The following is a 54234-nucleotide window of genomic DNA, read 5'->3' on the forward strand; positions in this document are numbered from 1 at the left end:
TATCCCAAGCGGCCGGACATCCCCAGCTTGGCGTCCTCTTTTCACACAGCCTCCAACCAAAGCCGATGTTATTGGGCGGCTGGCCAGTGGCCGCTTTCGAGAAGGGCCGATAGCTATTCGCGTGAGCGTGATAGGTTGGTGCAGGTCCGTCCGCTTTTCCAACAGGTCAGCTCCGAAGCGGTCATTCTGCTATCGGCCAGCAACTGCCACCACGAAGCGCCCGCCTGAACGTCTCAGATGGCTGGATTTAAGACGGTCTGCTTTTGAGCGGTAAGCGCAGCAATGCGGACATCCGATCTTCGGCTAGGTCTGGCTCGAAGTTGCCTAGTTGCAATGTCAGAAACGCTCGTCCACCAAGTCCTCGCTCCTCGCCCAGAGCGCGCGCGCGCGTTCGGGATCCAGCGCGTAGGAGCGCACGCCCTCGCTGACGGGGGTGATCAGCCCGTCGGTGATCTCGGACACGTGGCAGTTCTCGCAATAGCGGCCGCCGACTGCCCCCGCCGACGCCACGAAGGCCGCCCAAACCGACGTGGCAGCCCCTTGGGGGATGGTCTTCCACGCAAAAGCCGGCTTGCCGGCCGCAGCGAGGTCGGCGTTGATCCGCTCGACCGACTGGGCGACGGCGCCCTGGCCTACATGCCGGCCGAGCTCGGTCTGGATGCCGCCGGGGTGCAGGGCCGTCGCCCGCACGCCGCGCGTCCTGTGCCGCCGGTCGAACTCCACGGCGAACTGGATGTTGGCCGTCTTCGAGCGCCCGTACGCGACCATCGGGTCGTAGGGCGCGTGCTCGAAGCCCGGGTCGTCGAGATCCGGCTCCGCGTAGCGATGACCGGCCGAGGCGACCATGACCAGCCGACCGCCGTCCCGGATCGAGGACGCGATCCGGTTCACGAGGACGAAGTGGCCGAGATGGTTCGTGCCGAACTGCGTCTCGAAACCGTCGGCCGTTCGACCCAGCGGCGTGGCCATGACGCCAGCGTTGGCGATGACGACGTCGAACGGTCTGCCGTCCGCCAGCAGCGCGTCGGCGCAGGCACGCACGCTCGCCAGCGAGGCGAGGTCGAGCGCGACCAGTTCGAGACTTCCGCCATGCGCTGCCTGATCGCGGACTATGGCAGTCGCCGCCTCGGCCTTGGCGAGATCCCGCGCCGTACCGACGACCTGCGCCCCGTGCGCGGCGAGGGCGCGGGCCGTCTCCACGCCAAGCCCCGCCGACACGCCGGTGACGAGCACGCGCTTTCCGTTGAGTTCGACGCCCGCGAGCACCTCGTCGGTGGTCGAGGTCGCCCCGAATGATGCGGCCATGTTGCTCTCCTTGCCGGTGGACACACCTCGCCCGTCGCCCGCGAAGCCATTGTTCGCCGGCATTTAAATCGGTAAGAGGAGGTTGCCTCCGTTTAAATACGGAGGGATCCTCCGTTTAGCAAGAGGGGTTCGCCCGTGGACGAAGAGGAGCCTCGTCCGCCAGCCCGCAGGCCGCGTGCCGACGCCCAGCGCAACCGCGCCCGGCTACTCGACACGGCCAAGGCGACCTTCGCCGAGAAGGGCGCGTCCGCAGGCCTGGAGGAGATCGCGCGCGCGGCAGGCGTGGGTGTCGGCACGCTCTACCGCCACTTCCCGACCCGCGACGCCCTGATCGAGGCGGTCTACAGGAATGAGACAGCCCATCTCGCCGAGGCCGCGGAGCGGCTCACAGCCACCCGTTCCCCGACTGAGGCCTTGCGGGAATGGATGCTGGTGTTCGTCGACTACATGGCGACCAAGCAAGGCATGTCGGAGGCCCTCAATGCGATGACGGACGGACCGGCCGGCCTGTATGCCGCGTCCGGCGCCCAGATTAAGCAGTCCATGGCCATGTTGTGCGACCGCGCGGTCGCCGCGGGCGAGATCCAACTCGGCATGGAGCCGCTCGACCTGCTGCGGGCGGTGGCCAGCGTAGCCAACATCAGCTCCGGCCCGGACCGGAGGCAGTCGGCCATGCGTCTAGTCGATATCCTGATCACGGGTCTCGAACAGTCCGGTCGCGACGAAGCGGGACGCTCGATTGCGGCTCGCGCCAAAGGCGCGTCCCGTCAGCAATCTCGCCGGTCAAAGCCATGAGCGCGCGGGTCTCGGCGAGACGTTTGCTGCAGTTGGGTCACCGCCTTCCAGGGAAGGTGAGGCCGGCGCCGTGCTCATCCCGTCGGCCGGATCCCCTCGGATCGGAAGAGAGGCCCTTGGCGCGCCCACCGTGGCCACACCGCTCTATTGGGTGGTCGTTTTCCACGACGGCACGGCTTGGTTTCCACACCGAGATCGCCCTATGCCCGCTCCCATGACGACCACCATCGAGCGCCTCGTATCGGGAACGCCTGTGCCTTTCGGCGGGGACCGCGTGACCGTGGTCACGCCGGAGCTTGCGGCTGCCTTTCAGCCCGGCGACCATCTGCTGGTCCTGCAGGAGACCGGAGACCTCCTGCATATCCCCGCGGCTCAGATCGCATTGGCCGCCGCCGCAGTGGACCGTGCGCATGCCGCCTTCATGGCGATGTCGGCCATTCCGGATCAGGCAATCGAGCGGTTCTTCGACCGTTTCGCCGCGCTCCTCGAAGACCCTTCGGCTTGGAGTGCCATCGCCGAGGCGAACCGGCAGGATGTCGAGCGCGCCCAGGGCGGTGGCCGTTCGACGACCCGGCTCGTCGCCACCGACCGGATGCGGCAGGACATGGTCGCGGGCCTGCGGGCGTGGCGTGACAGCGAGACGCTGCGCGGTCGGGTCGTCGAACGCATCGTCCATACCGGCTGGACCATCGAGCAGGTGGCGGCACCGCTCGGGGTAGTCGGCTTCGTCTTCGAGGGACGCCCGAACGTGCTCGCCGATGCAGCGGGCGTCCTGCGCAGCGGCAACACGGCCGTCTTCCGCATCGGCAGCGACGCACTCGGCACCGCACAGGCCATCATGCGGCACGCCCTCGTGCCCGCGCTCGATGAGGCCGGCTTACCACCCGGAGCCATCTCGCTCGTCGAGAGCCCGGAACGGTCGACCGGTTGGGCGCTCTTTGCGGACCGCCGGCTCTCGCTGGCGGTAGCACGTGGGTCGGGTCGGGCGGTGGCTCAGCTCGGGAGCGTCGCCCGGCAGGCCGGCACGGCGGTCAGCCTGCACGGAACCGGCGGAGCGTGGATGGTGGCCGACCGCGATGCGGACGCGGAGCGCTTCTCCGCGGCTGTCGAAGCCTCGTTGGACCGAAAGGTCTGCAACACGCTGAACGTGTGCTGCATCCATCGCGCCCGGGTGGCGGATCTCGTGCCGGTTTTCCTGTCGGCCCTGGACGCCGCCGGCCGCGCACGCGGCTTCGGGTGCAAGCTTCATGTGGTGGCAGGCGACGAGACCGTCCTGCCGGACGCCTGGCGCAGCGCCGCCGTCCGGGTCCGGCGCGCCGAAGGCGAACGCACCGAACCGCTGACGGAGATCCAATCCGAGGACGATCTCGGCTACGAGTGGGAATGGGAAGACACGCCCGAGGTCAGCCTGAAGATCGTGGATGATCTCGATCACGCGGTCGCGCTGTTTAATCGCCACAGCCCGCGTTTCGCCGCATCGTTGATCAGTCGGGACCCGGAGGCGCATCGGCGCTTCTACGACACGGTGAACGCGCCCTTCGTAAGCGACGGGTTCACCCGATGGGTCGACGGGCAATATGCCCTAAACCAGCCCGAGCTCGGGCTGTCGAACTGGCAGAGCGGCCGTCTCCTCGCCCGGAGTGCCATCCTGTCCGGAAGCGGGGTCTTCACGCTGCGCAGCCGCGTCAATCAGGACGACCCGCGATTGAGCCGGTGAATGGGCGGCACGCCGCAAAATCCACGCATCGACCGGTCACGGACTTCCCGATAGCCGGCCGGCGCCATTCCGGTTCGGCGTCAATCGCTGGCGCGAGACCTCGGCGTCGAGCCGTTCCCGGGAGGAACGTCGGTCCTCGGGTTGCGGCGGGTTGCGGTCGAAGTCGGCCCTGAGGCGAACGGCGGCGAAGTCCATGAAGGTCCGCACTTTAGCGAGCGACAGCCGATCAGGTAGCGTGACCAGATGTACGGGCACGGGAGGCGGCTCGTCCTCGGGAAGTAGGACGACCAAGCTGCCGCCGAAGACTTCCTGCTGGATCTTGTAGGAGAAGATCCGGGCGATGCCCTCACCGTCGACCGCCGCGCTGACGGCGGCCTCGTCGGTGTTGACCATCAGGCGCGGCTTGACCCGGACCGTGCGGGAAACCCTGCCTCCATCCAAGGGGGGGAAGCTCCATATATCCTCCAGGCTCGTGGGCTCGATGCCGATGGCGTCGTGCTGCGCCAGATCGGATAGGGACATGATCGGCGGCCGGCCAGCTAGGTAGTCGGGCGATGCACACAGAACGCGGCGCACCTCGCCGATGCGTATCGCTATCAAGTTGGAATCCTGCAGCGGGGCGATCCGGAGCGCGACGTCGATGCCCTCATCGAGGAGGCTCGTCATCCGATTGAGCAGCAGGTATCGGACCTGCATCGCGGGATATGCCTTTAGGAACTCACCCACGACCGGGCGCAGGACACGTGTCCCGAACATCACGGGGGCGGTGACGGTCAGGACGCCCTGCGGGGCAGCCCGATGTCCGGCAAAGGCGAGGTCGGCTTCACCTAAGTCCGTCAGCACCCTGCGGCAGACGGCGGCGTACTGCTTGCCAGCCTCGGTCAACTGCAGCCGTCGGGTCGTCCGGTGCAGGAGCTGAACTCCGACGTGACTCTCAAGGGCGGCGATGGCCCGCGTCACGGCCGCCGGCGAGCGATTGAGGCGTCGGCCGGCGGAGGCGAGGCTGCCTTCGTCCAGGGCGGTGACGAACACCCGCATTGCATCGAGACGGTCAATCATTGTTCCGCCCCGCGAAATCAAGGATTTCGCAGCTTAGGCATTCTGCGGTCGATCACAATACGCTAACTTCGATTGAGTGGTTCGATGCGAAGGTGGCTACGTGACTGATCCCGCCAGCATTCCGGTCACCCATTACCGCACCGCCAAGGTCGACGACGTGAACGTCTTCTACCGAGAAGCCGGCCCGGCGGGCGCACCGGTCGTGTTGCTGTTGCACGGCTTCCCGACCTCGTCACACATGTTTCGCAACCTGATCCCGCTCCTCGCGAACCGCTACCGCGTCATCGCACCAGACTATCCGGGCTTCGGCGGCAGCGATGCTCCTGATCATCGGACGTTCGCATACACGTTCGCGCACTACGCCGACCTCGTCGATGGGCTTCTCTCCCAACTGGGGGCGGGCCGTTACGCGATGTACGTGATGGATTACGGTGCCCCGGTCGGCTATCGGCTCGCCCTCAAGCATCCCGAACGTGTCAGCGCGCTGGTCGTCCAGAACGGCAACGCTTACGAGGAGGGGCTGAAGGAGTTCTGGGATCCGATCAAGGCCTACTGGCGCGAGGATACCCCGGAACGGCGTGACGCTCTCGCCTTCCTCGTCGCGCCGGAAACGACGAAGTTTCAGTACGTCGACGGCGTCGCCGACGTGACCCGGATCGATCCGGACAACTGGCTGCACGATCAGGTGCTTCTCGACAGGCCGGGCAACAAGGATATTCAGCTCGACCTCTTCCGCGACTACGGCACCAACGTACCGCTCTACCCGCAATTCCAGGCCTTCTTCCGCGAGCGCAAGCCGCCGACGCTGATCGTCTGGGGCCGGAACGATACAATCTTCCCGGCCGACGGCGCACACCCGTATCTGCGAGACCTGCCCGACGCCGAGCTGCATCTGCTGGATACCGGGCATTTCGCCCTTGAAGACAAACTCGACGTCATGGCGCCCATGATTCGGGACTTCCTCGACCGTAACGTCGCCGGCCGCTGAGGTGCAGTTGGCACGCGAGGGGGCGGCGCATGGGCACGATCAAGGTCGAAGACGGCACCGAGATCTACTTCAAGGACCGGGGCGAGGGGCAACCCGTGGTCTTCAGCCACGGCTGGCCTCTCAGCGCCGACGCCTTCGAGGATCAGATGTTCTTCCTCGCCAGCCAGGGGTACCGCTGCATCGCGCATGACAGGCGGGGGCACGGCCGCTCCAGCCAACCCTGGACCGGCAACGACCTCGATACCTACGCGGACGACCTAGCCGCGCTGGTCAGGGCTCTCGACCTTCGGGAGGTCATGCATGTCGGCCACTCGACGGGAGGGGGCGAAGTCGCCCGCTACATCGGCAGGCACGGCACGGAGCGGGTCGCGAAGGCCGTTCTGATCGGCGCCATCCCGCCAATGATGCTCAGGAGCGTCGACAATCCAGACGGGACGCCCATCGAGGCGTTCGACGTCCTCCGCTCCGCTGTGCAGGCCGACCGGTCGCAGTTCTGGAAGGATCTGAGCATGCCATTCTACGGCTACAACCGCCCCGGTGCAGCCATTTCGGAGGGCGTGCGTGAGGCGTTCTGGCTGCAGGGCATGATGGCAGGCTTCCCCGCTTCGTACTTCTGCATCAGGGCGTTCTCAGAGACGGACCTTACGCAAGATCTCACTCGCTTCGATGTTCCGACGCTGGTACTTCATGGCGACGACGATCAGATCGTGCCGATTGATGCCTCGGCGCGACGGTCCTCGAAGATGATCAAGGATGCGAAGCTCCTGGTCTACGAGGGCGCCCCACACGGATTGTGCACCACCCACAAGGACCGCGTTAACGCGGATCTTCGCGACTTCCTGTCGGCGTCATAGCGGCCCGCCCGCCAGAAGGAGAGCCGTGTGATGCCGTCATCTCAGTTTCAGCTCTCCCACAGCGGCCTCTGCCTCTGTGGCACGCCGGATACGACATTCGGGGCGAACGGAACGTGGCTCTCCCCGAGACAATCCTTCGCTAAAGCGCGCGGTATCGTCGAGACGATCAAGTTCGAGGCGGCGAAGGCTGCCATCAAGGTCCACCATCTCCGCGGCAACATCGCGGTCTTGGAAGGATCTGGCGGCAACATCGCGGTTCTGGCGGGCCGCGCCGGTAAGATTCTCGTCGACGCCGGCATCGCCGTGTCGCGCCCGCAGGTCGCCTCAGCGCTCGCGACGCTCGGCCCCGAACCGGTCACGCATCTGATCAACACGCATTGGCACTTCGATCACGCCGACGGGAACGCTTGGCTGCACGAGCTGTCCCCGACAATCATCGCCCATGAGAACACGCGCCGGCACCTCTCGACCACGCAGCGCGTCGAGGACTGGGACTACGACTTCGTGCAGCTTCCGGAAGCGGCACTGCCGACCGAGGTGTTCGCAACAGATCACCGCCTGAGCCTCGACGGTACCACGCTGGCATTGCGCTACTATGGGCCCGCCCACACGGACAGCGACATCTCGGTTCACTTCGAGGAGCCCGAGGTCCTGCATGTCGCCGACACGTACTGGAACGGTGTCTACCCCTTCATCGACTATTCGACCGGCGGTAGCATCGACGGGAGCATCCGTGCTGCGGAAGCCAATCTTGCCCAGGCGACCGAAAGCACCATCGTCATCCCCGGCCACGGCTTTCCAGTCAGCGACCGCGCGGGGCTGCAGCGGTTCCACGACATGCTCGTCACGGTGCGGGACAAGGTCGCCGCACTGAAGGCGCAGGGAAGATCACTGGAAGAAATCGTGGCGGCGAGACCCACGGCAGCCTTCGACGAAGTCTGGGGCCAATTCGTCATCACGCCAACGCTATTCACCCGCCTCGTTCACGAAGGTGTCTGAGCGAGTACGGCCAAATTGAAATCCGAGTCGGCGACAGCGCCAGAGGATCCAAGCGAGGACGATTTGACGGGGAGGAGGCAATATGGGCCGCAGGTACTCCGATATCGCCTTCACGCAGTCGGTGAAAGCGGTTCAAGAGGCGCAGGGAAGCCGAAATCTCTACGCGCGGTACGACGCGCTCGATGAGCCCGGCGCGCGGCTCGGTCCCGGCGAGCGCGCGTTCATCGCGGCACGCGACGGCTTCTACATCGCGACAGTCTCGCAGACCGGCTGGCCTTACGTGCAGTTCCGCGGCGGTCCGCCGGGCTTTCTGAGGGTCCTCGGCGAGGCTGACCTGGGGTTCGCCGATTACCGTGGCAATCGGCAGTACGTGACGACCGGAAATGTCGCCGTCGACGACCGTGTCTCGCTGTTCCTAATGGACTATCCAAGCCGGCGCCGCCTGAAACTGTTCGGCCGCATGCGGGGCGTCGAGAGGACCGACTTTTCCGAACAGGTCGACCGTCTCGCGCCGCCTGGCTACCGGGCCGTGATCGAACGTGCATTTCTGATCAGGGTCGAGGCGTTCGATTGGAACTGCCCGCAACACATCACGCCGCGCTTTACCAGCACTGAGATTGCCGACGACCCGGAGCTCCGCGACCGGATCTGTGCCGAGGCGCAGGGTCGAACAAGGCAGCCTGGATCGCCCGGAGCCAGCGCCAGCCACGTTCGTGGCCCGGGATCGGGGACCGCGGTATGACTGGGCAGGAGGACACTACGGACGGCCGGTCCGTGCACTCCGCAGTTACTCCCGAACAGCGCGCTCACTCGGAAGTGGCGAGGCGAGCGCCTTATCGTTTCAGGCATGGCTCCTACGAAGTCACGGTCCTCAGCGATGGGCATCTGGTACTGCCTACGACACTGCTGGCCCCTGAAGCGCCGGCGGCAGACCGAAGCGCGGCATTGGAGGGCGCCGGTATCCGCTCGGAAATCTACGAGCCGGCGGTCAACATCCCCCTAGTCCGCACCGGTGAGGAGCTGATCCTGTTCGATACCGGCGGAGTGGGGTTCCAGCCGGGTCTCGGGCAACTCTCTCGGCACCTCGCGGCCTCGGGCATCGACGCCGGCAGCATTACGAAGGTGGTCCTCACCCACGGTCACCCGGATCACATCTGGGGGACCGTCCTGGCAGACGGTGCTCTGCGCTTCCCCAATGCCACCTACTATGCCGGCGCGACCGAGTGGGACTTCTGGAACCACGACGACGTCTGGACGAAGCTGCCTGACGCTCAGCGGCCGTTCGCGATCGGGGCCCGTCGCCAGTACGCAGCCGTACGCGACCGGGTTACGATGGTGCGCCCCGGAGACGAGGTGATTTCCGGGATCCGAGCCATGGCGACCCCGGGTCACACGCCGGGCCACCTCTCCTTCGAGGTGGCCGGAGGAGACGGGCTGATAATCGCCGGCGACGTCGTCACGACGCCATCCGTGTTCTTCCCAAATCCCAGGTGGACGTTCGGCTTCGACGCCGACGACGGGCAGGCCATCGCCAGCCGCGAACGCCTGCTGGACCGCGCGGCGAGCGAGCACGCGATGCTTCTAGGCTATCACTGGCCCTATCCCGGCGTGGGTTTCGCCGAGCGGGACGGCGCTGGCTACCGCTACCTTTCAGAAGATGCCGACCGAGCGGACGCCAGGGATGACAGCTACTGAGCGGGACCAGAGCATCGTATGGGCTTTGGGTGAGACGCCCAGCTTCAAGGTTGGCGAGGGTGTCAGGATCGCGAAGCGCTCTCCGGTCGGGCACTATCGCGTGCCGCTGTACCTGCGTGGTCGTGAAGGTGTGATCGAGAAGGTCATCGAACCGGCCGGCATCGACAACGAGGAGGAAGCGTACGGGCGCAACGCCGGTTCGAGGCTGCACTACTACCGCGTCGCCCTTCGCGATGGCGCAGCTCTGGCCCGATTATGCGGCTTCGTCGCGCGACAGCCTGCACATCGAAGGGTTCGAGACCTGGCTTGAGAGGATGGGGGAATGAGCGCGCACGGGGATCCGAACGTTGATCATCACGGGCATGATCACCCCCATTCGGAGATCGTCCACACGGGACGACCCGGCTACTACGAGATTATGGAGACCGCGGTGCGGGAACTCCTGATCGAGCATCGCCTCATCGGCGCGGACGAGATCCGGAGACAGATCGAAGTCCTGGACTCGCGCACCCCCGCTCTCGGCGCCAAGGTTGTCGCGCGGGCTTGGGTCGACCCCGACTTCAAGGAACGTCTCCTCGCCGACGGCCGAGCCGCCTGCGAGGAGCTCGGAATCAGCTTCTACGACGACACCGGGCTTATCGTGTTGGAGAACACCGACCAGGTGCATAACCTGATCGTCTGCACGCTGTGTTCGTGCTATCCTCGGCCCGTTCTTGGACTTCCACCCGACTGGTACAAGCTGAAACCTTTCCGGTCCCGTGCCGTGAGCGAGCCGCGCGCGGTTTTGGCAGAGTTCGGCACCATCATCCCTGACGACGTCGAGATCCGGGTGAGCGACTCGACCGCGATGGTCCGCTACCTCGTCCTGCCGCGGCGACCGGCAGAAACGGAAGGCTGGGGCGAGGAGGAACTGGCTGCCCTTGTCACGCGCGACACGATGATCGGCGTCGCGCCCGTCAAGCTTCCAATTGCTGGAGCCGACCGATGACCCAGACCGAGATGCTGCTGAAGCGGCTGCCGAACGACATCGGAGGCCTGGACGGTGGGCACATCCAGCGGGTCGAACACGAACTTGAGCCTTGGGAGAAGCGGTGTCACGCCCTCGCCGACGTGCTCGACTTCTACAAGATTCTCAACACCGAGGAGAAGCGTAGGGGTGTCGAGGCGCTTGGAGCCGAGATGGTCGGTGCGCTCAGCTACTACGAGCGGTGGATCGCCGCGTTCGCCAATATTTTGTTCGCGAAGGGCATCCTGACCCCAAGCGAGCTGGCCGCCAAAATGGACGAGGTGGCGGCCCGCTGGGACAGGGAGCCTCGCCCATGACGGCCGGTTTTATCGAGCATGAGAGCCGGTTCCAGCCCGGCGAGACCATGGACAACCTTGTCGGCGCCGTGGCGGAGCGCGGCCTGACGGTGTTCCTCCGACTGGATCATGCGGCCGCGGCGGCCCAGGCGGGGCTCAATCTGCGGCCGACGCAATTGCTGGTGTTCGGCAGGGCGGAAGGCGGAACGCCTCTGATGCAGGCAAACCAGACCATCGGCGTTGACCTGCCTTTACGCGCCCTCGTGTGGTGTGATCCGGCGGATCGGACTTGGGTCGGTTACGACGACCCCCTGTGGCTGGCGGAGCGTCACTGCTTGACCGACGGCAATCCGAGGCGTGCCGCGGAGGCTCTCTCGCGGCTGGTGGAGGCCTGCGTGCTTCAGGCTTCCGGAACCGACCCGGCGAAACCACGTGGAGCGCTTTAGGTCGAGCATGGCGGCCTCAAGACTCCGCCACACGGATCTGACGTCAACCGCCGGAGCGGCGTCAATCGAGAAATAGTTAAGCATAGGGTTCAGGGGGAGAACACCATGAGAACGGCATTTCTTCGCCTCGGTGCATACATCATGGGCGGCTGCGTCATGGTCTTTCTTCCATTGGCGGCTGGAAGTGCTGATGACGATGCTGCTCCGATCTTCGGCATCAGACTTCCTGCAGGGTACCGCGATTGGCAATTGATCAGCGTGGCGCACGAAGCGGGTAAGCTCAACGACATTCGTGCCGTTCTTGGAAACGACATCGCGGTCAAGGCATATCGGGAAGGGACGCGCCCATTCCCGGATGGCGCCATCATCGCGCGGTTGGCGTGGGAGTATGTGTCGTCCGCCGAAAACGACGCGGTTTTCGGCCAAACGCAATCGTTCGTTCCCGGCTCCCCGACGAACGTGCAATTCAGCGTCAAGGACTCTAAGAAATTCGCCGATACGGGCGGATGGGGGTACGGCCAATTCGAAGGTGGCAAGCCCAACCGGAGCGAAGAGCTAATGATTACCTGCGCGCCATGCCATGCTCGCGTATCGTCAGACCATGATTTTGTCTTTACGCGCTACGCACCTTGAGAACCAGCTTTGGTCCGGCAATTAAAATTCAGTTTTTCAGCATCTTGCGTCTAATATGGACCGGATCGACAAAACTCTGTAATCCGAATTCATCGCTTTTGTTAATTGAGGATTGGAAGCCGTTTGCGACGACCGACGTCAATACGCCCCATCTTCGAAATACGCGGCAGGCCCATTCAAGCGCCCCTGGACCCGGCCGACGGCAGCCACGCAACCGGCGATGCCCCGCACTTGGCGACAGCTCGAACGACGCGGTGCAACTCGCCAGCCCGGAAGGCGCGACCGACAGCGGTAAGTTCGAGTGGCTCCTACCCCGGAGAGGAAAACTCATGACCCACAACCCCGCACTTCTCGCTGTCGCTCTGCTGTGGACCGGGGTGGCTAGCCCAGTCCTCGCGCAGGGCGTGAACGGTCACGGCTCAATGGTCGGCATGGAGATGGGCTCGACGAAGTCAGACGCGAAAGACGACGCCTCGACCAGAGAATTCAAGGCCGCCGACACGGCGATGATGAAGGATATGGACATTCCCTATATCGGCGACCCCGACGTCGACTTCTACGCCCACATGATCCCGCATCACAAAGGCGCGGTCGCCATGGCGAGGGTCGCCCTGAAGCATGCCAGGGATCCCGCCACCAGGGCGATGGCCAAGAAAATCATTGCCGACCAAGTCACGGAGATCTCCGACATGGAAGCGTGGCTGAAGAGGCATGGCAGGTGACCGCCGAAGCCAAGACAGCCAGCCGAGGCGGTTCGAGCACGCCTCCCCGATGAAGTTCTCGTCCGCCCAGGGGACCAAAATGCAAGCCGCCTGCAAAAGCACCCTCTATCGCATGGGCACAATCGCTGCCATCCGTGGCGAAAGATACCGCGGTCCGCTTTCCGGCGGCTGTCACACGAGCCTGCCCGACCGGCTTGGGTCGGTAGGAGCCTGTCCGCTTTTCGAGCACACCTCCTCCGAAGCGGCTATTCCGCTTACGGCCAGACTACGCCATGCCGGATCGCCGACCCGCGCCAAAGCGGTCGTTCGGCTCTGCGCCCATCTCGGCCGTTCAGCCAACTCCGGCGCCTTCTCCGAAGCGGACGTTTCCGCGGCTCAGCGTGTAAGTTCAAGGATCAAGGCACAACTCGAATACCAGGTCGCGACCGGCACCTTCGAAGGTGACCGCCAGGGCTGCATGATCGCGCGACGCCGGGGATGCGGAAGACATCCTCCGCCTCCATCCTGCGGCATTCCGGTCCTCAGGCCGGTAGGCTCACCTCGGCCCGCAGGCCGCCACCGGCACGGTTGACGAGGGCCACGTCGCCCCCATGCGCGCGGATCGCCGACCGTGCGATGGCGAGACCGAGACCGGTCCCACCCGTGTCCGCGTTGCGCGACCCCTCCAGCCGCGCGAAGGGCGCGAACATCTCTTCGATCCGGTCGGCCGGAATGCCCGGGCCGTCATCGTCAACGAGGACCCGGACAACATCATCGCCCCGCTCAAGGGTGATCCGCGCCCTGCCGCCATAGCGGACGGCGTTCTCGACGAGGTTGTCGAGGACACGGCGCAGCGCCATTCGCCGGCCATGGAACGGAAGGCTGGTCGGCGAAGCGACGATCACGTCCCGCCCCAGGACCACATGGTCGTCCGCAAGGGCCTGGACCATCTCGGCGAGGTCCAACGGGCCGCTGTCCTGGGAGAGCGCATCGTCGCGTGCGAACGCCAGGGTCGCGTCGACCATCCGCCTCATGTCCGAGATCGTGCGGACCATCGCGTCCCTCAGATCGCCGTCCTCGACCATCTCGGCCCGGAGCCACAACGAAGCGATGGGTGTGCGCAGGTCGTGGCTGATGGCGGCCAGCATCCGGGTGCGGTCGGCAACGTAGGTCCGCGAGCGCTCCTGCATCAGGTTGAACGCCACCGTCATGGTTCGCAACTCGCTTGGGCCACGCTCCGACAGCGGTTCGAACGAGGCACCACGACCGGTCATCTCGGCGGCTCTGGCGAGATCCGTCACCGGACCGACGATCCCACGTCTCGCGACGGCGACGACCGCTAGCACCGCGATTACGCTCGCCAGGACCTGGATGAGCGCGATGCGCATCCAGGGCGGTGTTCGGAGTGCGAGCGGAGCCTCGACGTTGAGCCAGCGCCCGTCATCCAAGCGGACGGAGACCCGCAGGACCTGGGGTCTGTCGGAAAGGCTTCCCTGCGGGGCGTCCTCCCCGACATCCCGCTCGACCAGGGCGATCCGCGCCTGACTCGCGTCCTCCTTCATGCGCCGGTCGATCCGCCGCGCGAGCCGCGCCTCATCTGGCCCCATCGTGCCCTCGGGCACGAGGCTCCCGGCGTCGATGGTGAAACGGTGGCGGGGTGAACCGTAGGCCGCGACGACGCTCGGGACGGTGTCGGGTTGGACCGCGTCGAGTAGGCGTACCAGCGTGGCGATGCGGTCGACCACCTGGGTCCTGGCCGCAGCGCGGCCGACCCGAGAGGACTCGTGCGCAAACATCGCGAAGGCCGCGGCCTGGGCACAGACGACTGCGAGCACGAGAAGGAGCGCCAGCCGTCCGCCGAGCGAGCGCGGAATCAGTCTCAAGGCACCGTCCTCACCTCGGCGGCAAGGACGTAGCCGCCGCCCCAGACGGTCTTGAGGAGCCTCGGGTTGGCGGGATCGCGCTCCAGCTTGCGCCGGAGGCGGCTGACTTGGTTGTCGATGCTGCGGTCGAAGGCGTCGGCGGTCCGGCCACTGGTCAGGTCGAGAAGCTGGTCGCGGGAAAGCACCACCCTGGGATGCCGGGTCAGCGCCGATAGCAGGCGGAACTCCGCCGTGCTGAGCGCCACCGGGGTGCCGGCGTCGTCGACGAGCTCGCGACGGTCGGTGTCCAGCGTCCAGCGGTCGAACGCCAGCTTGCGTCCGTCGGCCCCGTCCCGGGTCCGGGGAAGCGCGCGCGTGCGCCGGAGAAGGTTCTTGATGCGGGCGAGGAGCTCGCGCGGCTCGAACGGCTTCGTGACGTAGTCGTCGGCCCCGATCTCCAGGCCGACGATCCGGTCGGTCCCCTCCGCCAGGGCGGTGAGGAGGATGACCGGCGTGTCGTACGCCTCCCGGATATGGCGGCAGAGCGAGAGCCCGTCCTCGCCCGGCATCATCACGTCGAGGAGCACCAGGTCGATGGCGCTTCCAGCGAGAACGACGCGAGCGGCGGCCGCGTCCGCGGCGACGGTGACCCGGAGTTCATGCCTCTTCAGGTAGGCAGCGAGCGGATCGCGGATGTCGCGATGGTCGTCCACCACCAGGATGTGCGCGTCGTCCATGTCCCGAACCTTTCGTCCCGGACCGTAACGCGCGGCGGCGTCCGCTTCCCGGGGGATTCTGTCGCGAAATGTATCGGGACCTTCGAACCCGCGACGGCTCGCGACGAAAACGGGGTGTCCCGGCAAATCCCTGCGACAGGCCGGCGCCAAGGTGCGTGCATTCGAAACACCGCATCGGGAGACGAAGCGATGACGAAGGAACCGGTACGCGCGCCGACCGTGTTGAAGCGCTTTCTGCCCGCGGCCCTGCTGGCGGCCGGCCTGGCGGCACCGCTGGCCACCGCCGGCGCGGCCGAGGCCCGCGACGGCTGCGGCCTCGGGTTCCACCGCGGGCTCTACGGCTTCTGCCGGCCCAACCTCGGACCGAGGGTGTTCTACCGGCCCTACGCCTTCCGGCCCGCATTCTACGGACCGCGACGGTTCGGATGGGGCGGTCCTCGCTGGCATCGCTGGGGCGGCTACCGGCATGTCGGCTGGGGCCATCGCGGGTGGGGCCACCACGGTTGGCATCACCGTTGGTGACCCTGTCGAGGCTAGGGGCCGTGCCATCCGGCGCGGTCCCGGGACGACCCGGTGACGCGAGAGGTGCGATCATGACGAAGGCTATCGCCTACCTGACCTTGTGCACACTCCTGGCGGTTACGTCCGCATCCGCCCAAACGCCTGCGGGAACGGATACGCCGAAGGGTGCAGGCGCCGCGGGCGTGGACCTCGCCACGTTCCTCGCCCGGCACCGCACCCGGATCATGCGGGCCGATGCCGATCACGACGGGCGCGTCAGCAGAGCGGAATGGGCGGCCTGGTGGGACGCCCGTCCCGGCAAGGGGCCCTACGACCCTGCCGGGCGGTTCCGGGCCATCGACGCGGACGGCGACGGTTTCGTTACCGCGGAGGAGATCGACGCCACGTCCACCAAGCGGTTCGCACGGCTCGACGCCGACCACGACGGTCGCGTCGTCCGCGCGGAGCGACCCTGCAGCGCCAAGTGAACCGAACGCCCGGGATCGGGGTTCGGATAACCATTTCCCCCAGGGCACGGCCGGTATGCCGCGTCCACCAGAACGAAAGAGTCAGGATGAAGCTCACAGGTCTCATCGTCGGCGGGTTCGCGACGCTGTTGATGGCAGGCGGGGCCCAGGCCCTTCCCATGCCGGCCGGCGGCATCGGCAACGACGCCCCAATCGTCCAGGTCCGCGCCGGTTGCGGCTTCGGCGCCCATCGCGGTCCGTTCGGGGGGTGCCGCCTGAACCGCGGACCGCGCGGCGCCATGCGGCGGGCCATTACGGGCGCACCGCGCGGTTGTCCGCCCGGCCTCTATCGCGGTCCGGGCGGTCGCTGCCGTCGCTGACGACGACGGTCCGGTCGTTTCCGGCCGGACACCTCGACGCCCGCGGATCACGCTCGGTAACCCGACCGGGCGAGATCCCGGGCACGACGCTTTCCGGTCGGGAAGGGCTCGACACGGCCGATCCGCAGTGGACCGTTGGGTCGGCTTACATCCCTGCCTCGTCGCCGGTGGACAGGTCGCGATCCGATGCGACCTTTATTCGCCACTCCGTCCGTCGACGACTGATTACGCCATCCGGTCCCGATCCGAGGCGTCGTGCTTCGTGGGCCCGACACGGAAAGGGACGGTACGGGATGGGCGACGCGACCGAGACCGTCCACGTGGTCCATGGCCCAAGCAGGGCGGAGACCGTTCGCGGTGCCTTGCGCTCGCTGGGATGCGACGAGCGCATCATCGGGTTGCCCGGCGAGCTGAACTTTGGCCCCATCGATCCACCGGACCCGGACGCTCGTCGGGCGTGGATCAGGACGATCCTACGGTGCGATCCCGCCGATCACGTGCGCGAGCCCGAGGCACCATGGGCGGACGCGACGTCCGCCCACGTCCACCCGGTCTATTGGGTCTGCATGAGCGACGCCGGGGAACAGGCGAGCTTTCTGGAGTTCGCCTGCCGCATGGCAGGGCGACTGTTGGACATCGTCGACGCCACGGGGCTCGATCTTGTCACACCGGCCGGCGTCCGCTCGCCGCGGTCATTAGGGGCGTTGCGCGAGCGGGACATCGTCGCATCCGGCCTCAAGGAGAGACGGCGGGCGTTCTCCCAAGGCGAGAGCGACGCGGCATCGGCGGCATGGTCGCTGTTGAGACGCGAGAACGCCCCGCTTCGCGTCGTACGGGACGGCTGCTTGGTGTCGGCACCCCTCACGTACTTCGACGCCGTCCTGATGGGACTGGCGATGCGGGAGTGGGAGGTGGTCGCCAGACTGATCGGTCGAGCGATCCACCATCTGACTTTTGACGTGGACCCACCGGACCAGGGTGTCGGCGATGTCGTCCTATTCGGCCGCGTGCTCGCGCTCGGAGATGCCGGCGATCTCGAAGTCAGGGGGGCCGGACCGGGGATGCGCGCCTACGAAGTTCGCCGTCCTAGGACATTCGGGCATGCCTAAACTCGGGACGGGAAGCGGTCGAACGTCCGACTATTCAGCCTCTCATCGTTTCGGCGGACCAGCGGATTTCGAAACATCTCGGACGTTCGCCCGAACACCACATGTGATATCCTCTTGCATGGATGCTTTCTCAGACCCGCAGGCCATCGCCCGCTACGTGGAGAACCCACCGCGCATGGTGCCTGGCTATGCCGACATGCAACGCATGGCGAGGCTTTTGCTTGCGGAAAAGCCCCAGAACATGCGCAGGTGCTCGTTCTCGGCGCAGGCGGTGGCCTCGAACTCAAGGTGTTCGCCGAGGGCCATCCCGGCTGGTCGTTCGTTGGCGTCGATCCGTCTGCCGCGATGCTCGACCTCGCCCGGAGGACCCTGGGCAACCTTTCGGACCGCGCTCGCCTTCATGAGGGGTTGATCGAAGGCGCGCCGCAAGGGCCGTTCGACGCTGCCGCCTGCATCCTGACCCTCCATTTCATCGAGCGACAGGAGCGGTTGCGTACTCTCTTGGAGGTCCGGCGACGTCTGAAGCCCGGAGCCCCCTTCGTCGTGGCTCACTTCAGCTTCCGGCAGAACGAACGCGACCTCCGGCTCTCACGGTATGCCGCCTTCGCGAAGGCCTCCGGCATCGAAGGCTCGCAGGCCGAAAGTGCCAGGATCGGGATCGGAGCGCGCTTGCCTATCCTTTCGCCCGAAGAGGACGAGGGACTGTTGCGGGAGGCCGGGTTCACAGGTGTGAGCCTTTTCTATGCCGGATTTGCATTTCGTGGCTGGGTCGCCTCCGCCTAATTTAAAGTCTGCTTTCCACCCGACTTCGCCACGTCCATGTCGATTCCGCCGTTCCCGAACGCGAGGATCGGGTTGAATCCCTCCCGGTCGAGATCTCGAAGGACTGCCGGGGGTTTGGGATCTCGACGATGTCATCGCCGTCCCGCCAGGGACCGGGAGCGACGTCGGTGGAACGCCATCGGTGCAGGGACGTCGCTCTCCCTCACACCGGCATGGGGACAGTTGTCGTGAGGGCATGAGCGGGGCCGTGCAACGGCCGGGGCCGGCGGATGGAAACGGGGAAGCGCGGGAACCTGGACCCGCGCAGGTTCGACCTCCTCGACCTGACGCTGGTCGACGTGAACGGCGGCCTGCGGCCCTTCATCAAGGCACTGCCGTGACGCTCGTCCTTAGGCGCATTCGACTGGATGTGCCGAATTTCTGTCACCGCGGCATCACGGCCGGATAGGTACGTTGAGGGATTTGCCCGCGGGACCTCGCCTACCGGTCAAAGCGTCCGCCGCGCGACCATGCCGAGTGTCGAGCCCTGCACGATGATGGTGAATAGCACCACGGCATAGGTCGCCGCCAGGATGGCCGGCTTGGCATCGCTCTCCGGGATGGAGAGCGCAAGTGCCACCGAGATGCCGCCGCGCACACCCGCCCAGGTCAGGAACGGGACGTTGCCGAGGCAGAGGTTGCCGCCCCAGCGGAAGAGCAGCACCGGGGCCGTCACGGCGACGAGGCGAGCGAGCAGCACGACAGGGACGGCGCAGGCGGCCAGCGTCAGGCCCGAGACCTGGAACCGGAGCACGAGGACCTCCAGCCCGATCAGCAGGAACAGCACCGAGTTGAGGACCTCGTCGATCAAGGTCCAAAGGGCGGAGACGTACTTCTGGGTGTTGTCGCTCATCGCATGTCGCGGGGCGCGTTCGCCGATCAGCAATCCGGCCGCGACCACGGCGAGCGGCCCGCTGGCGCCGAGCTTCTGGGCGAGCGCGTAGGTGCCGGAGACGAGCGCGAGGGTGATCAGCACCTCGACCGGGAAGTCGTCGATGGCCCGCATCGCGCGGTAGGCGACGTAGCCGGTCACGACGCCGAGGACCAGGCCGCCCCCGGCCTCGTGCAGGAGGAGCGTCGCGACGCCGCCCGCGCCGGTCGCCTCTCCGCTCGATCCGGAAGCGAAGGCCACGAGGACCGTGAACAGCACGATGCCGATGCCGTCGTTGAACAGGGCCTCCCCCTGCATCTCGATCTCAAGGGCCTCGGGGACCTGCACGTTCTTGAGGGTGGCCAGCACGGCGACCGGATCGGTCGGGCTGATGAGTGCCCCGAATACCAGCGCCCAGGTGAAGGGCATGGGATTGCCCAACGCCTGGGCGGCGGTCCAGAAGGCGCCCCCGACCAGTACGGTGGAGATCAGCGTGCCGAGGAGGGCGAGGGTTGCCACCGCCAGGGCGCGGTCTCGAAGAGCCCGGAGGTCGAGGCCCATGGCGCCGGCGAACAGCAGGAAGGCCAGCATGCCGTTCATCACCACATCGGTGAAGTCGACTTGGTCGAGGACTTGAGTCAGGTCCGCGTAGAGGTGCTGGGCCGGGAAGGCGAGGTCGAGGCCGACGAGGGCGAGCGACGCGAGCAGCCCCATTACGAGCAGGCCAATGGTGTGCGGCATCCGAAGGAAGCGGCGGTTGACCCAGCCGAACAGGGCCGAGAGGGTCAGCAGCAGGGCGGCGAGGTCGAAGATCGAGATAGCGGGAGCCTCCGGACGTGGCGAGGCTCGACCTTGAGGGCTCGCGGACTGAACCTAGCCTTGGTCGCCAACCGCGACGCCGATGATGGCATCCTCGGACGCGACCGCACCTTGATCCGACGGGCGGGCTATCGGTGCCATGCCGTCGGTGCCGAGGACAGTGGCCGCGGTCAGTCCCGTCGATTGCATCCCCTGGTGAGGAGCGCCGATCCAGAAAGCTGAGCCGACCAGCAGGGCCGTAGAGATGGCCATCGCTGCTAGGAACGTCGTGAGGAACCTCATAACCATTCCAATGAATGGCCAAGTTCGAATGTTCCTCGGCGATGGTGCATTCTGGAGAGACGGCCCGCCCCCGATAAGGAGGCGGGCCGTCCGTAACGGTGGGTTACTTCGGCATCAGGACGCTGTCGATGACGTGCACGACGCCGTTCGACTGGTTGACGTCGGCCTGCTCCACGAAGGCGCCGCCGCCCTTCTGATCGATCAGCGCCAGCCGGTCGCCGTCCATCTTCACGGTCAACACTTGGCCCTCGACCGTCTTCAGGTTCGCGGCTTCGCCGCCCATCTTCGCCTTGGCCTTCAACTCCTTGGCGTCGAGCTTGCCCGGCACGACGTGGTAGGTGAGCACGGCCGTCAGGGTCTTCTTCATGTCGGGCTTCAGTAGCGAGTCGACCGTGCCGGCCGGCAGCTTCTTGAAGGCGTCGTTCGTCGGCGCGAACACCGTGAACGGGCCCTTGCCGCTCAGGGTGTCGGCGAGCCCGGCGGCCTTCACGGCGGCGACGAGGGTCGTGAGGTTGCTGGCCTTGGAGGCGTTCTCCACGATGGTTTTGTCGGCCATCATCGGCGCGCCACCGACCATCGGGGAGGTCTCGGCGAGGGCCGGAGCCGCGATGGCCACGCCTGCGGCGAGGAAGGCGGCGGTCAGGGTGGTACGCATCATCGAAAATCCCTTTTACGTCGTCACGGCCCGATCATCGAGGCTCGCGATGACGATACGGAACGTTGCTGTGTCTAGTTTCGCCGTAATAATCACAAGAAAGTTATCTATGATGCGGACATAGCCCGGGATTAATTTTCGTTCATGCAGCGCATCGCGGCGGTGTACTACGGATCGGTGGGTAAGACCCGCATCGCCAAGTCCATTTATCAATCCATGTTGAGTCGGTGACTTACAAAATGTTCATGTGGTGGGCGACGATTTTTCTGAACGTTTCCTGAACGAAGACGTTGTGGCCCCGAACCGTGCAGTCTGGAAGGGTACATGCCAGGCCCTGTGGTCGGGCATCCCAATCTGCACCTTCAAAGCCTTAACCCGGAGAACGTCTTGTCTTATCGCAACATCACCGCCGCCATTGCGCTCGCTTGCCTGTCGGTTCCGGCGCTCGCCCAGACGACGCCCGCTACTCCGACTACAGGCATGAGCTCGTCCTCTGACATGGGGATGAAGATGGCCGACACCGCGACGGTGAAGCTCAAGTACGTGACCGTGAAGCCGGCCGACGTAATGTCGTCCAAGCTCGTCGGCGCGACCGTCTACAATAACAAGAAGGAGACGGTCGGCGAGGTCGAGGATCTCGTGATCGAGAACGGCAAGACCCTGACCGGCGTGGTCGTCAGCGTGGGCGGCTTCCTCGGCATGGGAGAGAGCTACGTGGTGCTCGACCCGTCGACTCTCGCCATCCATGACAAGGACGGCAAGTGGGCGGTTTACGCCGATACCGACAAGGACACCCTGAAGAACGCGCCGACGTTCTCTTACTCGAAGATGAAGAAGTGATCGCGACCAACGAAGGAGAGACGACCATGAAGCACACCATTCTCGCCTCGGCGCTCCTGGCCGGTCTCGGTCTCGGCGCTTCGACTCTGCCCTCGGCAGCGCTGCCGGTGAACGCAACCGGCGTTGCAACCTCGCCGAACGCCGACCTGGTCCAGGTGCGTATGCACCGGCGCCACCGCATGCGGCAGGGTTCGGCCAGCCGCGGCAACGCAAGCATGCCCTCGCGCGGCGCTCGCGGGCAGCAATATGGCGGAACGACTGGCGGCCCGCGTCGCTGACCCGGCCCGACCGCGATCCGTGGGGGCTGTCCCCCGCGGATAATCGATGAAGCGCCGCCGGCTGGCACGCCCGCCACCGGCGGCTTTGTTATGAATCGGGACACCGTATGATCTTTTCGGAAGCGCTCGGGCGCCTCGAAGGACTGGTCCGCTCGGCCGCCGCCCTCGTGCCGGGGCTCGTCATCGCCCTCGTCCTGTTCGGCCTGGGCCTCCTGGTCGCCCGCGGCGTTCGCGCCGCCGTTCGCAGGGCGGCGGAGCTGCGGCAGGCCTCGCCCGGTTCCGCCGCGGTGCTCGGGCGGATCGCCGGCGGCATGACGATCCTGGTCTCGTTCCTAGTTGCGGCCTCGGTGGCTTTTCCCTCCGTTTCGGCCGCGGACCTGTTCAACCTGCTCGGCATCGGCGGCGTCGCCATCGGCTTCGCCTTCCGCGACGTGCTCCAGAACCTGCTGGCCGGCATCCTCATCCTGCTGACACGCCCCTTCGTCATCGGCGACCAGATCCGGGCGGGCTCGCACGAAGGCACGGTGGAGGACGTCTGGGTACGGGCGACGGTGCTGCGCACCTACGATAACCAGCGCATCCTGATCCCGAACGCGACACTGTTCGTCGACAAGATCACGATCATCACCGCCCACGACAAGCGTCGGCTCGCCTTCCCGCTCACCATCGGAAACGGTGACGACATGAAGGAGGCCCGCCGCGTTATCGTCGAGGCCTTGCAGGGGACCGAGGGCGTTCTCGTCGACCCGCCGCCTGAGGCGCTGGTCACGGGCCTGGGCGCCGCCGGCGTCGACATGACGGCGCGCTTCTGGATCGACCCGCCCCGGCGGCGCGACGCGGTGGACGCGCTCGACCACGCCATCTCGAACGTTAAGGACGCGCTCACCGCCGCCTGCATCGACCTGCCGTACCCGACGAGCCAGATCCTCCTGCACGACCAGACCGAGGAGGCGGACGGCGACCGCACCCGTCAGCGCGAGGGCTGGCCGGCCGGCAGAAGCCCGCCGCGTGCGCGCTGGGAGGTTCTCCGGAAGGATCGAGTGCTCCGCGATGATGGCGAGACGGTTCGTTGCGAGGGAGATCGGGCATGAAGGCGCGTCTCCAGGCCTGGATCGAGTTCCTGGGCGACCTGTTCTGGCTCAAGCCTGCCCTGATCGTTCTCGGATGCCTGCTGCTGGCCCAGATCGGGGTCTGGCTGGAGACGGCACACATCGCAGGCTACGAAGCCTCATCGCCCGACCAGAACTGGGGCTATTCCGGCGGCGCAGAGGGTGCGCGCGCGCTCCTGAGCGCCGTGGCGTCCTCGACCATCGGGGTGGCCGGCACGACCTTCTCCATCACCATCGCGGCCCTTACGCTCGCCTCCGGCCAGATGGGCCCGCGTCTACTGCGCAACTTCACGCGGGACGCCCGCAACCAGATCGTCCTGGGGATCTTCCTCGGCACCTTCGCCTACGCGCTGATGGTCCTGCGGACGGTGCGTACTGTGCAGGAGAGTCCGTTCGTCCCACATCTCGCGATCAGCGGTGCTATCGCGCTCGCTCTGCTGTCGCTCGCCACCCTGGTCTGGTTCGTTCACCACATCGCCATCAGCATCAACGTCGAGACCGTGGTCGACGCGGTCCATCGCGACCTGTGTGCGGCCGTCGAGGCGCGCACCCAAGACAGGGCGGGAATGACGCCTCCCACCCGACTGCCGGAGGGGGGCGGGGTGGCCGTGAGCGGGAGCGGATACCTTCAGGCGCTCGACAAGGACGGGTTGGCGGATTGGGCGCACGCGCATGGCGTCGTCGTTGCATTGAGGATCCGGCCCGGCGACTACGTGCCGAGCGGTTTCCCGGTCGCCTATGTCTCCGCCGGCGTCGCGGAGGCCGGCGAGGCCCTTCGCGGGGCGTTGACCTTCGGTCGCCGCCCGGCCGCCCTCCAGGACCTCGAATACTCGATCCGGCAACTGGTCGAGATCGCGGTCCGCGCGCTCTCGCCCGGCATCAACGACCCGTTCACGGCCGGCAGCGTCGTCGACCACCTCGGCGATGCCCTGTGCCGCGTGGCGCCGCGTCACCTGCCCACCGGGGCGGTCGTGCGCGACGGCAAGGTCGTGCTCGTTGTGCCGGTGTCCGACTACGACGGCCTGTGTGACGCCATGTTCCACATGATCCGCCAGAATGCCGCCGGCTCAGTGTACGTCCTGGCCCGTATGCTCGACGTGCTCACCCGCGTCGCCGAGGTCGAGCGGCTGACGGACCGGACCGACGAGCTCGCCCGCCACGCCGACCTCGTCCTCGCTGCGGCCAGGCGCGACGTCGCCGACCCCCACGACCTTGCCGACCTGGAGGCAAGGCATGCTCGATTCGTGGCAATGGGCGAGGGCGGCCGTCCCGCGCGGCGTCGCATGGCGGTCTCCAACGACGTTCCCAAGCATCGCACCCGCGTTTCCGATCCATCCAAAACAAAAGAATGACCCGCTTCGCCCGCCTGATCCTCATCGTTGCATCCCCCGCGCTGGCTTCCGCCGCTCCCGCCTCCGAGCAATCCAGGGACGACGGCGTTCGGATCGGTGGGATGGGCATCGCGTACCTGCGTGAACGCGTCGTTACGCAGATGTCCTCAGCCAGCAGTTCTTCCAGGCGGCCAGGCGGCGAATGCTCCGAACGCATTTCTGCTTCGCCGGCTGCCCTTCTCGGACCCGTTCAAACTCGCTCCGCATTGCAAAAGGCCGCCCGATTTCCAAAGGGCAGCCTAATACTATAAGTTTCTTTAGCGCGGAATTTTGATACTATGAAGCGCATGACCTAAAGCTTATAATTGGGTCGGCTATCACAAGGTAGTATCTAAATTTTGACGAGCAGCAACAGCAGGATGATGTTGGTGACCCTGATCGCGGGGGTCACAGCGATACCCGCTGGGTGCTTGTTGAGCAGGTTGTGGTTGATCGCCGAGCGTGCACACCTCGATTCGAAGTAGACCTTCAAACAGGTAGAAGGACCGCGCAGCCTCCCTCAAGAGCAACTACTTCAGCCACGGGAAAGGTCTGCCTTTCCGGTTTTAACGTCGGGAACGGACCGACACCTTACGGCCAGCAACGGTCAACACGCAGCGCTCGTCTGAGTTTCTGAGGCGGGTGAATACTGCTGGTCCGCTTCGGTTCAGACGGCTGGGGGGCAAATGTTCGGAATAGGCTCTATGGGATTTGCGTGTCACGGTGATCACTCATCAAAGTCGGCGCATCGGTGATGTCGTCCATGACGAGCTGGTTCAGCGCACAGATGAACGAAGACAGTCGGTAGCCGTCGTGGCGCGAGAGCGCGTTGTCGAAAGCGCGGACGTTCCAGAACGGGTCGTTGGCGCGCGTGATCGGCGCCATGCCGGTCAACTGAAGGCCGTGCAGGAAGCGCGCGGCGGGGCCGTGCTCGCCAGGCCGGCCGAGTGCGAGGTCGGCGCTGTCCCAGAAGTTGCCGCGTCGGTCGGCGCGCGCCAGCCGAGCCCGGGTCAGCCAATGGTCGGAGCGCGGGCAGTCGAGGGCGGCGTCGGCGAGCGTCGCGTAGGGGTGGTGCCGTTCGAGGCCGGAAGCATCGAGCCCGAGTAGCTCGTGGGTCGTACCGAACGGCGCGGCCGAGGGTTGGGCGTCGGCGAGCACGCCGGCTGCCGGCCGCGGCGGGTCGAGGTTGCCGATGGTGTGCGAATCCTCCCGGGCGGTGTTCTGGAACGGGAAGGTCGCGGCCAGCAGCGACAGGGCGCGCAGCGGCAGGGTCAGCGATCCGGCCACGAGGTCGACGGGTGCGGGCGGGGTGCAGCTCTCGCCTCGGGGCTGGCGGCCTTCGAACCGCGCCGCCACGCGGTCGAGGAAGCTCGCGGCCGGGCGGAAATCGAATTTGAAGGTCGGGAATAGGTCGTGCGTCGCCCAATCGTAGTCGACCCCGGCATCGAACATGCTGTCGGTCGCGGAGAGCCGGCTCCGGATCTTCCGGCGGGCGACCGCGAAGCTATCGTCGGCATCGAGGCCGATCCACGCGCAATCCCCGGGTCGCAGGCCGCCCGCCGGGAACGCCAGGGCCGCGGTCACCGACATCATGACCGGTCGCTGGTCCGCCGGAAAGTAGCCGTCGTCGCGCGCGACCTCTGCAGCCGGCGTATGGGCGTCGGCATGGTCGGCCAGCCTCATCCAGACCTCGCGCTGGATCGCGGTCCACTTGCTCGCCTCGGAGGCCGGGTTGATCAGGACCACCAGATTGCCGAGCACTGGCGGCATTGTTTCTCCGAATTGATGGCGGCGCACGGCCTTGACCATGTCGTCCTTGAGCCCGCTCGCCAGCATGTTGCCGCCGAGGCTGTGTCCGGCGACGATCAGCTTGTTATGCGCCCCCGGCGCAGCGAGTGTCGTCTCGATCGTGCGGAGCGCCGAGATCGCCGCGGGCGCGATGGCCTCGCTCACCGGCTTCCGGTCGAACAAGGTCGCGCCGGCCGAGAGATTTCCGAAGAAGCCGCCGATCGCGTCGCCGAACCAGAGTCGCAGGCCGCGCTCGTCGACTCGCGCCCCGCGCCAGCCGATATAGATCGCCGTGATGTCCATGTCGCAGACGCTCGGGTCGCTGGGGCAGCGCTGCGCGAGAAATCGGGCGGCGTGGGCCGCGTAGAGGCGCAGGTCCGCCACGTTGCCGTCGCCAATCCGCGCGTCGTGCCGCCAGCCGTGGACGAACGCGATCACGTAGTGCGACCCGGTCGAAAGATGCTTTTTCAGGGCGTCGAGCTGGGTGATGACGGGCTTGACCATCGTGGCCGGCATACCCTTGGCCCGCATCTCGTTATCCATGGCGTGGCGCAGCATCGCGCTGTCGATGGCCGTGTCGTTCGCCCCCTCGCGGGAGACCAGCGCATAAGGTTCGCCATCCTCCTGGAACTCGATGAAGCCGAGGTGGTAGGCGAGGTCCCGTCCGCCGGCCTCGCGGGCCGGGACGATGTGGCGCTGCACGGCACAGCGCAGCCGCGTCGCCCAACGCGCATCCGTCGCGATCACCGCGCCCTCGTCATTGCTGGCATCAACCCAACCGTCACCGTCGGACGGCATCGCCGCCCGTAGGGTCTCGCGCCCTGTATCGGCCAGGATCGTCCACCCGGTCGCGAGCCCGTCACGGCATTCGGTCAGCCCCGGGTCGAGGTTGCGATAGGCGTGCGCCTTGTCGGTGGAGAGTACGACGTAGTTCAGGAACAGGATGCCGAGGGTCGCCAGGACCAGCGTGGCGGCGATCCGAGCGGTCGTCCGGGACGCGTGCAATATCCCGCGAACGAGCCCAAAGGTCGCCCAACGCACGCCGCTGCGCCGCCCGTCAGGCGCGGCGCCAGGACCGGAACTCATCGCGCTTGCGTCCTGATCAGGGGCACCCAAGCGCGCCGTTTCGGTCGGATCGCAAACGACGCCATTGGGATTCCTCTCCGTGCAGCCGGACTTTCGTTCGCCGCAGGCCTTCCGTTACGGTGCAGGCGGCGATGCGCAGGATGACCCAGCCCCGGTAACCCTTCGGTCCGGACCCGCGAAGTTTCGTCGATGGAACCGGAGGCGATCCTTCATGATGCGCGCAATTCTGCCGGCTGTCGCTCTCCTCGCCGGTACGGGCCTGGCCACGGCGTCCCTGTCGGGGCTTGTCGGCGCTTGGGGGCACGACTTCGTCGTCACGCCGTTCGAGCCGATGCAGCTCATGGTCGCGATCGCGACTGACAAGGCTACTGGCAAGCAGTTCAACGTCATCAAGATGCCGGACGGCCACGTGATGGCGGTCGTGCCGTTCGACCAGATGGCGAAGATGCCGGAGATCGCCCCTAACAGCTTGATGCCGATGAAGATGGGACGATGAGGAATCGAATGCCTGCCCAATGTCCAGTTAGACGCGCATAGCAGGCTAGCTGATTTGTCTTAGTTAAATCAGGCGCTGATGCTACCGACTTCAGGTTTGGGTCATGCCGTACACGTCTGCCAAGTCGAGGAAATAATGACCGTGCACGGTGCGACGCAGGATATCCACGATGACGATAAGTAAGAGGTTGTTCACGTTCGTACCGATCAGAACCTGATCGTACCGATCGGCTGCGTCGCGATAGACGTCGGTGACGTCGAGAAGCTCCATGACACGTCCCAGCGGCAGCTCGATCGATTCGACGTACGACCAGACATCGACGACTGCGTCAGCGATTGCCGTCACGTTCCGCATCGGAGCGGTGAAGCAGGCTGAGAACTCGGTTCGGGACAAAAGGCAGGGCGCCGTCATCATAGTCCGCTCTTAAGGTTTGTCGTCGCTCTTACCACGAGCCGCACGGGGACCGCGTTTTTACCCAGTCTCGGTCGGCATGAGATCGTCTGCTTTCCCAGCACCCGACCTCAGGAGCGGACCAGCCGCTTTCGGCCAACTTCTGCCGTCCGCGTTGCACCAGACTACGTCATGCTGGATTGAAGACACGAGCAAAACCGGCCGTTCGGGTCGACGCTCCGGGCCACGGCTGATTGGACCAGGCTCTCGACAAGTGCTTGCGTTGAGCGCTCCTCAGAAGTGGACACCTCCTTGCAGCTTTTTTCTTCGAGCGATCGAGTCAACATGCAGTCAGCGCGTTTGGCCAGTCGTCTTGAGACGTGTCCTTCCCCCGCTGCCAAACGACGATGCGGATACATGGGCGAGGAGTTGCTTCTGGCAGGCGACAATCTCTGCGTTGACGGCGACGAGCGCCTCGATCCACGGCATTGGCATGAACTGCGCCATCCCCTCCTGTCGCATCTCCTCATACCTATCGCCCGGGGACGAACGGTTATGGCACGCCGACTTAGACTGCCATGAGGCTGTCTTATCCGTACAAGGCTTTCCGTACGGCCGTGGCGGCCCTGGCGCTCGGTGCGATCACGGCAGCACTCTGGCACTTGCGGGCGGAGACCGACAGGCTGGCAATCGAGGCGATCTCGATCGACGGGACCCCAGTTACGATCTTCCGTACTCAGGTTGGGCAACCCGGCCCTGTCGTAGTAATCGCCCATGGTTTTGCTGGATCGCAGCAGCTGATGCTGCCCTTCGCGACCACCCTGGCGCATGCCGGGTACGTCGCGGTGACTTTCGATTTTCCTGGTCACGGTCGCAACCCGGCACCGCTGACCGGTAGCATCGCCAGGGAGGACGGTGCCACCCGCAATCTGGTGGCAGTGACGGCGCAGGTCACGGAGCAGGTTCGGATGCGTGGAGATGGGCGCGTTGCTTTGCTCGGCCACTCCATGGCGTCGGATATCGTCGTCCGCGTCGCGCAGGCGTTGCCCTGGGTGGCAACGACAGTCGCGGTCTCGATGTTCTCACCTGCTGTGACGCGGGAGAGCCCGCGCAACTTGCTGGTAATCGTTGGCGGCTGGGAAGGTGGCCTGCGCCGCGAGGCCCTTCGAGCGGTCGGGCTGGTTTCAGCGCCCGAGCCCCCGCGCGAAAACGCAACTTACGGCGATGTCGCGTTCGGCGCAGCGCGCCGCGCTGCGGTCTCGGTAGGCGTCGAGCACATCGGCGTGCTGTATGCCCGTGCCAGTCTCACGGAGGCCGTCACCTGGCTCGACGGAGTCTTCGGGATGTCGTCTCGCATGTTGGGGGCGCCCGATCGGCGTGGTCCTTGGATCCTATTGCTGCTTGCGGGCGTCGTGGCGCTGGCATGGCCTGCGTCGCATCTCCTACCCGTGGTGAGCCGGATGCCCCTCGGAGCTGGCCTCGGCTGGCGGCGCCTGTGGCCGGCGCTCGTAATCCCCGCCGTCGCGACGCCACTCATCCTGCGGGTGCTGCCGACCAATATCCTCCCAGTCCTAGTCGCGGATTACCTCGTCGCGCATTTTGCGATGTACGGTCTGCTCACCGCAGGATGCCTGTGGCGGATTCGGTCTCGATCCGTGACCACGCAGGAAAGCGAGTCGTCCCCGGTGGCGGTCGGAGCTCTGCCAGCCGGAGCGTTGGCCGTCACCCTCTACGGCTTCGTCGGGCTCGTGCTGCCAATCGATACCTACGTGACCTCCTTCATGCCGGGGCCGAACCGGATCGTCCTCATCTCGGCGATGCTCATCGGTACCGTCCCGTTTTTTCTTGCCGACGAGTGGCTGATGCGCGGACCAGGTGCCGGGCGCGGCGCCTACGCGGCCTCGAAGATGGTCTTCTTGTTGTCGCTGGGCCTCGCCGTCGGGCTCGATTTCGGACGTTTGTTCTTCCTCGTTATCATCGTGCCGGTGATCCTGCTGTTCTTCCTCGTCTACGGTGCAATCGGCACCTGGGCCTACAAGCGCACCGGCCATCCCTGGGTTGCTGGGATCGCCAACGCGATCGCGTTCGCCTGGGCGATTGGCGTCACCTTCCCCCTACTGGCCGGATAACTATGCCATCCCTGGCTGCAGCTGTGCGCCTTACCCGAAGATGCCGCCCTGATGACGCCGGTGACGGTTGAGCTCGAAAAGCACGACCGCGACCTGACGCTCCCGGTGGTGATCATCGTCGGCGGTGACGACCAGGTCACTGACGTGGACCGCCAGTCGAAGCGGCTGCACCGCGAACTGCCGAGCAGCGAGCTCATCGTCGTCTACAGCATGGCCCACATGATCCAGCACCTCGCGCTGCGCAAGGTCGTTGCCACGATCGATCGGGCCGCGGAGCAGGCTCGCGAAGCTGCGTGACGCCCAGATGGATCTCAGCGCCCTTCGAAAGCGGCCCCGAGTGCGTCCGTGACGCCCTTGAGGGTCGCGACGCGGGCGGCCTCGTCCGACCCGATGTGCGGATCCCGCTGCACGCACAGATCGGCATAGGTGAACGGCGTGTCCTTCGGCCCTTCGACGATCGCCCCATCGGTTGCCTCGTGAAGCGAACAGGCGCGGACCGTCTGCGCACCCTTGGCCACCGTCGGCTGAGGCGGGCCCGCAGGGTTGTCGAAGACGTGCTGGGCCCCTGGGAACACCGTCAGGCTGACATTGGCCCCGGCCGCCTTGAGCCGCTCGGTGTAGGCGGTGCAGGACGCAACGGGATTGTAGTCGTCGCCGCTGCCGCCGAACATCCGGATCGGCCGACCGACCGTCGCGGCGTCGTCCTGAAAGCGGATCGAGCAGTCCGGGTACACCGGCAAGAACACCGCCGGCGTGATCCCTGAGCGGTTCCAGGCCGTATCGAAGCGCTTGAGGCTGGCATAGAGCGCCGCCTGTCCGCCGCGTGAGAACCCCATCACGGCGACCCGCGCTGGGTCTACCCGGGGATGCTTCGCGAGCACGCCGAGCGCACGGTAGATGTCGAGGATCAGGTTCGTGCGCGACAGCAGGCTCTGATCGGTGTTGACCGAGGTAAGGCCGCGCCCCGTGAAACCGTCGAGCGCGAACGTCGAGATACCGCGTGCAGCCAGCGCCCGCTGCCAGAACTCGATGTTACCGCTTAAGCCCCCCGAGCCGTGCATCAGGACGACGGTCGGTAGGCGCTCTGTCCCCGCCTTAGCGATCCGGAGGACCCCCGTGACCGTGACAGGCTTCGATCCGTCCGACGTGCCGGTCAGAAACTGACGGTCGCTCAGGGTCAGGCTCTCGATCGGATGGATCTCGACGCGAGCGGCATAGCTGCCAAGGCCGGCGACACCATCGCCCGCTGGCTCCGCGATCGCGCCAGTCAGACTGCTGGCCATCAGGCCAGCCGCCAGGAACAGGATTGATCGCCGCATTGGATATGCCTCCCAGGTCGACGCATCATAGCGGCAGCCGCAGACGCCTGTCGTGTCGCAAGGCGGCGCAGCTTGTGTCGCTTTCGACCCTATTGTCAGAAGCTCTCAGGTCGGATCGCTAACACCACCATTTCCCGGCTTCGGTCCCGTCGCACCGAACTGACGAAGCCAATAATTCTGACAATAGCCTGAGCAGCGGCTACCAACGCACTCTGTACCAAAAAATTGCGTTCCGTAGATCCTGACTGTGGATCGGCACTAAAGCATAATCCCCCTCATTTGCAGATTCGCTAAAGTTTTAATAATAAAAAATCAATTCTTTTTGTGATGGATTTGCTATTGATGTCAATTGCGACCCGCTCAAGGTTCAGATTTGCCCAATCCATCAGCGAGTTCGGAGCGCTTTTGCGAGGGTCATGCTTCGACGCCGATCCACAAATTGTTTTCCTTGGTGGCGACCTCCCAGAAGACGTACTGGAGCAGCCAGATCGCTGAATCCGCTTGGGTCATGTTGTTCGTGTACATCTCCACTTCGGCGTAGAAATGCGGGTAGGTGTCGGGTTTGGAGCCCGTCCACTTTTGCGGCAAACGTTCTCCGAAGCGGACTGGCGGCTTTCTGCCACCTTCGGTCATCCGGAGGCGATCAAACCTCCGGCAAGCAGACGTTCCGAAGCTCTGAGTAGGGTCGCGAGCGACGCGACGGCGGTGAGGGTTGGCGCAACCGACGGCCTCACCGGGTGGGTCGACGAAATGGCGTCGGGCGAACTCAACAAGCCGGCGGAGGGCAGTCTGCCGAAGCCTGATCCGGCTATCCCCGCCGCGGCGGCATCACGGCCGGGGAGGCGCGGGGTCACCTCCAGAAGATCGAAGGCGACAAGCTGGCGTTGTGCGGCTTGCCGGAGTGCTGGCTCGCGGTTGCCTTTCGGCATCCGTAGCACGTCGAACGGGCGCATCGTCAGCGCCTTGCTTCCGGCTGCGCGAGCCAGCGCAACGCTGTCTTGGCCGCTGCCACGGAAAAGGTCCGGCCCTTGCCGAGCCCGCCGCGAATAATTTCGTGCCGGATGTTCGTTCGCAGGACGATGCGGCCAATGTCGATGTCAGCGCCAAGGAGTTCCGCCAATTCGGCGCACTCGATCGCCAGGGCCGCGGCGATTTCCTCATTGCTGGCACCGTATGCCGCAAGCGCCGTCGCACACCGCCTTCGCCGGCCCGGTTCTCCGCAGGGCAGCCGGCTGAGCACTTCGACTAGAGCGATAATCGGATCTGGAGCAATCACAGGCCCCGATTTCCGCCCTGCGCCAGGGCGTTTTCCGCCGTGCTGACCCACCATTAAAGCCCTCGACTTGAATTACGAAATTGGACCGACGAAAAATAAAATCCGCGAGTGGGACCCAGTGCGGTCAGAAACCCCTACGGCCTGGACTTTTTGACCCCCGCCCTCCCTTGGTGATCAGAGCGGGCCATCAGGCTGACGCGGGCTCCAGGGTGGTCCACATCATGTCGGCGGCTGCAGCGGCCCGCGCGTAGGCGTCAGGAGCGACACGACGGTCTCGGGGTGGGTATCCCTCCCGGATCTCTGCAACGGCCGCTGCTGCCTCTCGCTGCCACGCTGTGACGGCTCCCTGGTAGGCGATGGCAGGGAGGTCGCCTTCAGCCTCGGCCGCCTTCACATCGATCGCTAGCATGGGCACGCGCTGGATGAGGCGTATCAGCAGTTCGGTGGTGGTGTTTTTTCTGGTCATGCCGCGACGGGCTCCAGGGCGACGCGAGCTGCGAGCGCCGCGGCGGCCGCATCGAGGTCGGCGTACTCGCCCAGGGGAGCGCCGCTTGGGCTGTAGGCGAAGCAGCCGGACCGACAGCGGACGACGCTCCCCATCAGGACGCTGGAGACGAACAGGTCCAGGGTCATCAAGCGGCCTCCCACTACGCTACACGTGCAGCGTTCTACCAGTTAACGGTCAACAATTCGTCACGTGTTCCCGATATGGACTCGCGCGGCACCGGGACGTTGCTAGGGTAATTTTGGGGCGAACTTCAGATCGGACAGCCTGTCCGTTCTGCCCCGGATCGCGGTTAGATCGAGCGCATGGTCCGGCCCGGACCTGAAACAATCGATCCCGACCTGAAAATCTCACTGGTCTGCTCTTTCAGGCTTGGTGCCGCCGCATCGCCAGACGCGCCACTCCCAGCGCCCGTTCACTTCCTCCGGCAGGATCGTGACGACCTCGAACCGGGCCGGATCGGTCCAGTCGTTGCGGTGGACGATGTGGAAGCCAGTGCGCGCCTCGTCATCTTTGAGTCACGGCGTAAGGCGGGGGGAAACGATAACTGCGCGGGTCATCGAAGCTTCGCTCTGGGGGATCGCCGGCGCGAAATGCGACGCTCAATGACCACAGCCGCGCGCGGCAACGGCGCTGAAACCGGCAACAGTGGCTCCGCCGGCGGCGACACGACCGGCTCTTTAAGGGGAGGCATTACCGAAGCGACCTGTGCGAACACGGCGAACTCATCATCGTGCCGCTCAGCCAGGACCCGTGCTTGCGTCTCAGCCTTGGCAAGGCTGGTATGCTCGAAAGATCTGCTCGCGATCCGGATCAAAATTCCAGACTATTTGCCGCGCCGTGCAATCAGATAGCCGCCGCGGATGCATTGTCCCGGTTTTCCAATAGGGCCGGTGGTCTCGGGGGACGTAGATTTCGGGTAGGTCATGGCAATCTCGAAATTGCGAATTGCGAATTGCGGACAGAGGCTCAGCGGTTCGCGTGCCGGGCGGTGATTGCGTCGACCCGGTCGAACATGTCGAGGTTGGAAGCGATCTGCTGGACAAGGGCGGCGCGCAGCGCGCGGATGGCCTCGCGATCGGAGTCCGGGTCTCGCATGGTGCCTATCACGGCCGAGACCCGGCCGTGCTGCGGGGAAGCGTGCGGGCCAGCCGAAGGCGTGTTATTTTTGATGATGACTGGAATTCCTCTGCGGGGACTGTGGTTGGGCTCGGGGGCGCTCGCCGTCGCTTCCCGGGCCCGTTTCGTCTCAGATGCGCTGAGCGTCGCCGAATTGATCGGCGATGGCGCTGAGCGCCATGACGGTTTTCATATTGCTCTGAGCTTCGCAGCTCTCCTTTAAGATCGCCGAGTAGAGCGAGGCTTGGAGTTGGAGCGCGGTCGACGCCATCAGCAGCGCCATCCGGAGGGTGATTCCGTGATCACGCCAGTCCGTTTGCGCCGCCGTCGTCTCGAACAACTCCTCGAACTCCGCAGCGGTAATTGTGCTGACGCTAGCTGCATGGAGTTGCTGGGCCATATGTGCCGCCATGGTGACGGCGGGATGCACTAGGCAGTGATTGATCCGGTGGGGCTCGTTTTTTTCTTTCTCAAACATGACTTCTCTCCCTCCGGATAGCGCCGGGCCGCACAGCCGCAGTGGCGGCCGATCTCTGTGATGGTGCTGGATGCTGTTGGCGCAGAGCGCGTGGCGCCTACGGGAATGGTATATTAGATGTGTCCGCCCTGAGGGACCGTGAGAATGCTGAAATCGGGGCTCACGGTCCGCGGAGAGGGACGGTTCTAGGAATTCTTTGGTCCATCAGTCCGCTCTGGGGGACCGACTGTCCGCCCTCGGGGACTGAGCGTCCGCCCTGGGGGACCGTGAAATTCTTTCCAGGCACCCAACTCATGAAGCGCTTGGTCGGCAATTGGCCCGACACGTCGCATGTGTGTTCGGTCAACCGCCATTCGGTAGCACGTCCATCCTTTCTGCTGTCGAAGCCTCCGACGATCACGACCTCGACGAAGCCGAGCGACTGCAGCTCCCGAAACGCTTTCGAAGCACTCGTCTTGCTGATATTCAAATTATCGGCGGCTTGCCGCACCGAGAGGATGATACGGCCGTTGTTCATGCCCTTGTATCGCTGCTTCAGCAGCACGTAGAGCGCCCGGCCCGCCGTGCTGAGATGATGCCAAGCCGCTGATTCTGTCAGCCACTCGTAGAGGCGGATATGCTGCGGCTCTTTCTTGTCGTTGCCCTTGGCATCCCTCTTCACGCGGCACCTCCTTGGCTGACCAGGAGGCGCCATAGGTGCGCGCGGATAGCGCCCTCATAGGATCCGACCTCGGACCGGATGAGCGGTTCAGAAACATTTTTCTTACGAAGCCCGTCTTCAAGGCGCCGCAGCTGTTCCCGAAGGTGGCCCTCGGCATAGTTGCCAGAGACCGTCGCCATGTACGCCGCCGTCTTCCTGACCTGCGGCAGGCGCCGGGCGAACCGGAAGGGAAGAACAATGGCGCTCATGATCCACCCCCTTGGTCATGGACATGATCGAGAGCCGCAGTTGCAGCCTTCGCATTCGGAAAGGTGCTAATGATCCTGCCGTCGGCATCAAAGGCGACGACGCTGTCTATGGTGCTGTGAGTAGTTCCGAAAGGATACCTGCCAGCGTAGATGCTGCGGTCGCCGCGGACTGTTCCGGCGGCCTTCACGCGGTATTTTCCTGCCGTTCGATCCAGCTCAAGATCGTTGAACGCCGGGCGCATAGGGTTCCGCCTATCTTAAAGCAGGGCAAGCCCAGCTTGTCGGCTGCGTGGTAGACCTTCCGACGGTTGGCCTCCGCCTCATCGCCGAACATAAACTGAGCGATGGCCCCAGCGCCGGACATCAAATCCTGGGCGAGAGGCAAGCCGGTATCGTTCGCGCCAGAAGGGCGCGTTGATGCTGTGCTCATTTGCGTGTACTCTAGCTGTAGATAGCTGATCCGACGGTACGGATGGTTTTTAGACTTATAGCTGTTAGATCGTATCTATCGACGCTTTCTTCCGTGACTATAGATCCGTATATTATTTTGAATATTGACTTTTCGGAAGATATTTCTTGAAGTTCGACCGTTACAGCATTGTTTGTTTTTATAAATCTTATTTCTAGTCTTAAGAAAGAATCTATTGATTCCGAAGTAGCGATTTTATCTTTTGTAAATTTGTCGAAAGCAAAGCCTCTAGTAATAGTTTCCCCGAGCAAGTCGATATTTCCTAATGTTGGGGTGCAAAGACTTATAAGACCCTCCAATGATGAGCCAAATCCCTTTTGAGATAAAAGTATATCCTTCAATACTCCTTTGAATTTTGATCTAGATGGAATGATATTTGATGGATTAAGAAGTCTGAATGTTTCAACCGTCGCCGAAGCTTTAGATGCGTGAGTGCAGCCATTAACGCCTATGAGCATATTAGCGCTATCACGCACAGTCATTTTTGCCGCCGATAAACCACGGCCACCCTTCGAGATGTGACCTCCTTCACGCACACTGAGGCCGATACCTCGCACAGTCATAGGGTCCATTCCTTCAACCTCCGCGATTACACGCACAAGGTCATTGAAAAAGGCCATCGCTGCCGCCTCATGTCCAGAATACATATATGACCCCATAGACAGGTCAAGGGTCATGTCGTAAATTTCTACATGCGACTGAGTTTCCGAGTTCCTCACGAGGCGTCCGGTCGCTGTTTCGCAAAGGATGCAATGACATGGCTTCAATCCGGAAGCGAACGCTCCCATCAGGGAAGACCGTCTGGCTGGCCGCATACCTCGACAGCTATGGCAAGCGCCGATTCAAGCAGTTCGAGCGCAAGCGTGATGCAGATGCTTTCCTCACTCGTGCGAAGGCTGAGGTTGCCACTGGCACCCATATGCCGGATCGCCAAGCAAGCACGGTGAATGACGCCTACGCGCTGCTCATCTCGGCGTTGGAGGCGGGCAAGGCTGCGGGCGCTACGTTACACAATTACCGTGTTTACTACGGTGGCCACGTGAAGCCGTTCCTGGGCTCCCGGCTGCTTCCAAAGCTGCACCCGGCGGATATCGGCGACTGGCTCGAGCGGCTTAAAGCCGAGGGGCGGACGGACGACACGTGCCGGCGTGCTAGGATTGTGCTGGGTGCAATTTTCGATGAGGCGATCCGCCGCCGTCTCGCCCACACCAATCCGGTTCGATCACTTCGCAGCCGGCGGAAGACCCGGCGCGCGGAGATCCATGAGGTCGAAGAGACGATCCGGATCCCAGAGCGTGAGGTCGTCAGAGCGATGCTTGCCGCAGCCGCGGACACCGAGGCACTATTTCTGATTGCTCAAGAACGAGGAGGGGAGGGGTCTCGTGTCGTCGAGGTTCAGCGCGTCTCGGCCGAGCGTCCGATAATGGAGGCGCGTGCCTTCCGCGTGCGGCACCTAGGGATGGCAGTCGCGACCTTCCGCCCCACGCCATGGCTTCGTCCGCTTCTTGCCACGATGGCCCTCGCCGGTCTGCGCATTGGCGAGGCACGCGGGTTATCCTGGACGAGAGTTGAGTCGGAGCATCTACAGGTGCGAGAGGGCGTAGACCGCTACAACGTCCGGGACACCGTGAAGACGGCGGCTGCGCTGCGCAGCGTGCCAATCGGCCCTCAACTCGCGACGATCCTGGCGAACTGGCGGGCAAGGACGGCAGGTGAGGACAAGCTCGTGTTCCCCTCAGAAACCGGGACACCGATCGGCTACCCAAACATTGTGAATAGGCAGCTTGGACCATTGCAGATTGCCCTTGGCATCGTGGCAGCTGACGGCTCGCCACGTTGGACAGCGCACAGCTTCCGGCACTTCGCCGTATCTCTCTGGATCGATGAAGGTGCGAAGATCGGGCAGGTCTCGGAATGGGCTGGTCACGAGTCGCCCGAGTTCACCCAGCGGGTCTATGGGCACCTGTTCAAGGCTGGCCGAACTGACCGTCGGGCAGTCACTGCTGGCGAGCTTTCTGTGCTCGGTGCGATCGAGCCCGCAACACCAACGCAACATGGCAACGACAACTCGATAGAAAATCGCACGCCGGCAACGGCTTAGGCGGACGCAGTAGCCGCCTTCTAAGCGGCAGGTCGTTGGTTCGAGCCCAACCGGGGTCGCCAGGTGTTTTCTGGAGGCGGCTTCGCAAGACGTCCGAGCCCGGCGCCGTCGGGTGTGTGTTGCCCCCTCGTGGCCGGCCCTGGCGTGCCCGAACGATTCGTCGGCCGCACCCTGGGTCAGCCTCCTGCATGCTGAGCCTCTCGGAGGGCCGGCCCGACGCGCATGTACCGTGCGGATTGGGGGCGAGGTCGCTCCGACAGCTGCCATCGTCGCGTCGGCTCCCGGCATGGGCGCGACGGCGATCGTCGGATCACGGCGCCGGTCCGGCGCGCTGGTTGGGTGATGCACGTGAAGCGAGTCGACCCGTCGGCGGACCCGTGAGCAGGGGACCTGACCCTGCGCCGGGCTCACGGTCTCGGTTCGTCGACTGAGGCGGACGCGCCTTCGGTGCGATGACGGCGCAGGCGTGCGCCTCGAACCCGGGCCGCCGACGCGGGCTGGGCCCCAGGACGATGCTGTCCCAGAGGCGCCGTCTGTCGCGTCGTCAGTCCCGCAGATGCGGACCGGGAAGCGCCTCCCTCAGATCGAGGCGGCGCGATGGATGCGGTGGTGTCGCGCGGCGCGCTGGCTGGCGCGCGCATTGTGCAGGCGTCGCATCCGGTCCTGATGAACCTCATCCTCGTACGATGGATCGACTGTCATCGCGGCGTGGATCGGCAGTGCGGGAAGCCTCTCGTGCTGTGGGTGTACGGTTTTCATGGCGATGTCCCTCGTCACTACTTACGCAATCGAGCTTAACCGTTCATTTGCGATTTGCAAGCGGGGCGCCAGAGCCCGTCACCATGGTATTGGCCATCGTGCACCCGGCCAGCCCCGCGCTGTCCGACGCCTGCCCGCCGCACGGCACGCGCCGCACGGCACGCGCCCGCCCAGCCTCGGCGCGCCGATGAGCGCCCACGCCCGAGCCCGGGGCTCGAACCTGGGTCAGTTCCGCAACGGCTTGGCGTCGATCTGCAGCCGATAGATCGTCGTCGGGAATTTCACCGCCGAGGCCTCGCCGCCGTTCATCGTCGGCGTGCGGTTCATCTGCGCGGCCGGAATCCACAGGCCGCCCTGCTCGTCGATCCACATCGCGTCGACCCAGACCAGGCGCGGATCCTCCACGAGCGTGCTCATGCTCCCATCCGGGGCGATCTTGAGGATCCGCAGCCCGTCCGTGTCGCTGGCGTAGATCGTCCCGTCCGCGTCGATCGCGGTCCCACCCGTCGCCACGGTGGCCGCGAACAGCTTGACGTGTTTGGCCCGCTCGGCGTCGCTCAGGCCGGCATCGTCCAGATAGCGGGTCTCGATGCTGTAGAGCGGGCCGGTGCAGGCCTGGTAGTAGAACGTCTTGCCGTCGGGGGAGACTTCGAGCTGATCGGCGTGGATGAACAGGAGCTTGCCTGCGTCGTCCCGCAAGGTGCGGCCCTGACCGGTCAGCGGCCGCTGCGCGATGGTGGACCAATGCCCGTCGAGCGCACGCCGCAAGGCGCCCGTATCGAGATCGAGCACGATCAGCCCGGGCTGGCCCGCATCCGTCAGGTAGACGTTGCGGCCGTTGAACCGGAAATCGTCGATGAAGCTCCGATCGGTGGTCGCCGCCTGCAGCGGGTAGACCCGGCGCACGGCGTTGGTGGCGAGGTCGATCTGCACGAGCTTGGGACCGCCCGGGAGTGGCGCCTCGCCCATGCCGGGTGCGCCCTTGTCGACCACCCAGAGGTCGCCGTCTGGTCCGATGCGGATCGCGTTGACCGCCACGAAGGCCTTGGCCGGGTCGTCACCGGGCTTCCACGCATTCCAGGCCGCGTCGGGGAATGCGACGGGCTGACCGTCCCGCCATTCGCCGAGTTCGAGCCCCGTGCCCTTCGCCTGGCGCTGGAACGGCGAGAACGCTCGGCCGTCCTTCGACCGCGTGAAACCGTTGAAGACCAGGCTATCGGACTGGATCATCGGCTTGAGCGTGTCGGGGCCGAGTTGCGCGTCGGCGGCGCGGCCGGGCAAGGCCAGGCCTCCGACGATCAGGAGGGCGGCGATCGAGGGGCGGATCATGCGCAGTCGGGCCTGGTGTGCGGTTGCCGGGTCTCCTGCTGCAAGGCGCGAGGCGCCGACGGTGTTCCTCTCCGGTGGCCGGAAACGGCGGCTTTCCCGCTCGCGCCGGCCGGGCGGCCCTCTCATGACCACCTGCCCGGCCACGCGCTTATCCCGAGGCGTGCGGCCGTCTTCCCATCGGCGTTGATCCTCAGGGTTGCAGCGGGCACAGTGAACGTAGATCAACGGGGCTTGAGACCGTGATCGGAGGCGCTCCGTGAAGCGCCGCACCGTGGACCGGAAGGCGAAGGGCTACCCGACGTGATCGCTCAATCTCTGCTCGCCGCCGCAGGTGTCTGCCTGGTCGCGGGTACAAGCCAGGCTGGCAGCGCCAGCATCCGGGTCGCGCTGGCGAACCCCGCCTCCGTGAATTGCGCCACACAGGGCGGTACGCCGCAGATCCGGAACGGCGTCGGCGGCCAGATCGGATATTGCCGCTTCTCGGACGGCCGCATCTGCGAGGAATGGGCCCTGTTCCGGGACAACCTCTGCAAGCCGCCGGCATGAGGCCGACGTGCAATCGGGTCGGCGGCCCCTGGGCTCGTGACACAATGGGATCCCCGACGTGACCGGTTCCCACACTGAACCCGACAAGGTGGCCGAGGTCGCCAGGCTCGCGACGGCGATCGCCGACCGCATCCTCGAGCAGAACGCGGCCGGGACCCCGATCCCCCCCGAGCAGTTCACCATGCTCGTCAGGGCCGCCCGGATGCTTCTCGACAACGGGACGCCCTGGCCGCCGTCTGTCGAGCATGTGCTGCTGGAGGTGGCCAAGCGTGTCGCGCAGGCTGAACTCGCATCCGACCTCGGCTCGACCGCGTCGGAGGGCGATGACGTCGTGGCGCACCTGACGCAAGCTCTCGATGCGACGAAGCGGCGTTAGGGAGGCGACCATGCGTATGGGGCGATCCAAGCAGCGTCGGCCCGAGCGTTCGATCCAGTCCCTCTCCGATCCGAAGGTCGTGGTCCTGAGGCCCCGAAACCGTCGGCGTGGCGCCAACCTGGGGTCGGTGTCGGCCAGGAGATTTGCAGTCTCGGCCGTGACCCTCACCATCATCGTGCTGGCCGGCGGGTACCTGCTGCGCATGTGGTAACCGGAGCGTGGAGTGCGGCACCGCTGGCTCGGCAAGCCCCGCGTTGGCTGCGTAGCCAGGTCTATCTCGGCGCGTGAAAATATTCGCCGAACCGTTGCGTTTTCAATCCATGATAAAGCGTGCGCCCGACGCGGCTATAGCCTGCTCCGTGGATGGGGGTCCCAACCATGGCCGATGACCGCTCGGATCACCTCGACGATGCGAAAGACAGGTCTGTCATTCGCGTCATCGCCATGATGCTGGCGATCGAGATGGTGTTCCTGCTCGCGTCGCTCATGGTTCTGGATTGAGCAACGGCTTCACCGCCCACCTCGGGGAAGACGTTCGAGCGCGGGGCATCAAAAAGCCCGCACCGGCGAACCGGGCGGGCTGAAGATTGCTGAACCAGGACCATGGACCACAGCGAATGTGGGTGATCATGGTTAAAAAAGTCTTAACGCCAGATAATAGTGGTCTATTCGTGTAAATCGGGCAAAACGATCCACGCATTGCCGCGCCCATGATCTGATTCCCGCAAAGCGTCGCGTCCGAGAACGCGCGGCGGGCTCCGGGGGGGGGCGCGCCGGTCAGAGCCGGTCCCGATAGCATGACAGCCGGGCTCGCCTCGCAGACAACGCGCTGACCGACGCCCAATCCGTATCGCTTCGGCGGCAAGCGCTCCAGCCATCCGCGTTGAGGCGCGGCAGCGGCTCCGCCTTTCGGCACCTGTGGTCACGTCGGGTGCCGCAGACGGGGTTGCTGGCGCGCCGGGGCATGGACCGCGCCAGAGCGCGTGACGCCGGATTGTGCACTGCGCGAGGCGACACAAGAGTCTCACATGCTCTGCGCCTGGCTATAAGCTTGGCCATATGATTTATCTGTGGTCGAGTATTATTAACCACAATCAATAATTGCCAATTGCTGTTCGAGAGGTCAGTGTTTTTATGTTGCGTAATTTGAGTATTGGCTATGGACTACGTAGGGATATGCTATTTTACTGAGGTCGGACGTTGCCTGTGCGCTCATGCGGCGGGCGGGGGCGGCAATTCCTTGGCTGCCGATCAGAATACCGGGTTGTCTGCCGGCGTACTCCGCTTGCTTCCTGCCGTCGCCCCGGTGACCGGTGCAAATCCGTCCTCCGCGTCACCACCGGGCGCCGGGGGAAGCAGGACGGCATCCTCCGCCCCATTGCTCCGCGGTTCCGGAGAGCCCGTCTTCGCGTTCAGTTCCCTGAGCGGGACGGGCGAAGGTTGGGGAGCCGGAGGCGCAACCGGCGGAGCGCCGTCGCCGGAGGTGAATGCGGGGCTCAGCTTGATCCTGGCCGCGGGGGCCGTCGCGTTCCTCCGCCGACGGCGCGCGAAGGCGTGAGGCGCCGGCGACGAATGCCCGCGTCGTGCGTTGACGGCATCATCCAGCCTTACCCATCATTTTGCCTCGCCCCTCATCGAGCCCTGCCGGAGTGTCCGATGCTCATTCGATCCGCATTGCTTTTCGTGGCCCTGACGTCGGGCGCCCACGCCGCGGCGTTCGATGACGTGAAGGGGTATCTGGCGTCCTGCCTCCGGTTCGAGATGAACGGGGCCGAGGCGCGACGCGGCGCGAACCCGGCCTCCAAAGTCCGCCATGCGCTGGAGCGGTGCGGTCCGGAGTTCGATCGCGTTGAACGGGCGGACGGGCGGCGCCTACGCAGCGATGGCGGGATCAGCCCCTCGACCAAGGAGGTCATCCAGAGCGTCGTGGGCCGAAACGGAGGCGGCTTCTCCAACGTCCGGTACTGACTCCGGTCGGTTCCACGGTGGCCAGGCGTTCGATCCGGCCACCGAAGATCCGGCGTCGCGCCCGCTCACTGTCGCCGCTGCGTGTCCGCGCGCGCCTCGTCGAACGCCTCGTGCGCCGTGTCGCGCGCGCCCTGCTTTGTCTCGGCGGGATCGGTCTCGGGGCGGTTCGGGTCGATCATGGTCGCGACGCTCGTCGTATCGGCCTTCGGACGGGGATGGGTGGCCGAGATCAGGTCGGCTGTACCTCGGTGTCCTCCACCTCGGGGTCGTCCTCTTCCGGCACGGTGGGCTTGGGCGGCTCGATCTCGTCGAGGCGGGACGGATCCTCGATCAACGCGCCCGGATCCTCGCCGGGCATCGGGGTGTCAGCCTGAATCATGGTGCGCGTCTCCGTTCTGGTAGCGCTACGTTCCATGAGCCCGGGCGTTCCCATCCGGTGCCGCCGCGCGTTCCCACTTCGTATCGAGGGGCACAACCTGCATGTCGACGTTAGCCGAGCGAAAGGCGCGCCTGATCGTCCACGGGGATGCGCCCTACAACGCGGAGCCACCGCTGGCCCGGCTGCGCGCCGCCTACCGTACGCCGGCAGAGGCGTTCTACGTGCGCTGCCACGGAGATCTGCCGGCGATCGTCGCGGACGAGGCCCGCCTCGCCGTCGATGGTGCGGTCTCGACGCCGCTCGAGATGTCGCTGCACGACGTGCAATCGAACTTCCCGCACGTCGTCGTCACCGCGACGATGCAATGCGCGGGCAATCGCCGGGCCGACATGCGAGCGGTCGCGCCGGTTTCCGGTGATCCGTGGGAAGGCGGCGCCATCGGCACGGCCGACTGGACCGGAATCCGATTGGGGGATGTGCTGCGCGCGGCCGGAATCCGAGAGGGCGCGGGCCTGCATGTCGCGTTCGAGAGCCACGACACGGTCGAGGGGCATCCCTACGGCGTCTCCATCCCGCTCGCGAAGGCGCTGGCGCCGGAAACCCTGCTGGCCTTCGCCATGAATGGCGAGACGCTGCTGCCGGAACACGGTTTTCCGCTGCGGGCCGTGGTGCCGGGGTACGCCGGGGTGCGGAGCCCGAAATGGCTGAAGCGCATCACGGTGCAGGACCATCCCTCCGACAACCCGATCCAGGCGAACGACTACAAGCTCTTCCCGCCCGATGTGACCGCGGAGACGGCCGACCCAGCGAAGGGCCACACCATCAACACGATGCCGCTGAACGCGGCGATCTGCGAGCCGATGCGCGGCGCCACATTGAGCGCCGGAACGACCAGGATCCGCGGCTACGCGGTGTCGGGTGACCGCGCTGTGGTGCGTGTCGACGTCTCCGGCGATGGGGGGCGATCCTGGGTTCAGGCCTCGCTCGAGCAGGACGCCGCTGCGCCCTTCGCTTGGACGTTCTGGACGGTCGACCTCGACCTGCCCTCCGGCGAGCGCGTGTTGGTGGTGCGGGCGTGGGACGAGGCCGGCCAGACACAGCCCGCCGACCCCGACGTGACCCGGAACTGCAAGGGCTATCTCAGCACGGCATGGCACCGCGTGCCGGTGAGCGTCGCCTGACGGCTGCCTGGCCGAGCGGGCGTTCCGGGCGGACGCGCCGGCCGCGCGTGAACGGGGGAGACACGGCGGCCGGCGCGCTCGCGAGCGGGAGCCCGGTCAGGCTCGACCGCCGCGATCGGGAGGATATGGGGATGGCCGGAGGGAACGGGCAGATCCCCGTTCGGCCTCAGGCCTCCTGGGTCTTGCGCGGCCGCCCGACACGCTTGGGCGTCTCCGAGACGGTCGCTGCGGGGTCCGCGGCTTTCGGGGCAGCCTTCTTGCGCTGCTGGCCGAGACCGAGGCTCCTGGCGAGAGCCGAGCGCTGTTCGGAGTAGCTCGCGGCCGTCGAGGGGTAGTCGCGCGGCAGGCCGTAGCGCTCCCGGTACTGCTCGATCGTCATCCCGTTGCCGTTCAGATGCCGCTTCAGCGTCTTGTACGGCTTGCCGTCGACGAAGCTGATCAGCGCATCGGGGGTGATCGACTTCCGGATCTGCGATGGGGTGGGCCTGTCGGCCGCCGGCGCCTCGGGGGCGCTGCTGTTGCCAAGCCCCGCGAGCGCAGCGTGCGTGTTGGCGATCAAGCTGGCAATCTCGCCCGGCTGCAGGTGGTTGTTCGAGACGTAGGCGGAAACGAGACCCGCCGTCAGTTCGATGTAGTCGGGAGCCCCACGCTCGATCGTTTCGACGGTTTCGTCCACGGTGTGCACCTATGCTTTAAGAATCGGCACAATGTGCTGTCGAACGTCACAAGGCAATGCGATAACGATTGTGCTGATTGTTTCTACAAGCATTCGCGGTGGATACGCTGTAGGGCTCCGAAATCGGTGCCCCCCCGCTCTCGTCGCCGCGCATGACGGTGAAACCGGGAGCCGGTTCGCGGGGATCGGAAGGCGGCGCGCTGCGGGGCCCGTGCGCCGCGCGGCATCCCAAGCCCCATTCCCGCTCAAGCTGCCATCGGGAACGGTTCGAAGTCCTCGATGTCATGCGCTCGTTGACGCCGAACCGGTACCCACGTCGGCGGCGAGCGCTCTAACCAGCGCGACGCGCGCAACGGACGTAGGTCGAGGTGCCCATGGCGCTCGTCCAGGTCAGGCGGCCGCCATTCACCGCGATGCGGACCTGCGAGGACCAGCGGCGGTCGCGGTCGCCGCAATCGGCCGCCATGGCCCAGGCGTTGCCGGTTCGATGGGCGCCGCGAAAGCTGCAGATGGTGTCGCCGGCCTTGGCGCGATCGGGCGTGAACGTCGCCGGGACGTAGCCCTTGCGGCGCGCGGGGGCGCTGCAGGCATCCGGAGTGGGCCCCCAGGTCCCGACATAGTCAAACCCGGCCGTGGCCGAACGGGTCGTCGCCGGCGGCACGACGGGTTGCGTTACGACGATCGGCGATGCGGGGGCCGTCACGGTATCGGGGGCCGCAACGGCCCCGGCCGGCTCGGGTGCCGCAAGCGACATCGCCTGCCGGGACAGGTCGTCGGGCTGATCGATGAGCGGCTCCCCGACGGACTGGACCGAAGACGTCTGGAAGGGCAGATCCTCGTCGAGATAGGCGCCGCAATAGGCGAACAGCCCGGCCCAACCGAGAACGAGCAGGACGTGGAGCGCCGTACTCCGTCGGCTCTCGGCGCTGGGACCGGCGAGCGGTCCCGCCACGATGATCGCCCCCATGTCCCCCTCCCGCTCAGCTCTTCCCCAGTTTGCCTATGCCTCGGGGCGACATCTGCTCATCTTCGGGAGACGCGATATCGCGCCCTGGATAGGCATGTATTCGGTGTCGAGGTCGACGGCATTTCATTAACATTGAGTAAATCGTTAACATTGCGTTAATGTGCCAATATTGATTGGCGGACGCATCGTTCGTCACCTCGTCCGGAGCGGTGGGCGGCCCCGGCCGACAGCAATCGGGCGCCCCGCATCAATGCGGCGCGGCGGGCATGAGCCCGGCTTCCGGGACACGGGCTGTGCCACGGTCGTCGCGCTCGGGGCGGTGCATCGTTCGCGGGTGGGCCTCGGGGCCTCGCCGTCCGACCGCCGACGCGCGGGCCGATTCGGCGCAACATAGCGTTGGCCGGATCGGAATGTGCCTGCCGCTGTGGATCCCACCCTCATGCGGATGTCATGGCGCCGCGGAGGTCTCTCCCCGACCGCGCCCCGGTCCCGGGTCGAACGGCTCCCGGAGGAAGAGGCCACGGATGGCACGGCACCGTCGATGACGACCACGCGCGGTACGAATGCTGCCAATTCCAGGGCTGATGCTGCAGGACGACACGAAGAATATCAATTCCGTGCCTGAGTGCGTCGGGGCTTATGTTTTGAATGTGCAAATTTCGTAATAAATCATGATCCGACACGAAGATATAACTCGGTTCATGTACTTATATTAAAATGTATTTGAGTTACGAGAATTCGAGGCATGTTCGATCGGCGCGTTCCTTGTCATAAGGGTTTCATTAACCATCCTGATGAGACATCGACATCGCGTCGACGCGTGACCGACGCATGGCGATCCGGTCCGCCGAAGACCCTGACCGTCCCGCTGAGGGCTGCGCGTGTTTGCAGGGCCGTGCGGGCAAAGAGACTCGTTCCTGATGCCGTCCTTCCAAGGCCAGTCAATCATCCCGACCTGCGATCGCAAGATCCGCAACGGGGGCCGGCTTCCGGTCACGGCCGTCACCGCCGTAGCACTGCTCTTGGGCTCCCCCGCGCCGGCCGCCGAGCGCCCCCAGCCGACGGTGACGAGCGGCCCTGACGGCCGAAACGGGCAAGCCAACGCCATCTTCTCGAATGTCGCCGCGACGCCCGGCCGAGACGGCGGCGACGTGACCCTGATCGATGTCGATCCCACGGCCGCCGGGCGCGATGCCGCCGCGACGATCCAGGTCGGCTCGGTGGGCGGAAACGGCGGCCGGGGCGACACGCGCGCTTGGGCGTCCGTCCCCGGCGCCGATGGCGGGCGCGGCGGGGCCGTCGCGGTGACGCTGTCGGACGAAGTCGTCGGGCGGGGCGATCAGATCACCGACGCTGCGCGGCCGGTTTTCAAGCCGATCCCCCGGTTCTGGGTCTTCTCCCGGGGCGGGAATGGCGGCGACGCCCAGAAGGATGTCGGCGGCGGCGGCGCTGCCGGCTCGGTCAGCCTGACCCTGTCGTCCACGGTCTCGACCGAGGGACAGGCCTTCCTGGGCGTCCGGGTGAGCGCGGTCGGCGGCAAGGCCGGCTACGGCGGCACCGACGCGGACCAGACCGCGTCCCGGCAGGGCGGCGCCGGCGGTCCGGCCTCGCTCACGGTGACGCGCTCCGGCCAGGTGATCACCGACGGCGTCGGGGCGACCGCGGTGATCGTCGAGTCCCTCGGCGGCGCCGGCTCCATCCGCGGATCCGGGACCGCCTACAGCAACCCGTACGTGACGCAGGGTGGCGCGGGCGGCACCGCGCGCCTCGACATGTCCGGGACGATCAGGACCTCCGGCGACTACGCCCTCGGCGCCCTGGTCCAGAGCATCGGCGGCAACGGCGGCAACCAGCCGGATGCCGGCGGACGGCCGGGTGCCCGGGGCGGCGACGGCGGCACCGTCACGGTGACCCAGCGCGGCACGATCGTCACGGAGGGCGACTACGCCCTCGGCCTCGTGGCGCAGTCGGTCGGCGGGCCGGGCGGCGCGGGCGGCGGCGGCGTCTTCGGCGGCGGCACCGGTGGCGCCGCCGCCCCGGGCGGGACGGTGACCCTGACCAACAGCGGCACGGTGACGACCTCCGGCGCTGGGGCGACCGGCCTCGTCGCGCAGAGCATCGGCGGCGGCAGCGCCCTCTCGGCCCTGCCGCTCTCGGCCCTCGCGGTCGCATCCACGACCACTGGCGGCGGGGCCGGGGGCACGGCGCTCTGGTTCTCCAGCGGCGGCGCGGGCGGTACGGGCGGCGCCGGCGGCACCGCCGAGATCGTCAACGCGGGCGGCCGGATCACGACCGAGGGCGAATCCGCCTTCGGGGCGCTCGCGCAGAGCATCGGCGGCAGCGGCGGCACCGGAGGGCGTGCGGTCACCGCGGGCGCTTTCTTCTCCGTCGGCCTGGGTGGCGGCGGCGGTGGTGGCGGCGATGGCGGTCTGGCCCGCTTCACCGGCCGGGCCGGCGCGATCGAGACGAGCGGAGCGGGATCGACGGCCGTGCTGGTGCAGAGCGTCGGCGGCGGCGGCGGTGTGGGCGGCGACGTCAGAAGCACCGCGGTCGGGGTCGTGCTCTCGGCCTCCTGGGCGATCGGCGGGTCCGGCGGCAAGGGCGGCAACGGCGGCGAGGCCCGGATCGACAGCAGTACGACGGTGACGACCGCGGGTTTCGGGGCGAACGGCCTGTCCGTCCTCAGCATCGGCGGCGGCGGTGGAATCGGCGGCCTCGCCAGAGCGACGGCCATCACGGCGCCCCTGGTCACGCCGAGCGGCAAGGCGCTGCCGAGCTTCGCCTTCTCCACCGCGATCGGCGGATCGGGCGGCGACGGCGGCAACGGCGGCCCTACAGGCATGATCAATTCCGGGCGGGTCACCACCTACGGCGATTCCGCCATCGGCCTGCTCGCCCTCAGCGTGGGCGGCGGCGGCGGCATCGGCGGCGATGCGGCGGCCTACGCGCTGGCGGTCGCGCCCCCGGGTCAGACGGCCGTGTCCGCCTCCTCGACGCTGGGCGGTACGGGCGGCGGCGGCGGCAACGGCGGCGCCGTGACGGCTGAGAACAGCGGGGTGGTGCGCACCTCGGGGGACGGCGCCGTCGGCATCGCGGCCCAGAGCATCGGCGGCGGCGGCGGCAATGGCGGCGGCGCCACCGCGACGAGCAACAGCGTGAGCCTCCGGCGGAACGTCATCGTGTCGCGGGGCGTCGGCGGGATAGCGGGCGGCGGCGGGGTCGGCGGCGCGGTCACGGTCACGCAGGCCGGCAGCGTCACCACCGGGGGCGCCTCCGCGACCGGCATCCTGGCGCAGAGCATCGGCGGCGGCGGCGGTAACGGCGGCGCTGCCTCGACGCTGGCGGCCCCCGGCTTCTCCTTCGACAAGACCCTGAACGGCCTCCTCGGAAAGCTCCCGATCGCCGATGCCCTCACGGTGACGGAGACGATCGGCGGCGTCGGAGGGATCGGCAATCGCGGCGGCTTGGTCACGGTGACGAACCAGGGCGCGATCACGACCGGCGGGTCGAACGCCTACGGCATCGAGGCTCAGAGCGTCGGCGGGGGCGGCGGCAATGGCGGCACCGTGTCCGGATCGGCCCAGGGCAAGCTCGCCGTCAGCCTGACGCTCGGCGGAAAGGGCGGCGTCGGCGGCAGCGGCGGCGACGTGGCCGTCACCAACGCCGCCACCGGCGCGATCGCGACCTGGGGCGACGGTTCCCACGGGATCCTCGCGCAGAGCATCGGCGGTGGCGGCGGCACGGGCGGCAGCATCGCGGCACGCGAGGATTCCGATCCCGACACCGTGGGCACGCTCTGGAAGCAGATCAAGCAGACGATCGGTGTCACCGCCTACGAGACATGGGCGAAGGACAAGAGCAACAAGGAAAACAAGCAGGCGCTCGATCAATTCCTGAAGGACATCAAGACCAGCGATACGTACAAGGACCTCGCCGACACGCTCAAGAACTCGGATTTCGGCAAGGCGCTCAAGTCCTACAGCGGCAGCGTCTCGCGCTACCTGGACGCGCAGAAGAAGGGCGCCGCCAAGCTGCCCGATGTCTCGGCCACCCTGGCGCTGGGCGGCGACGGCGCGCAGGGCGGCAGCGGCGCTGCCGTCTCGGTCGAGAATGCCGGCACCATCCGGACGATGGGCATCGGTTCGCACGGCATCGTCGCCCAGAGCATCGGCGGGGGCGGCGGCCAGGGCGGCCTCGCCTTCGCGGAGGCGACCAACCAGACCAACGTCTCGGCGACGCTCGGCGGCACCGGCGGCAGCGGCAACACCGGCGGCACGGTCAAGATCGTGAATACCGGCCTCGTCGCCACCGCGGAGGAGGCCGCCTACGGCCTCTACGCGCAGAGCATCGGCGGCGGTGGCGGCAACGGCGTCGCCGCGACCATCGCCAACAGCAGCGCGAACAAGGGCCTGACCCTCAACCTGACCGTGGGCGGCTCCGGGGGGACCGGGGCGCATGGCGGATCGGTTCGGGTCGAGAATAGCGGCGCGGTGACCACCACGGGGACCGAGGCGCATGCGGTGGTCGCCCAGAGCATCGGCGGCGGCGGCGGGAGCTTTTCCGCGCCCTCCGCCGCGACGGCCGACGACGACACGCCTGCCGCGGAGAACGGGACGACAGCTTCCGGGAAGGGGGAATCCAAGACCGACGCCAAGACCGACGCCAAGACCGACGCCAAGACCGAGGCCAAAAGCAATTCCACGAGCGACGCGCAGGCCCTGGCGGACGCCCTGCTGGCCGCGCTCGACATCGCGCGGATCGCGCCTCCGGAGGATCCGGCCGGCGTGTCGGAGAAATCCGGCAGCCTGACGCTCGGCGGTTCCGGACGAACGGCGGGCCAAGGCGGCGCCGTGACGGTGGTCCAGGCCGGCTCGATCGCCACGACGGGCTTCGGGGCCGTGGGCATCCTGGCCCAGAGCATCGGCGGCGGCGGCGGCCTCGCCTCGGTCGCGGCCGGCCCGGGGGGGCACCGATACGCGTTCGGGATCGGCGGCGCCGGCGGCGCGTCGGGGAATGGCGGCCCGGTCACGGTGAGCCTCACAGCGGGCGCGCAGGTCTCCACCACCGGCGACGCGGCACCGGCCCTGCTGCTGCAGTCGATCGGCGGCGGTGGCGGCTATGGCGGCGCGCATCAGGTGATGGGCTACGCGGTCCCCTACGCATTGCGAGACGGCGCCAGCGGCGATGGCGGGGCCATCCGGGTGACGCTGGAGGACGGCGCCGCGATCCGCACGACGGGCGCCCAATCCCACGGCATCCTGGCCCAGAGCCTGGGCGGCGGCGGCGGCCTGCTCCTCGATCTCAACGGCCCGGTCACTGCGGCGTCGCCGGGCCAGAGCCGCCTCAACGCCAGCGGCAAGGGCGGCGACATCGCCATCGCGTCGTCCGGGTCGATCATCGCGTCGGGCCGGGATGCCTACGCGATCTTCGCCCAGTCCGGCGTCCAGCGCACCGACGGCAGCCTGGAGCCCGACCGGGAGCGGGGCGGCCGGATCGATATCCGGGTGAACGGCCTCGTCACCGGCGGCAGCGGGAGCGGGGCGGCGATCCGTGTCGATGGCGGGCGCTACACCACGATCGACATCGATCAGCGCGCCGTGGTCAGCGCCGCCTCGGGCCGGGCCATCGTCGGCGCCGTCACCGCCGGCGAGATCAACAATTACGGCACCGTGATCGGCGACGTGGACCTGGCCGCCGGCCAGGCGGGAAGCGTCACCTTCGTGAACGGTGGCTTCCACAACACGAGTGCGACCTCGGCGATCCTGCGCACCGGCCCCGAAGGCGTGATCGCGCTGGGTCCGAACGGCCGCCTTCACAACAGCGCCGTCCTCGACATCGGCGGCGTCGGCACCGTCGCCCGGGCGACCGTGACCGGAAGCTTCGAGCAGAGCGCGTACGGGCGCCTGCTGGTCGACGTCGCGCCCCTGGCGCCGGAGGGCGCCCTGCGCGCCGATCTCCTCACCGTCACCGGCACCGCATCCCTCAAGGGCGTGGTCGAGCCGCACCTGATCGATGGGCTCCTGCCCGGCCGGTACACCTTCCTCAGGGCCGCCCAGGTGTTGGAGAACAGCGCCGTCGCCACCGGCGGCAGCATCCATTCCGGCGCGGTCCCGATCTCCTGGTCGATCGTCGCGTCGGGCGACAGCCTCGCCCTGGTCCCGAGGGCCCGGTTCACCGATCCGGTGGGCGTGACGCTCACCACGGACCAGCGCAGCGTCGCGCAGGGCCTGCAGGACGCCTGGGACGGCAACACCACCAAGCTGGGAACCCTCTACGGGCGCTTCCTCTCGGTCGACAGCCAGAAGGCCTACGCGGCGGCCCTCGACGAGCTCAAGCCGGAATCCAACCAGGACAACCTGACCGACCGGACGCTCGACACCCGCAAGGGCCTCCAGCGGGCCATGAGCTGCCCGGCCTTCACCGGCACCGGCACGCTCCTGCGCGAGGGCGAGTGCGTCTGGGGCCGGATCACCAGCGCCCACACGACCCAGTCCGCGACGGCCGACGACGTCGGCTACCACCAGACCGCCCTCAGCTACCAGAGCGGTCTCCAGACCGAGTTCGCCCCGGACTGGTTCTTCGGCCTCACCGGCGCCTATACCCGCGCCCTCCAGAGCGACCCCGACCGGATCACCGGGACGACCAGCGATGCCGGCGACGTCTCTGCGGCGCTCAAGCACCAGATCGGCCCCTGGCTCCTCGCGGCCTCGGCCAATCTCGGTTATGCCTGGGCCGACAACAAGCGCTTGATCGACTTCGGCGGCATGACCGCGACGGCGCGCAGCAAGTCCGGCATCCTCACTGCGGGCGGGCGGCTGCGGGCGAGCTACCAGGTTCTGTTCGGGGACTGGTACCTCAAGCCCTACGCGGATCTCGACCTGCTCTACAGCTATAGCCCGGCCTATTCCGAGACCGGCGCCCCGGGCTTCAACCTCGACATGCGCCCGGTGGCCAAGACGCTGGTGGCGTTCAGCCCGATGCTGGAGATCGGCGGCCGGATCGACCTCGACGAAGGCCGCTGGATCCGGCCCTTCGGCACGCTGGGCGTGACGCTCCTGTCGGACGACCACTTCACCGGCAAGGCGAGCTTCCAGGGGACCGGCGCGCTCGGGCTGTTCGCCACGGAATCGTCGATTCCCGACCGCCTCGGCGAAATGGGCCTGGGCTTCCAGATCAGCCTGGGCGGCGGCATCGAGGTGACCGGCGAGTATCAGGGCCAGGTCGGCGACCACTTCCTCTCGCATGCGGGGACCGCCCGGATGCAGCTGCGCTTCTGAGGGCCGGGCCCGGCAACGCAGCGGGGGCCGACCAGGGGCCGCCACCCTGGCGGTCCGTGCTCCTGGGGGAACACCTGTCGTCCAGGCCGGCCGGGCCGGTCCTGCGCGTGCAGCG

58 protein-coding genes, 1 tRNA gene and 2 pseudogenes are annotated in these 54234 nt (G+C 66.3%); 34 read left to right on the forward strand and 27 right to left on the reverse strand.

The annotated features are described in order from the left end of the window. Positions 1 to 336: 336 nt before the first annotated feature. The gene (locus MFF40_RS17620) at positions 337 to 1305 is read right to left on the reverse strand and encodes an SDR family NAD(P)-dependent oxidoreductase (protein WP_238261537.1); all 969 of its coding nucleotides are present in this window, start codon (positions 1303 to 1305) and stop codon (positions 337 to 339) included. 135 nt (positions 1306 to 1440) lie between these two features. On the opposite strand from MFF40_RS17620, the gene MFF40_RS17625 reads away from it, so the two are divergent. Together MFF40_RS17625 and MFF40_RS17630 are read left to right on the forward strand one after the other, a co-directional pair. After that, a complete protein-coding gene (locus MFF40_RS17625; protein WP_147898826.1) occupies positions 1441 to 2100 on the forward strand; it encodes a TetR/AcrR family transcriptional regulator in 660 nt (219 codons plus the stop codon). Between the two features lie 214 nt (positions 2101 to 2314). Beyond that, entirely contained in the window at positions 2315 to 3817 is a 1503-nt protein-coding gene (locus MFF40_RS17630) for an aldehyde dehydrogenase family protein (protein WP_238261539.1), read from the forward strand. Between the two features lie 36 nt (positions 3818 to 3853). On the opposite strand, the gene MFF40_RS17635 is transcribed toward MFF40_RS17630, so the two are convergent. Beyond that, positions 3854 to 4876, reverse strand: a complete 1023-nt coding sequence (locus MFF40_RS17635; RefSeq protein ID WP_238261542.1) for a LysR family transcriptional regulator — start codon at positions 4874 to 4876, stop codon at positions 3854 to 3856. 100 nt (positions 4877 to 4976) lie between these two features. Between MFF40_RS17635 and MFF40_RS17640 the strand changes: the two genes are divergently transcribed. The 11 genes from MFF40_RS17640 to copM all read left to right on the forward strand — a co-directional run bounded on the left by MFF40_RS17640 (position 4977) and on the right by copM (position 12515). Further along, positions 4977 to 5864, forward strand: a complete 888-nt coding sequence (locus MFF40_RS17640) for an alpha/beta fold hydrolase (RefSeq protein ID WP_147898824.1) — start codon at positions 4977 to 4979, stop codon at positions 5862 to 5864. 29 nt (positions 5865 to 5893) lie between these two features. After that, a complete protein-coding gene (locus tag MFF40_RS17645; RefSeq protein ID WP_238261544.1) occupies positions 5894 to 6718 on the forward strand; it encodes an alpha/beta fold hydrolase in 825 nt (274 codons plus the stop codon). A 30-nt stretch (positions 6719 to 6748) separates the two neighbouring features. Next, positions 6749 to 7717 (forward strand): MBL fold metallo-hydrolase, encoded by a 969-nt coding sequence (locus MFF40_RS17650; protein WP_238261546.1) that lies wholly within the window; start codon positions 6749 to 6751, stop codon positions 7715 to 7717. A gap of 82 nt (positions 7718 to 7799) precedes the next feature. Continuing rightward, entirely contained in the window at positions 7800 to 8459 is a 660-nt protein-coding gene (locus MFF40_RS17655) for a pyridoxamine 5'-phosphate oxidase family protein (RefSeq protein WP_238261548.1), read from the forward strand. Positions 8460 to 8662: 203 nt separating this feature from the next. Further along, entirely contained in the window at positions 8663 to 9412 is a 750-nt protein-coding gene (locus tag MFF40_RS17660) for an MBL fold metallo-hydrolase (RefSeq protein WP_238261550.1), read from the forward strand. Beyond that, positions 9399 to 9722 (forward strand): SH3-like domain-containing protein, encoded by a 324-nt coding sequence (locus MFF40_RS17665; RefSeq protein ID WP_238261552.1) that lies wholly within the window; start codon positions 9399 to 9401, stop codon positions 9720 to 9722. The genes MFF40_RS17660 and MFF40_RS17665 overlap by 14 nt, the downstream gene beginning before the upstream one ends. Before the next feature lie 12 nt (positions 9723 to 9734). Next, positions 9735 to 10400 (forward strand): nitrile hydratase subunit alpha, encoded by a 666-nt coding sequence (nthA, locus tag MFF40_RS17670; protein ID WP_147852766.1) that lies wholly within the window; start codon positions 9735 to 9737, stop codon positions 10398 to 10400. Further along, positions 10397 to 10735, forward strand: coding sequence for an SH3-like domain-containing protein (locus tag MFF40_RS17675; protein ID WP_147898821.1), 339 nt, complete (start codon positions 10397 to 10399; stop codon positions 10733 to 10735). Before nthA ends, MFF40_RS17675 begins: the two co-directional genes overlap by 4 nt. Then, positions 10732 to 11160 (forward strand): DUF302 domain-containing protein, encoded by a 429-nt coding sequence (locus tag MFF40_RS17680; RefSeq protein ID WP_147852764.1) that lies wholly within the window; start codon positions 10732 to 10734, stop codon positions 11158 to 11160. The genes MFF40_RS17675 and MFF40_RS17680 overlap by 4 nt, the downstream gene beginning before the upstream one ends. A gap of 105 nt (positions 11161 to 11265) precedes the next feature. Further along, entirely contained in the window at positions 11266 to 11793 is a 528-nt protein-coding gene (locus MFF40_RS17685) for a cytochrome P460 family protein (RefSeq protein ID WP_238261554.1), read from the forward strand. 329 nt (positions 11794 to 12122) lie between these two features. Continuing rightward, positions 12123 to 12515 (forward strand): CopM family metallochaperone, encoded by a 393-nt coding sequence (gene copM / locus MFF40_RS17690; RefSeq protein WP_147852762.1) that lies wholly within the window; start codon positions 12123 to 12125, stop codon positions 12513 to 12515. Positions 12516 to 13036: 521 nt separating this feature from the next. Here the strand turns inward: copM and MFF40_RS17695 are convergent. Next, positions 13037 to 14377 (reverse strand): ATP-binding protein, encoded by a 1341-nt coding sequence (locus tag MFF40_RS17695; RefSeq protein ID WP_238261556.1) that lies wholly within the window; start codon positions 14375 to 14377, stop codon positions 13037 to 13039. Continuing rightward, positions 14374 to 15093 (reverse strand): response regulator, encoded by a 720-nt coding sequence (locus tag MFF40_RS17700; RefSeq protein ID WP_238261558.1) that lies wholly within the window; start codon positions 15091 to 15093, stop codon positions 14374 to 14376. Before MFF40_RS17700 ends, MFF40_RS17695 begins: the two co-directional genes overlap by 4 nt. 189 nt (positions 15094 to 15282) lie before the next feature. Here MFF40_RS17700 and MFF40_RS17705 point away from each other — a divergent pair, with 189 nt between their 5' ends. The 5 genes and pseudogenes from MFF40_RS17705 to MFF40_RS17725 all read left to right on the forward strand — a co-directional run bounded on the left by MFF40_RS17705 (position 15283) and on the right by MFF40_RS17725 (position 18333). After that, positions 15283 to 15615, forward strand: a complete 333-nt coding sequence (locus MFF40_RS17705) for a GCG_CRPN prefix-to-repeats domain-containing protein (protein WP_238261560.1) — start codon at positions 15283 to 15285, stop codon at positions 15613 to 15615. Between the two features lie 71 nt (positions 15616 to 15686). Next, positions 15687 to 16082 carry an EF-hand domain-containing protein gene (locus MFF40_RS17710; protein WP_238261562.1) on the forward strand — a complete coding sequence of 132 codons (396 nt, stop codon included), beginning with the start codon at positions 15687 to 15689 and terminating at the stop codon, positions 16080 to 16082. A gap of 86 nt (positions 16083 to 16168) precedes the next feature. Beyond that, positions 16169 to 16441: a GCG_CRPN prefix-to-repeats domain-containing protein gene (locus MFF40_RS17715; RefSeq protein ID WP_238261564.1), complete on the forward strand. Its 273-nt coding sequence runs from the start codon at positions 16169 to 16171 to the stop codon at positions 16439 to 16441. 293 nt (positions 16442 to 16734) lie between these two features. Continuing rightward, complete coding sequence (locus MFF40_RS17720; RefSeq protein WP_238261566.1) at positions 16735 to 17550, forward strand: DUF3658 domain-containing protein; 816 nt, start codon at positions 16735 to 16737, stop codon at positions 17548 to 17550. Between the two features lie 118 nt (positions 17551 to 17668). Further along, positions 17669 to 18333: pseudogene (locus tag MFF40_RS17725) on the forward strand (class I SAM-dependent methyltransferase). Positions 18334 to 18820: 487 nt separating this feature from the next. On the opposite strand, the gene MFF40_RS17730 reads toward MFF40_RS17725, so the two are convergent. The 3 genes from MFF40_RS17730 to MFF40_RS17740 all read right to left on the reverse strand — a co-directional run bounded on the left by MFF40_RS17730 (position 18821) and on the right by MFF40_RS17740 (position 20999). Then, a complete protein-coding gene (locus tag MFF40_RS17730) occupies positions 18821 to 20062 on the reverse strand; it encodes a cation:proton antiporter (protein ID WP_283206113.1) in 1242 nt (413 codons plus the stop codon). A gap of 54 nt (positions 20063 to 20116) precedes the next feature. Continuing rightward, positions 20117 to 20344: a hypothetical protein gene (locus tag MFF40_RS17735; RefSeq protein WP_238261569.1), complete on the reverse strand. Its 228-nt coding sequence runs from the start codon at positions 20342 to 20344 to the stop codon at positions 20117 to 20119. Between the two features lie 103 nt (positions 20345 to 20447). After that, positions 20448 to 20999, reverse strand: coding sequence for a fasciclin domain-containing protein (locus tag MFF40_RS17740; protein WP_147853910.1), 552 nt, complete (start codon positions 20997 to 20999; stop codon positions 20448 to 20450). A gap of 324 nt (positions 21000 to 21323) precedes the next feature. On the opposite strand from MFF40_RS17740, the gene MFF40_RS17745 reads away from it, so the two are divergent. The 4 genes from MFF40_RS17745 to MFF40_RS17760 all read left to right on the forward strand — a co-directional run bounded on the left by MFF40_RS17745 (position 21324) and on the right by MFF40_RS17760 (position 24578). Continuing rightward, positions 21324 to 21839, forward strand: coding sequence for a PRC-barrel domain-containing protein (locus MFF40_RS17745; RefSeq protein ID WP_238261571.1), 516 nt, complete (start codon positions 21324 to 21326; stop codon positions 21837 to 21839). Positions 21840 to 21865: 26 nt separating this feature from the next. Next, complete coding sequence (locus MFF40_RS17750) at positions 21866 to 22117, forward strand: hypothetical protein (RefSeq protein WP_238261574.1); 252 nt, start codon at positions 21866 to 21868, stop codon at positions 22115 to 22117. Between the two features lie 107 nt (positions 22118 to 22224). Continuing rightward, positions 22225 to 23208: a mechanosensitive ion channel family protein gene (locus MFF40_RS17755; protein ID WP_238261576.1), complete on the forward strand. Its 984-nt coding sequence runs from the start codon at positions 22225 to 22227 to the stop codon at positions 23206 to 23208. Next, positions 23205 to 24578, forward strand: a complete 1374-nt coding sequence (locus MFF40_RS17760; protein WP_238261578.1) for a DUF2254 domain-containing protein — start codon at positions 23205 to 23207, stop codon at positions 24576 to 24578. The genes MFF40_RS17755 and MFF40_RS17760 overlap by 4 nt, the downstream gene beginning before the upstream one ends. A gap of 720 nt (positions 24579 to 25298) precedes the next feature. Here the strand turns inward: MFF40_RS17760 and MFF40_RS17765 are convergent. Next, positions 25299 to 27470, reverse strand: coding sequence for a hypothetical protein (locus tag MFF40_RS17765; RefSeq protein ID WP_238261580.1), 2172 nt, complete (start codon positions 27468 to 27470; stop codon positions 25299 to 25301). A 211-nt stretch (positions 27471 to 27681) separates the two neighbouring features. Here MFF40_RS17765 and MFF40_RS17770 point away from each other — a divergent pair, with 211 nt between their 5' ends. Beyond that, positions 27682 to 27966 (forward strand): hypothetical protein, encoded by a 285-nt coding sequence (locus MFF40_RS17770; protein ID WP_147853904.1) that lies wholly within the window; start codon positions 27682 to 27684, stop codon positions 27964 to 27966. Positions 27967 to 28056: 90 nt separating this feature from the next. Here the strand turns inward: MFF40_RS17770 and MFF40_RS17775 are convergent, their stop codons facing one another. After that, positions 28057 to 28380, reverse strand: a complete 324-nt coding sequence (locus MFF40_RS17775) for a hypothetical protein (RefSeq protein ID WP_238261582.1) — start codon at positions 28378 to 28380, stop codon at positions 28057 to 28059. Positions 28381 to 28707: 327 nt separating this feature from the next. Continuing rightward, on the reverse strand, positions 28708 to 28863 hold the full coding sequence (locus MFF40_RS17780) for a hypothetical protein (protein ID WP_238261584.1): 156 nt from the start codon (positions 28861 to 28863) through the stop codon (positions 28708 to 28710). A 110-nt stretch (positions 28864 to 28973) separates the two neighbouring features. Here MFF40_RS17780 and MFF40_RS17785 point away from each other — a divergent pair, with 110 nt between their 5' ends. After that, the gene (locus tag MFF40_RS17785; RefSeq protein WP_238261586.1) at positions 28974 to 30485 is read left to right on the forward strand and encodes an alpha/beta hydrolase; all 1512 of its coding nucleotides are present in this window, start codon (positions 28974 to 28976) and stop codon (positions 30483 to 30485) included. An 18-nt stretch (positions 30486 to 30503) separates the two neighbouring features. Further along, a pseudogene (locus MFF40_RS17790) lies at positions 30504 to 30782 on the forward strand (alpha/beta fold hydrolase); the annotation flags it as partial. Between the two features lie 14 nt (positions 30783 to 30796). On the opposite strand, the gene MFF40_RS17795 reads toward MFF40_RS17790, so the two are convergent. The 12 genes from MFF40_RS17795 to MFF40_RS17845 all read right to left on the reverse strand — a co-directional run bounded on the left by MFF40_RS17795 (position 30797) and on the right by MFF40_RS17845 (position 37237). Then, complete coding sequence (locus MFF40_RS17795) at positions 30797 to 31804, reverse strand: dienelactone hydrolase family protein (protein ID WP_238261588.1); 1008 nt, start codon at positions 31802 to 31804, stop codon at positions 30797 to 30799. A 414-nt stretch (positions 31805 to 32218) separates the two neighbouring features. Then, positions 32219 to 32437 carry a hypothetical protein gene (locus tag MFF40_RS17800; RefSeq protein WP_238261590.1) on the reverse strand — a complete coding sequence of 73 codons (219 nt, stop codon included), beginning with the start codon at positions 32435 to 32437 and terminating at the stop codon, positions 32219 to 32221. Continuing rightward, positions 32434 to 32757 carry a hypothetical protein gene (locus tag MFF40_RS17805; protein ID WP_238261592.1) on the reverse strand — a complete coding sequence of 108 codons (324 nt, stop codon included), beginning with the start codon at positions 32755 to 32757 and terminating at the stop codon, positions 32434 to 32436. The genes MFF40_RS17800 and MFF40_RS17805 overlap by 4 nt, the downstream gene beginning before the upstream one ends. 2 nt (positions 32758 to 32759) lie before the next feature. Next, complete coding sequence (locus MFF40_RS17810) at positions 32760 to 33080, reverse strand: hypothetical protein (RefSeq protein ID WP_238261594.1); 321 nt, start codon at positions 33078 to 33080, stop codon at positions 32760 to 32762. A gap of 187 nt (positions 33081 to 33267) precedes the next feature. Further along, complete coding sequence (locus MFF40_RS17815; RefSeq protein WP_238261596.1) at positions 33268 to 33546, reverse strand: hypothetical protein; 279 nt, start codon at positions 33544 to 33546, stop codon at positions 33268 to 33270. Then, entirely contained in the window at positions 33543 to 33713 is a 171-nt protein-coding gene (locus MFF40_RS17820; RefSeq protein WP_238261598.1) for a hypothetical protein, read from the reverse strand. Before MFF40_RS17820 ends, MFF40_RS17815 begins: the two co-directional genes overlap by 4 nt. A gap of 841 nt (positions 33714 to 34554) precedes the next feature. Next, complete coding sequence (locus tag MFF40_RS28865; RefSeq protein WP_281407057.1) at positions 34555 to 34683, reverse strand: hypothetical protein; 129 nt, start codon at positions 34681 to 34683, stop codon at positions 34555 to 34557. Between the two features lie 151 nt (positions 34684 to 34834). Then, complete coding sequence (locus MFF40_RS17825; protein WP_147939107.1) at positions 34835 to 35182, reverse strand: hypothetical protein; 348 nt, start codon at positions 35180 to 35182, stop codon at positions 34835 to 34837. Positions 35183 to 35342: 160 nt separating this feature from the next. Further along, positions 35343 to 35843 (reverse strand): helix-turn-helix domain-containing protein, encoded by a 501-nt coding sequence (locus MFF40_RS17830; protein ID WP_238261600.1) that lies wholly within the window; start codon positions 35841 to 35843, stop codon positions 35343 to 35345. Then, the gene (locus tag MFF40_RS17835) at positions 35840 to 36091 is read right to left on the reverse strand and encodes a DUF6074 family protein (protein ID WP_238261602.1); all 252 of its coding nucleotides are present in this window, start codon (positions 36089 to 36091) and stop codon (positions 35840 to 35842) included. The genes MFF40_RS17830 and MFF40_RS17835 overlap by 4 nt, the downstream gene beginning before the upstream one ends. Positions 36092 to 36275: 184 nt before the next feature. Beyond that, complete coding sequence (locus MFF40_RS17840) at positions 36276 to 36521, reverse strand: DNA-binding protein (RefSeq protein WP_238261604.1); 246 nt, start codon at positions 36519 to 36521, stop codon at positions 36276 to 36278. 11 nt (positions 36522 to 36532) lie between these two features. Beyond that, on the reverse strand, positions 36533 to 37237 hold the full coding sequence (locus MFF40_RS17845; RefSeq protein WP_238261606.1) for a hypothetical protein: 705 nt from the start codon (positions 37235 to 37237) through the stop codon (positions 36533 to 36535). An 80-nt stretch (positions 37238 to 37317) separates the two neighbouring features. On the opposite strand from MFF40_RS17845, the gene MFF40_RS17850 reads away from it, so the two are divergent. Both MFF40_RS17850 and MFF40_RS17855 read left to right on the forward strand, forming a co-directional pair. Further along, complete coding sequence (locus MFF40_RS17850; protein WP_238261608.1) at positions 37318 to 38661, forward strand: tyrosine-type recombinase/integrase; 1344 nt, start codon at positions 37318 to 37320, stop codon at positions 38659 to 38661. Then, positions 38649 to 38723: transfer RNA gene (locus MFF40_RS17855), tRNA-Arg, on the forward strand. Before MFF40_RS17850 ends, MFF40_RS17855 begins: the two co-directional genes overlap by 13 nt. Positions 38724 to 39240: 517 nt before the next feature. Here the strand turns inward: MFF40_RS17855 and MFF40_RS17860 are convergent. Then, positions 39241 to 39420 (reverse strand): hypothetical protein, encoded by a 180-nt coding sequence (locus MFF40_RS17860; protein ID WP_147857837.1) that lies wholly within the window; start codon positions 39418 to 39420, stop codon positions 39241 to 39243. Between the two features lie 225 nt (positions 39421 to 39645). Further along, positions 39646 to 40749, reverse strand: a complete 1104-nt coding sequence (locus tag MFF40_RS17865) for an SMP-30/gluconolactonase/LRE family protein (RefSeq protein ID WP_187277742.1) — start codon at positions 40747 to 40749, stop codon at positions 39646 to 39648. 300 nt (positions 40750 to 41049) lie between these two features. Here MFF40_RS17865 and MFF40_RS17870 point away from each other — a divergent pair, with 300 nt between their 5' ends. The 5 genes from MFF40_RS17870 to MFF40_RS17885 all read left to right on the forward strand — a co-directional run bounded on the left by MFF40_RS17870 (position 41050) and on the right by MFF40_RS17885 (position 43639). Then, positions 41050 to 41295: a putative hemolysin gene (locus MFF40_RS17870; RefSeq protein WP_147855155.1), complete on the forward strand. Its 246-nt coding sequence runs from the start codon at positions 41050 to 41052 to the stop codon at positions 41293 to 41295. Positions 41296 to 41353: 58 nt separating this feature from the next. Next, positions 41354 to 41671 carry a hypothetical protein gene (locus MFF40_RS17875; RefSeq protein WP_147855154.1) on the forward strand — a complete coding sequence of 106 codons (318 nt, stop codon included), beginning with the start codon at positions 41354 to 41356 and terminating at the stop codon, positions 41669 to 41671. Positions 41672 to 41681: 10 nt separating this feature from the next. Further along, positions 41682 to 41882 carry a hypothetical protein gene (locus tag MFF40_RS17880; protein WP_147855153.1) on the forward strand — a complete coding sequence of 67 codons (201 nt, stop codon included), beginning with the start codon at positions 41682 to 41684 and terminating at the stop codon, positions 41880 to 41882. A 167-nt stretch (positions 41883 to 42049) separates the two neighbouring features. Further along, complete coding sequence (locus MFF40_RS28870; RefSeq protein ID WP_281406494.1) at positions 42050 to 42172, forward strand: hypothetical protein; 123 nt, start codon at positions 42050 to 42052, stop codon at positions 42170 to 42172. 1155 nt (positions 42173 to 43327) lie between these two features. Beyond that, positions 43328 to 43639 carry a hypothetical protein gene (locus MFF40_RS17885; protein ID WP_147855152.1) on the forward strand — a complete coding sequence of 104 codons (312 nt, stop codon included), beginning with the start codon at positions 43328 to 43330 and terminating at the stop codon, positions 43637 to 43639. A 229-nt stretch (positions 43640 to 43868) separates the two neighbouring features. Here the strand turns inward: MFF40_RS17885 and MFF40_RS17890 are convergent, their stop codons facing one another. Continuing rightward, the gene (locus MFF40_RS17890) at positions 43869 to 44018 is read right to left on the reverse strand and encodes a hypothetical protein (RefSeq protein ID WP_187277741.1); all 150 of its coding nucleotides are present in this window, start codon (positions 44016 to 44018) and stop codon (positions 43869 to 43871) included. A 101-nt stretch (positions 44019 to 44119) separates the two neighbouring features. Here MFF40_RS17890 and MFF40_RS17895 point away from each other — a divergent pair, with 101 nt between their 5' ends. After that, the gene (locus tag MFF40_RS17895) at positions 44120 to 45199 is read left to right on the forward strand and encodes a molybdopterin-dependent oxidoreductase (protein ID WP_238261611.1); all 1080 of its coding nucleotides are present in this window, start codon (positions 44120 to 44122) and stop codon (positions 45197 to 45199) included. A 166-nt stretch (positions 45200 to 45365) separates the two neighbouring features. On the opposite strand, the gene MFF40_RS17900 is transcribed toward MFF40_RS17895, so the two are convergent. Next, positions 45366 to 45875 (reverse strand): Ros/MucR family transcriptional regulator, encoded by a 510-nt coding sequence (locus MFF40_RS17900; protein ID WP_147855150.1) that lies wholly within the window; start codon positions 45873 to 45875, stop codon positions 45366 to 45368. 331 nt (positions 45876 to 46206) lie between these two features. Next, positions 46207 to 46842: a peptidase inhibitor family I36 protein gene (locus MFF40_RS17905; protein ID WP_147855149.1), complete on the reverse strand. Its 636-nt coding sequence runs from the start codon at positions 46840 to 46842 to the stop codon at positions 46207 to 46209. A 920-nt stretch (positions 46843 to 47762) separates the two neighbouring features. Between MFF40_RS17905 and MFF40_RS17910 the strand changes: the two genes are divergently transcribed. Further along, entirely contained in the window at positions 47763 to 54119 is a 6357-nt protein-coding gene (locus MFF40_RS17910) for an autotransporter outer membrane beta-barrel domain-containing protein (protein ID WP_238261613.1), read from the forward strand. Positions 54120 to 54234: the final 115 nt, after the last annotated feature.

This window comes from Methylobacterium mesophilicum (assembly GCF_022179445.1).
GTDB lineage: Bacteria > Pseudomonadota > Alphaproteobacteria > Rhizobiales > Beijerinckiaceae > Methylobacterium > Methylobacterium mesophilicum.

What these genes read in the sequence shown, in the direction of transcription:
- MFF40_RS17620 (WP_238261537.1), bottom strand. Translation starts at nt 1,305, where the DNA reads ATGGCCGCATCATTCGGGGCGACCTCGACCACCGACGAGGTGCTCGCG.
- MFF40_RS17630 (WP_238261539.1), top strand. Translation starts at nt 2,315, where the DNA reads ATGACGACCACCATCGAGCGCCTCGTATCGGGAACGCCTGTGCCTTTC.
- MFF40_RS17635 (WP_238261542.1), bottom strand. Translation starts at nt 4,876, where the DNA reads ATGATTGACCGTCTCGATGCAATGCGGGTGTTCGTCACCGCCCTGGAC.
- MFF40_RS17645 (WP_238261544.1), top strand. Translation starts at nt 5,894, where the DNA reads ATGGGCACGATCAAGGTCGAAGACGGCACCGAGATCTACTTCAAGGAC.
- MFF40_RS17650 (WP_238261546.1), top strand. Translation starts at nt 6,749, where the DNA reads ATGCCGTCATCTCAGTTTCAGCTCTCCCACAGCGGCCTCTGCCTCTGT.
- MFF40_RS17655 (WP_238261548.1), top strand. Translation starts at nt 7,800, where the DNA reads ATGGGCCGCAGGTACTCCGATATCGCCTTCACGCAGTCGGTGAAAGCG.
- MFF40_RS17665 (WP_238261552.1), top strand. Translation starts at nt 9,399, where the DNA reads ATGACAGCTACTGAGCGGGACCAGAGCATCGTATGGGCTTTGGGTGAG.
- nthA (WP_147852766.1), top strand. Translation starts at nt 9,735, where the DNA reads ATGAGCGCGCACGGGGATCCGAACGTTGATCATCACGGGCATGATCAC.
- MFF40_RS17675 (WP_147898821.1), top strand. Translation starts at nt 10,397, where the DNA reads ATGACCCAGACCGAGATGCTGCTGAAGCGGCTGCCGAACGACATCGGA.
- MFF40_RS17680 (WP_147852764.1), top strand. Translation starts at nt 10,732, where the DNA reads ATGACGGCCGGTTTTATCGAGCATGAGAGCCGGTTCCAGCCCGGCGAG.
- MFF40_RS17685 (WP_238261554.1), top strand. Translation starts at nt 11,266, where the DNA reads ATGAGAACGGCATTTCTTCGCCTCGGTGCATACATCATGGGCGGCTGC.
- copM (WP_147852762.1), top strand. Translation starts at nt 12,123, where the DNA reads ATGACCCACAACCCCGCACTTCTCGCTGTCGCTCTGCTGTGGACCGGG.
- MFF40_RS17700 (WP_238261558.1), bottom strand. Translation starts at nt 15,093, where the DNA reads ATGGACGACGCGCACATCCTGGTGGTGGACGACCATCGCGACATCCGC.
- MFF40_RS17705 (WP_238261560.1), top strand. Translation starts at nt 15,283, where the DNA reads ATGACGAAGGAACCGGTACGCGCGCCGACCGTGTTGAAGCGCTTTCTG.
- MFF40_RS17710 (WP_238261562.1), top strand. Translation starts at nt 15,687, where the DNA reads ATGACGAAGGCTATCGCCTACCTGACCTTGTGCACACTCCTGGCGGTT.
- MFF40_RS17715 (WP_238261564.1), top strand. Translation starts at nt 16,169, where the DNA reads ATGAAGCTCACAGGTCTCATCGTCGGCGGGTTCGCGACGCTGTTGATG.
- MFF40_RS17720 (WP_238261566.1), top strand. Translation starts at nt 16,735, where the DNA reads ATGGGCGACGCGACCGAGACCGTCCACGTGGTCCATGGCCCAAGCAGG.
- MFF40_RS17735 (WP_238261569.1), bottom strand. Translation starts at nt 20,344, where the DNA reads ATGAGGTTCCTCACGACGTTCCTAGCAGCGATGGCCATCTCTACGGCC.
- MFF40_RS17740 (WP_147853910.1), bottom strand. Translation starts at nt 20,999, where the DNA reads ATGCGTACCACCCTGACCGCCGCCTTCCTCGCCGCAGGCGTGGCCATC.
- MFF40_RS17745 (WP_238261571.1), top strand. Translation starts at nt 21,324, where the DNA reads ATGCCAGGCCCTGTGGTCGGGCATCCCAATCTGCACCTTCAAAGCCTT.
- MFF40_RS17750 (WP_238261574.1), top strand. Translation starts at nt 21,866, where the DNA reads ATGAAGCACACCATTCTCGCCTCGGCGCTCCTGGCCGGTCTCGGTCTC.
- MFF40_RS17755 (WP_238261576.1), top strand. Translation starts at nt 22,225, where the DNA reads ATGATCTTTTCGGAAGCGCTCGGGCGCCTCGAAGGACTGGTCCGCTCG.
- MFF40_RS17760 (WP_238261578.1), top strand. Translation starts at nt 23,205, where the DNA reads ATGAAGGCGCGTCTCCAGGCCTGGATCGAGTTCCTGGGCGACCTGTTC.
- MFF40_RS17765 (WP_238261580.1), bottom strand. Translation starts at nt 27,470, where the DNA reads ATGAGTTCCGGTCCTGGCGCCGCGCCTGACGGGCGGCGCAGCGGCGTG.
- MFF40_RS17770 (WP_147853904.1), top strand. Translation starts at nt 27,682, where the DNA reads ATGATGCGCGCAATTCTGCCGGCTGTCGCTCTCCTCGCCGGTACGGGC.
- MFF40_RS17775 (WP_238261582.1), bottom strand. Translation starts at nt 28,380, where the DNA reads ATGATGACGGCGCCCTGCCTTTTGTCCCGAACCGAGTTCTCAGCCTGC.
- MFF40_RS17780 (WP_238261584.1), bottom strand. Translation starts at nt 28,863, where the DNA reads ATGGCGCAGTTCATGCCAATGCCGTGGATCGAGGCGCTCGTCGCCGTC.
- MFF40_RS17795 (WP_238261588.1), bottom strand. Translation starts at nt 31,804, where the DNA reads ATGCGGCGATCAATCCTGTTCCTGGCGGCTGGCCTGATGGCCAGCAGT.
- MFF40_RS17800 (WP_238261590.1), bottom strand. Translation starts at nt 32,437, where the DNA reads ATGACCGAAGGTGGCAGAAAGCCGCCAGTCCGCTTCGGAGAACGTTTG.
- MFF40_RS17805 (WP_238261592.1), bottom strand. Translation starts at nt 32,757, where the DNA reads ATGCGCCCGTTCGACGTGCTACGGATGCCGAAAGGCAACCGCGAGCCA.
- MFF40_RS17815 (WP_238261596.1), bottom strand. Translation starts at nt 33,546, where the DNA reads ATGACCAGAAAAAACACCACCACCGAACTGCTGATACGCCTCATCCAG.
- MFF40_RS17820 (WP_238261598.1), bottom strand. Translation starts at nt 33,713, where the DNA reads ATGACCCTGGACCTGTTCGTCTCCAGCGTCCTGATGGGGAGCGTCGTC.
- MFF40_RS28865 (WP_281407057.1), bottom strand. Translation starts at nt 34,683, where the DNA reads ATGCGAGACCCGGACTCCGATCGCGAGGCCATCCGCGCGCTGCGCGCC.
- MFF40_RS17825 (WP_147939107.1), bottom strand. Translation starts at nt 35,182, where the DNA reads ATGTTTGAGAAAGAAAAAAACGAGCCCCACCGGATCAATCACTGCCTA.
- MFF40_RS17835 (WP_238261602.1), bottom strand. Translation starts at nt 36,091, where the DNA reads ATGAGCGCCATTGTTCTTCCCTTCCGGTTCGCCCGGCGCCTGCCGCAG.
- MFF40_RS17840 (WP_238261604.1), bottom strand. Translation starts at nt 36,521, where the DNA reads ATGAGCACAGCATCAACGCGCCCTTCTGGCGCGAACGATACCGGCTTG.
- MFF40_RS17845 (WP_238261606.1), bottom strand. Translation starts at nt 37,237, where the DNA reads ATGACCCTTGACCTGTCTATGGGGTCATATATGTATTCTGGACATGAG.
- MFF40_RS17850 (WP_238261608.1), top strand. Translation starts at nt 37,318, where the DNA reads ATGGCTTCAATCCGGAAGCGAACGCTCCCATCAGGGAAGACCGTCTGG.
- MFF40_RS17860 (WP_147857837.1), bottom strand. Translation starts at nt 39,420, where the DNA reads ATGAAAACCGTACACCCACAGCACGAGAGGCTTCCCGCACTGCCGATC.
- MFF40_RS17865 (WP_187277742.1), bottom strand. Translation starts at nt 40,749, where the DNA reads ATGATCCGCCCCTCGATCGCCGCCCTCCTGATCGTCGGAGGCCTGGCC.
- MFF40_RS17880 (WP_147855153.1), top strand. Translation starts at nt 41,682, where the DNA reads ATGCGTATGGGGCGATCCAAGCAGCGTCGGCCCGAGCGTTCGATCCAG.
- MFF40_RS28870 (WP_281406494.1), top strand. Translation starts at nt 42,050, where the DNA reads ATGGCCGATGACCGCTCGGATCACCTCGACGATGCGAAAGACAGGTCT.
- MFF40_RS17885 (WP_147855152.1), top strand. Translation starts at nt 43,328, where the DNA reads ATGCTCATTCGATCCGCATTGCTTTTCGTGGCCCTGACGTCGGGCGCC.
- MFF40_RS17890 (WP_187277741.1), bottom strand. Translation starts at nt 44,018, where the DNA reads ATGATTCAGGCTGACACCCCGATGCCCGGCGAGGATCCGGGCGCGTTG.
- MFF40_RS17895 (WP_238261611.1), top strand. Translation starts at nt 44,120, where the DNA reads ATGTCGACGTTAGCCGAGCGAAAGGCGCGCCTGATCGTCCACGGGGAT.
- MFF40_RS17905 (WP_147855149.1), bottom strand. Translation starts at nt 46,842, where the DNA reads ATGGGGGCGATCATCGTGGCGGGACCGCTCGCCGGTCCCAGCGCCGAG.
- MFF40_RS17910 (WP_238261613.1), top strand. Translation starts at nt 47,763, where the DNA reads ATGCCGTCCTTCCAAGGCCAGTCAATCATCCCGACCTGCGATCGCAAG.